Annotated in this window: 36 protein-coding genes (2 of these 36 only partly in view); 28 read left to right on the top strand and 8 right to left on the bottom strand. The window is 34.8% G+C overall.

Annotation, left to right across the window (positions count from 1 at the left end; translation table 11 throughout):
* The 3 genes from FN795_RS19795 to FN795_RS19805 form a co-directional block, all read right to left on the bottom strand.
* Positions 1-522, bottom strand: partial view of a rhamnogalacturonan acetylesterase gene (locus tag FN795_RS19795; protein ID WP_142452219.1) — the beginning only. Its footprint begins 987 nt before the window's first position; the window shows 522 of its 1,509 coding nt (coding positions 1-522); it begins with the start codon at positions 520-522; the stop codon falls past the left edge of the window.
* 229 nt (positions 523-751) lie between these two features.
* Positions 752-3,616: a glycoside hydrolase family 2 TIM barrel-domain containing protein gene (locus tag FN795_RS19800; protein ID WP_142452220.1), complete on the bottom strand. Its 2,865-nt coding sequence runs from the start codon at positions 3,614-3,616 to the stop codon at positions 752-754.
* Positions 3,617-3,637: 21 nt separating this feature from the next.
* A complete protein-coding gene (locus tag FN795_RS19805; protein ID WP_142452221.1) occupies positions 3,638-5,014 on the bottom strand; it encodes a rhamnogalacturonan acetylesterase in 1,377 nt (458 codons plus the stop codon).
* Between the two features lie 253 nt (positions 5,015-5,267).
* On the opposite strand from FN795_RS19805, the gene FN795_RS19810 reads away from it, so the two are divergent.
* The 3 genes from FN795_RS19810 (at position 5,268) to FN795_RS19820 (ending at position 12,905) form a co-directional block, all read left to right on the top strand.
* Positions 5,268-8,672 (top strand): DUF4450 domain-containing protein, encoded by a 3,405-nt coding sequence (locus FN795_RS19810; protein ID WP_142452222.1) that lies wholly within the window; start codon positions 5,268-5,270, stop codon positions 8,670-8,672.
* Positions 8,673-8,778: 106 nt separating this feature from the next.
* Complete coding sequence (locus tag FN795_RS19815) at positions 8,779-10,902, top strand: hypothetical protein (RefSeq protein ID WP_142452223.1); 2,124 nt, start codon at positions 8,779-8,781, stop codon at positions 10,900-10,902.
* 158 nt (positions 10,903-11,060) lie between these two features.
* Complete coding sequence (locus tag FN795_RS19820) at positions 11,061-12,905, top strand: rhamnogalacturonan lyase (RefSeq protein ID WP_142452224.1); 1,845 nt, start codon at positions 11,061-11,063, stop codon at positions 12,903-12,905.
* 229 nt (positions 12,906-13,134) lie between these two features.
* On the opposite strand, the gene FN795_RS19825 is transcribed toward FN795_RS19820, so the two are convergent.
* The gene (locus FN795_RS19825; protein WP_142452225.1) at positions 13,135-14,175 is read right to left on the bottom strand and encodes a GntR family transcriptional regulator; all 1,041 of its coding nucleotides are present in this window, start codon (positions 14,173-14,175) and stop codon (positions 13,135-13,137) included.
* A 387-nt stretch (positions 14,176-14,562) separates the two neighbouring features.
* Between FN795_RS19825 and rhaT the strand changes: the two genes are divergently transcribed.
* From rhaT to FN795_RS19865, 8 genes are all read left to right on the top strand, one after another.
* Positions 14,563-15,633, top strand: a complete 1,071-nt coding sequence (gene rhaT, locus FN795_RS19830; protein ID WP_142452226.1) for an L-rhamnose/proton symporter RhaT — start codon at positions 14,563-14,565, stop codon at positions 15,631-15,633.
* Positions 15,634-15,659: 26 nt separating this feature from the next.
* Positions 15,660-17,801 carry a bifunctional aldolase/short-chain dehydrogenase gene (locus tag FN795_RS19835; RefSeq protein WP_142452227.1) on the top strand — a complete coding sequence of 714 codons (2,142 nt, stop codon included), beginning with the start codon at positions 15,660-15,662 and terminating at the stop codon, positions 17,799-17,801.
* A gap of 181 nt (positions 17,802-17,982) precedes the next feature.
* Positions 17,983-19,257 (top strand): TIM barrel protein, encoded by a 1,275-nt coding sequence (locus FN795_RS19840; protein ID WP_132988847.1) that lies wholly within the window; start codon positions 17,983-17,985, stop codon positions 19,255-19,257.
* A gap of 79 nt (positions 19,258-19,336) precedes the next feature.
* Positions 19,337-20,698, top strand: coding sequence for an FGGY-family carbohydrate kinase (locus FN795_RS19845; protein ID WP_142452228.1), 1,362 nt, complete (start codon positions 19,337-19,339; stop codon positions 20,696-20,698).
* Positions 20,699-20,820: 122 nt separating this feature from the next.
* Positions 20,821-21,558, top strand: a complete 738-nt coding sequence (locus FN795_RS19850) for a (Fe-S)-binding protein (RefSeq protein WP_142452229.1) — start codon at positions 20,821-20,823, stop codon at positions 21,556-21,558.
* A 118-nt stretch (positions 21,559-21,676) separates the two neighbouring features.
* Positions 21,677-23,047 carry a glycoside hydrolase family 28 protein gene (locus FN795_RS19855; protein ID WP_142452230.1) on the top strand — a complete coding sequence of 457 codons (1,371 nt, stop codon included), beginning with the start codon at positions 21,677-21,679 and terminating at the stop codon, positions 23,045-23,047.
* 39 nt (positions 23,048-23,086) lie between these two features.
* A complete protein-coding gene (locus tag FN795_RS19860) occupies positions 23,087-24,490 on the top strand; it encodes a lactate utilization protein B (protein ID WP_142452231.1) in 1,404 nt (467 codons plus the stop codon).
* Entirely contained in the window at positions 24,480-25,067 is a 588-nt protein-coding gene (locus FN795_RS19865) for a LutC/YkgG family protein (RefSeq protein ID WP_142452232.1), read from the top strand. Before FN795_RS19860 ends, FN795_RS19865 begins: the two co-directional genes overlap by 11 nt.
* A gap of 737 nt (positions 25,068-25,804) precedes the next feature.
* On the opposite strand, the gene FN795_RS19870 is transcribed toward FN795_RS19865, so the two are convergent.
* Together FN795_RS19870 and FN795_RS19875 are read right to left on the bottom strand one after the other, a co-directional pair.
* Positions 25,805-27,019, bottom strand: coding sequence for an MFS transporter (locus FN795_RS19870; RefSeq protein WP_142452233.1), 1,215 nt, complete (start codon positions 27,017-27,019; stop codon positions 25,805-25,807).
* Between the two features lie 94 nt (positions 27,020-27,113).
* On the bottom strand, positions 27,114-27,695 hold the full coding sequence (locus FN795_RS19875; RefSeq protein WP_167498102.1) for a TetR/AcrR family transcriptional regulator: 582 nt from the start codon (positions 27,693-27,695) through the stop codon (positions 27,114-27,116).
* A 165-nt stretch (positions 27,696-27,860) separates the two neighbouring features.
* On the opposite strand from FN795_RS19875, the gene FN795_RS19880 reads away from it, so the two are divergent.
* The 12 genes from FN795_RS19880 (at position 27,861) to FN795_RS19935 (ending at position 51,800) form a co-directional block, all read left to right on the top strand.
* Complete coding sequence (locus tag FN795_RS19880; protein WP_142452235.1) at positions 27,861-28,163, top strand: hypothetical protein; 303 nt, start codon at positions 27,861-27,863, stop codon at positions 28,161-28,163.
* 132 nt (positions 28,164-28,295) lie between these two features.
* Positions 28,296-28,730 carry a hypothetical protein gene (locus FN795_RS19885; RefSeq protein WP_142452236.1) on the top strand — a complete coding sequence of 145 codons (435 nt, stop codon included), beginning with the start codon at positions 28,296-28,298 and terminating at the stop codon, positions 28,728-28,730.
* A 409-nt stretch (positions 28,731-29,139) separates the two neighbouring features.
* The gene (locus FN795_RS19890; RefSeq protein ID WP_142452237.1) at positions 29,140-33,180 is read left to right on the top strand and encodes a hybrid sensor histidine kinase/response regulator transcription factor; all 4,041 of its coding nucleotides are present in this window, start codon (positions 29,140-29,142) and stop codon (positions 33,178-33,180) included.
* Between the two features lie 636 nt (positions 33,181-33,816).
* Positions 33,817-35,214, top strand: a complete 1,398-nt coding sequence (locus FN795_RS19895; protein WP_142452238.1) for a hypothetical protein — start codon at positions 33,817-33,819, stop codon at positions 35,212-35,214.
* 42 nt (positions 35,215-35,256) lie between these two features.
* Positions 35,257-38,268, top strand: coding sequence for a SusC/RagA family TonB-linked outer membrane protein (locus tag FN795_RS19900; protein WP_142452239.1), 3,012 nt, complete (start codon positions 35,257-35,259; stop codon positions 38,266-38,268).
* An 11-nt stretch (positions 38,269-38,279) separates the two neighbouring features.
* On the top strand, positions 38,280-39,881 hold the full coding sequence (locus tag FN795_RS19905; RefSeq protein WP_142452240.1) for a RagB/SusD family nutrient uptake outer membrane protein: 1,602 nt from the start codon (positions 38,280-38,282) through the stop codon (positions 39,879-39,881).
* Between the two features lies 1 nt (position 39,882).
* Positions 39,883-41,520, top strand: coding sequence for a glycoside hydrolase (locus tag FN795_RS19910; RefSeq protein WP_142452241.1), 1,638 nt, complete (start codon positions 39,883-39,885; stop codon positions 41,518-41,520).
* A 133-nt stretch (positions 41,521-41,653) separates the two neighbouring features.
* Positions 41,654-43,240: a glycoside hydrolase gene (locus FN795_RS19915; RefSeq protein ID WP_142452242.1), complete on the top strand. Its 1,587-nt coding sequence runs from the start codon at positions 41,654-41,656 to the stop codon at positions 43,238-43,240.
* Positions 43,241-43,319: 79 nt separating this feature from the next.
* Complete coding sequence (locus FN795_RS19920) at positions 43,320-45,740, top strand: sugar-binding domain-containing protein (RefSeq protein WP_142452243.1); 2,421 nt, start codon at positions 43,320-43,322, stop codon at positions 45,738-45,740.
* 159 nt (positions 45,741-45,899) lie between these two features.
* On the top strand, positions 45,900-47,270 hold the full coding sequence (locus FN795_RS19925) for a glycoside hydrolase family 27 protein (RefSeq protein ID WP_142452244.1): 1,371 nt from the start codon (positions 45,900-45,902) through the stop codon (positions 47,268-47,270).
* On the top strand, positions 47,270-49,831 hold the full coding sequence (locus FN795_RS19930; RefSeq protein ID WP_244290011.1) for an alpha-L-arabinofuranosidase C-terminal domain-containing protein: 2,562 nt from the start codon (positions 47,270-47,272) through the stop codon (positions 49,829-49,831). Before FN795_RS19925 ends, FN795_RS19930 begins: the two co-directional genes overlap by 1 nt.
* 31 nt (positions 49,832-49,862) lie before the next feature.
* Positions 49,863-51,800: a family 43 glycosylhydrolase gene (locus tag FN795_RS19935; protein WP_142452245.1), complete on the top strand. Its 1,938-nt coding sequence runs from the start codon at positions 49,863-49,865 to the stop codon at positions 51,798-51,800.
* Between the two features lie 78 nt (positions 51,801-51,878).
* Here the strand turns inward: FN795_RS19935 and FN795_RS19940 are convergent, their stop codons facing one another.
* On the bottom strand, positions 51,879-52,211 hold the full coding sequence (locus tag FN795_RS19940; RefSeq protein WP_035651160.1) for a YegP family protein: 333 nt from the start codon (positions 52,209-52,211) through the stop codon (positions 51,879-51,881).
* A gap of 224 nt (positions 52,212-52,435) precedes the next feature.
* On the opposite strand from FN795_RS19940, the gene FN795_RS19945 reads away from it, so the two are divergent.
* Together FN795_RS19945 and FN795_RS19950 are read left to right on the top strand one after the other, a co-directional pair.
* Positions 52,436-53,560, top strand: coding sequence for an XdhC family protein (locus tag FN795_RS19945; RefSeq protein ID WP_142452246.1), 1,125 nt, complete (start codon positions 52,436-52,438; stop codon positions 53,558-53,560).
* Positions 53,538-54,158, top strand: coding sequence for a nucleotidyltransferase family protein (locus FN795_RS19950; protein ID WP_142452247.1), 621 nt, complete (start codon positions 53,538-53,540; stop codon positions 54,156-54,158). The genes FN795_RS19945 and FN795_RS19950 overlap by 23 nt, the downstream gene beginning before the upstream one ends.
* Positions 54,159-54,234: 76 nt before the next feature.
* Here FN795_RS19950 and FN795_RS19955 read toward each other — a convergent pair whose 3' ends face one another.
* Positions 54,235-55,371, bottom strand: a complete 1,137-nt coding sequence (locus FN795_RS19955) for a cysteine desulfurase family protein (protein WP_142452248.1) — start codon at positions 55,369-55,371, stop codon at positions 54,235-54,237.
* Positions 55,372-55,692: 321 nt separating this feature from the next.
* On the opposite strand from FN795_RS19955, the gene FN795_RS19960 reads away from it, so the two are divergent.
* The 3 genes in view from FN795_RS19960 to FN795_RS19970 are tightly spaced (at most 7 nt apart) and all read left to right on the top strand, a layout consistent with a single transcriptional unit that may run on beyond the window.
* Entirely contained in the window at positions 55,693-56,331 is a 639-nt protein-coding gene (locus FN795_RS19960; protein WP_142452249.1) for a (2Fe-2S)-binding protein, read from the top strand.
* Positions 56,328-57,308 (top strand): FAD binding domain-containing protein, encoded by a 981-nt coding sequence (locus FN795_RS19965; protein WP_142452250.1) that lies wholly within the window; start codon positions 56,328-56,330, stop codon positions 57,306-57,308. Before FN795_RS19960 ends, FN795_RS19965 begins: the two co-directional genes overlap by 4 nt.
* A 7-nt stretch (positions 57,309-57,315) precedes the next feature.
* Positions 57,316-57,671: the 5' end (the start) of a xanthine dehydrogenase family protein molybdopterin-binding subunit gene (locus FN795_RS19970; RefSeq protein WP_142452251.1), read on the top strand. It continues 1,846 nt past the right edge of the window; only the first 356 of its 2,202 coding nucleotides appear in the window; it begins with the start codon at positions 57,316-57,318; its stop codon lies off the right edge, out of view.

Raw genomic sequence — 57,671 nt, forward strand, 5'->3', positions numbered from 1 at the left:
CTTCCAATCATTCCTTGGAATTGGTGAACAAATAATCGGAATTGCTCCTTTTGATTTTGCTTCGCGAACTACTTTCTGAATATACCAGCCGTAGCTATGAACCGTTTCGTGTTTTTTGGTAATTAAATTGTCAATTTCCTGTGATTCATTTCCAATTCCTTTAAAAGTACCACGCGCACGAATAGTGTCGTTAATTGGTCCGTCGTCATTGTGTCCAAACTGAATCAACACATAATCACCTTTTTTAAGTTTGTTCAAAACTTCAATCCATAAACCTTTGTCCTGAAAAGTTCTGCTGCTGGTGCCGCCCAAAGCATGATTTTCGATATTGACTTTTGTAGTATCTAAAAACTGACCAATATAATCTCCCCAGCCCCAAAGCCCACCTGCGCCGTCGCCTTTGCCGTTTTTTACGGTTGAATCACCAACCATGTAAACGGTTGGTTTATTGTTTTTGGTGGATGTAAAATTGAAAAATAAAACTGCTAAAAGTAAAGCAGAGAGTATTTTAATTGATTTCATAATTTGTGAAATGTAAAATGTGAAATGTCAAACGAGGTTTTTCTTAAAGTTTTTTTCGTCTAGTTTGTCATTTCGACGAAGGAGAAATCACACACGCAACTAGACAAAGATTGACGATTTTGATTGTAGAGCTTCTAGTGTGATTTCTCCTTCGTCGAAATGACAACTTTGTGTTTTAGGCAAAGATTAAAACATGAAACTTGAAACAAAGAAAACTTGAAACAAAAATTTAATTTCTAAAATCAAACCACAAATTCATCTTAATTCCGTCGTCACCGCTTTTAATTCTGATGTTTGTTGGCTGGCTTTGTGGTCCTTGTTGTTCTAAAGGTTTGAAATCTCTCATCGCTGGAATTTCATACATAAACGAAATATCGCCTTCTGGAAATGCTGGTTGTGGATTACTTCCAGGGAAACCATTTTTAGGTAAATCAGGTGTAAACAATCTTAAGAATAAATTATCAGATTCACTGAAAACTTTAAACGATGAAGCGCCTGCTTTCAAATTTGCTCCTAATAAATTCGCATGATAACCTTTAAATTCTGGATAAACTAAGTTTTCAAAACTTTCTCCCGTAATTGTATTGTTATAATCTTTCTCCCAAATTCCATAAGTTGTTCCTTTAATTCTGTTTTTCCAAACGTGGTAAGGACCTCTTCCAAACCATTTGATTCCAGTCACTTCTTTTTCAGGAAAACTGAAAGTAATTCCGAAAGAGTTGATTTTATCTTCAAAGAAAGCGCCGTCAAAACCATCAAAACCGCTTGGTGCTTTTTCGTTTTTAAGAACCACCATTTCCATTTTAAATCTTCCGTCTGGTTCCATAGTCCATTTGATAGAAGAAATCCCACCAACGTATGAAACCGTACAAACTGCCTTATCGCCTTCCTGGGAAACCTGAATATCTTTTAATTTCGCTTTCATTCCAATTGGGCGCGGGCCATTTGTTAATGGAATTGTTGAAGTTGCATTTTTAACCGATGTAATTTCTCCATTTTCCGAATTCAAAACAACTGTAACATCGCCACCTTTTAAAGTAACATCACTTGCTGTTTTTATTACAGATGTTTTTGCTTTTGTATTTTGAACCGCTAAAAATTTATTAGCATAAAATAAAGCTTTGTGAATAGGCCAAGTCCAAGTATAAATTTCTTTTCCAAATTGATCATAAGCCGAAATCGATAAAACATCACCTTCAGCAAAATTACTCGGAACAGCAAACTGAATTTTGCGTGTTTCTCCCGGATCAATACTCGGAATCTTGATTTTTCCTCCGCTTATTTCTTTGGCAGTTCCAGTCGTATAAAGCACATTTTTATCGGATTGTAATACTTTGAATTCCATTTTGCAGGTATTCAAATTACTGAAAAGATAGTCGTTTTTGATTAAGAACGAACCATCAAAACCTTCAGTGACTTGTTTTGGCTGAAACTGAATTGGCGCCCAAACTTCTTTTACCGTATAATAACTTCCTTCTCTTTCACGATGTGGACCTAAAATTCCGTCTGCAGCTAAAGAACCTTTTGAATCAAATTTCGCATCACCTTTCCAATCAGAGCGAAAAACGGCTTCATCCAACATCGCCCACATAAATCCTCCTGCAAAAAGCGGACTTTCTTTGTAACGGTTCCAGAAATCTTCCAGCGCTGCGCCATGTCCGTTATCATATGTTCCGTGCATAAATTCGGTTGGGAAAAATACATTTTCGCCAGCATTAAAACGATGCATTCCCGTTAAGTAAGTCGGGTAGTGGTGTGTGTCCCAGCCATTAAAATCGGCCCAAGGATGAATCACAATTCTTTTTTGAGGATCAAGATCTGCAAAGACTTTATCAGTATCATAATTCCATCCGCCTTCGTTTCCGTTATCCCAAATAATTACTGAAGCATGGTTGACATCGCGAGTAATCATTTCTGTCGCTAATTTTTTCCCAGTTTCAGTATCATAAGAATTTTGCCATCCTGCTAATTCGTTCAAAACAAAAAGACCAAGCGAATCACAAACCTCTAAAAAGTGCGTGTCCGGTGGATAATGCCCACGAACGGCATTCATATTCATGTCTTTGATTAATTTTCCGTCCAGTTCGCTGATGCGTTTGCTGGTGCTTCTTCCGCCTTCTGGCCAAAACGAGTGACGGTTAATTCCTTTCATAATGATTTTGGTACCATTAAGATAAATTCCGTCTTGTTTTTTAAACTCTAAAGTTCTGAAACCGATTCGTTTGTCATATTGATGAACTGCAGTTCCGTTTTGTTTTAAAACCAATTGTAATTCATATAAATTTGGATTTTCAGGATTCCAAGGCTTTATGTTTTTCCATTGTGCAGCAATAGTTTCTTTTGTAGATTTCGCTTTAAGCGGAAAAGTAAAAGTCTGGAAACTTTCTCCGTTTAAACCTTTTAAAGTCGCTTCTAAAGTGGCGTTTTTAGAAACATTTTTAAGATTGACATCAACTGTAATTGAACCATCCATTTTCGGATTTACAGCAATATTTTCAATATGTGTTTTTGGTGAAACTTCTAACCAAACCGGACGATAGATTCCGCCAAACAACCACCAATCCGCTCTTCTTTCTGCCGCATTTACGGATTTATTTGCTGATTGTTTCCAAACATGAACTTCTAAAGTATTTTTTGAACCGTATTTTAAAAGAGATGAAATATCATATTTAAACTCATAAAAACCACCTTGATGAATCGCTCCGGCCAGTTTTCCGTTTACTTTTACTTCAGTATCCGTCATTGCACCGCCAAAAGCGATTAAAACATCTTTGCCTTTATAATCTGCTGGAACTTCAAATTCATATTTGTATAAACCTTCTTCTTTGCTTGGCTCTTTTTGGTTCAATTCTTTGTACCAACGTCCGTATGTATATTCGCCAAAACCTTCCAATTCCCATTGTGACGGAACATTTATTTTTGACCATGTTTTGCTGTTGTTTCCATCGGTACAATAAAAATCCCATTGCACAGGATGTTCAAAATCTTTTCCTGAAAGATACACTTTATCGGTTTGTTGAGCATTGCTATTTTGGGTCAGAAAAAGCGAAAATGCAAGAATGGAGAGATTTTGGATAGTGTTTTTTAGTAGCATAGTAAAGTGATTCTTTGATGGTTAATTGCCATCTGGTTTAACAATTTCAAATCGGACGCTCATTGGCAAAGTCCAGCTTGAAATGAAATTTGGTTTCTTCGGATTGTAATTTGGTGTTTCTTTTTTGATGTGTTTGTTTAAAGGAAGATCAAGTTCACGAATTCCCTTTAAAACGCAAAGGGCAATTTCGTTGGCTCCAAATCCATTAAAATGAGTATTGTCATCCAATGCTTTTTCCTGCCCAGGAAAAGTATTGGCAGGATATTGTACAAAAGCTTTTCTTGAAGGTTCGTCGCCCCAAGCTTCGTACAATTCGGTTGTCATTTTTGTAACATCAATTAAGGCGATATTGTTTTTTTGTGCAACTGCTCGCATAGCAGCAGGAAATTCACCATGTGTTTCTTTTAAAGTTCCATTTTCATTGAAAAAACGGCGTTGTGTTGGCGTCACCAAAACTGGAATCGCGCCTTTTTCTTTAGCCGAATTTACAAACTCAGCCAATAAAGTCGAATAAGATCCAAAAGCGCCATTGCCTTCGCCTTTTATTTTTTCATCATTATGTCCAAATTCTACAAATAAATAATCTCCTTTTTTGATTTCAGAAAGTATTTTTTTCAAACGATTTGCTCCTTTGAATGAACTTAAAGATGAACCCGAATAAGCATAATTGGCTACTACAATATTTTGATCAAAATAATTGGTAATGAATTGCCCCCAAGACGCCCAAGGTTCAACATCTTGATCTGTAACAGTTGAATCTCCTGCAAGATAAACAACAGTTAAATTGTCTTTTCTAGTTATTTTAATACTTTGAATCGACGCTTCGCCAAGAAATTCAAGCGTAAGTTTATGATCCCAGTTTAAAATTTCTTTTTCACGATCTTTTAAGCTGATATTGGTTTGATCGTCAATTTTGATATTTCGGACATTTACATTAAAAGTATGTGTTACTTTTTGTCCTTTTTTCGCAACAAATTCATTCAGCATTAATCGTCTTGATTCTGCTTTTATGGTCACTTTTGAATCTTTTTCGTTACTTCCTATAGTAACTTCGACTTGATAATTTCCTTCAGGAACAGCAACTGAAAAGTAAGCTGGTTTTGTAACCGAGAAAGAATTAGCATTGATTTTTACATTCGAAGCCGAATTAAAATCAAATCCATAACCTTTTGTATCTGTATAAAATAATGCATTGTTTATTAAAGTATTCTTTTTGTTTTTTACCGAATTTCCAAAAACAAAAAGCTGTGATTTTGTTTTATCATTTACGCTGTCATTTTTATTTTCTGAAGAAGAATAAACAGCATTTTTGACAAGCAAATTAGAATGCATAGCAAAGAACTGATTCGGCATTGCCAAACAAATAACCATCGATAAGAAAGTACTGATTTTTACCAATTTTTTGAGATTTTAATTTTTTTATTTTCAAACTTAATGGTTCATTTTTGATATAGTATCCTGTACTATGATGTTAAAAAGAATTTAAAAACGCCAAAAATTAATATACTTTTTATATTTCGTAAATCAGGAAGGTACAGGATAGTATACCACAAAAAAACAAAGAAATTGCATCATAATTATTGAATTAATAAAAAAAAGCGATTTTAATTTTATTTAATTCTTAATTAGATTTTGCCATTTTTACTGCTTTATGAAAACAAAAAAAAAATCTTTTACAACGCTTTTAAGTTTGCTTTTTTTATTTCCAATATTAACTTTTGGACAAAATAAAGAAGTACGCAAACTGCATTATGCGCCAGAAGAAAATAGTTTTGTTTTAAAAAATGGAATTCGAAAATTCAATCGGGCTTTATATGGTTCGAATACCGGATTTAGAGTGGAAACAGGTGATTTGCCTGAATTCGCAATGTACATGCCGGGAATGGGAGGAAACTTCAAACTCGGAATTTTAAACGGAAAAGAAAGTAAATGGATTACCGAAGCTTCTAAAATTGATGCACGCTACCTTTTAGGCACAATGCATTATACAATTGAAGATGCTCTTTTAGGAAATGGAAAATTATTTATCGATGTTGTCGCTTTAAAAGAAAAAGAAGGTTTTATTGTAAAAGTTTACGGAAATTCAGTTTCTAAAAATGTAAATATTATTTGGGCTTTTGGTGGTGCAACTGGAAAGAAATTTAGTCGTGACGGTGATATTGGTACTGATCCAGAATCCGTGTTTTATTTGCAACCAGATTATTGTTTAGGCAATAAATACACTTTGCAAAAACAATCTTTTTTGCTGGAATACGGTTCCGAAAGCAACAAACAGAAAACCGGAAATAATAAAAGTCTAATTGGATTTTTTCCAGAATCGGAAGTGCTTTTAGCGAATGCAAAAAATCAAAAGTCTCCTTTAGAATTGTATAATTCAAGTGCAGAAAATTTGCCAGTTATTTTAGGTAAAACAAGCAGTATTTCTGAAAGAGCTATTTATTGGTATTTTTCTACAGAAGAAATAAAAAAAGCTGTTTCGCAAAAAGAAATCGAACAGCTTTATGGAAAATCAGTTCAGGAAACACAGGTTTTAGCGAATCGTGTTAAAGTAAAAACACCAGATCCTTATATCAATAATTTAGGTTTTGCACTTTCAATTGCTTCAGATGGAATTTGGGAAAATCCAGCGTATCTACATGGCGCAATTGCATGGCGAATGTACCTGAATGCGTGGCGTGGTGCCTATACGGCAGATCCTTTAGGTTGGCACGACAGAGCAAAAACACATTTTAGTAGCTACAGCAATTCGCAAGTAACGTCACCTGAAAACGGTCCAATTGTTTTAGATGAAGAAAGAAATCTGGCACGTCAAAAAGAAGAAATGGGAACTTCAATGTTTAGTAGTGGTTACATTTCTCGAAATCCGAATAAAAATACTGTTGCGCATCATTATGACATGAATTTGGTTTTTATTGATCAAATGCTTCGTCATTTTAAATGGACGGGTGATATTACTTTTTTAAAAGAAATGTGGCCAACAATTGAACGACATTTAAATTGGGAAAAACGAAATTTTGATCCAGATAATGACGGACTTTATGATGCTTACGCCACAATTTGGGCGAGTGATGCTTTGCAATACAGCGGTGGAGGCGTAATCCATTCTTCGGCATATAATTATTATGCGAATAAAACCGTTGCTGAATTGGCAAGAAAAATTCAGAAAGATCCAACTCCTTACCAAAAGGAAGCTGCTAAAATTTTGAAAGCTTCAAATGAACAGCTTTGGCTTTCTAAAAAAGGAATTTTTGCCGAATATAAAGATGCTTTAGGAAACCGGTTATTGCACGATTCTCCTGGAGTTTGGAGTATTTATCACACGATTGATTCGGAATTGTCAAACTCATTTGAAAGTTACCAAATGCTGAATTACATAAATAATCAGATTCCACATATTCCAATTTCTGCAGATGGATTGGATAAAAAAGACCTTTACGTAATCAGTACAACAAATTGGCAACCGTATACTTGGTCAATTAATAATGTCGCTTTGGCCGAGCAATTACATACTTCATTGGCTTTTTGGCAAGGCGGACAATCTGAAAAAGCATTTAAAATGTGGGAAAGTGTTTTGATCGAAAGTATGTATTTAGGCGCTTCTCCCGGTGGTTTTGAACAGCTTTTGTATCAGGATAAAATGCGTGGAGAATTGTATCGTGATTTTGCGGATCCAATAGGGATGGCATCTCGAACTTTGGTTGAAGGACTTTTCGGAATTAAGCCTGATGCGATTGCAGAAGTTTTGACTATTCAGCCCGGTTTTCCTAAGGAATGGGAAGAAGCTTCTTTAGAAGTTCCAGATGTTTCAGTTTCTTTCAACAGAAAAAATAGACAAGATAAATATCACATCGAAAATTATTTTGCACCAAAAATGAATTTGAAGTTGATTCTGAATGCGTATTACGACGGAATTGAAAGTATTAAAATAAATGGGAAAAATGTTTCATGGAAAGAAATTCCTGAAAGTATTGGAAATCCAAAAATTAGTATTGAAGCTCCTTACAATAAAGTGTATGACATCGTTATCAATTGGAAAAGCGGCACTTTGGTAAAAATGAGTACGCAAACGTCATACAATTCCGGTGATGCATTAAATATTCTTATTGGTAAAGGAGAAATTGTTTCGGTTTATGATCCGCAAGCTATTTTGGGCGAAATTGTAAAATCAGAAAGAACATTTCAATCTACGATAAACGGCGAAGGAAATAAAACATTTTTCATACAATTAAAACAGGGTGATTTTTCTTGGTGGCAACCAATTGAATTGAATTTAAAAGGCAAAAAAGAATTAGTGAAAGTGACAGATTGGGATATTCCTTTGGAGAAATCAGAACGTCCAGAAACCATTTCGCTTTTTTCTTATTTCAATGCAAAAGTTACAGATATTTTTACAAACGAATATTTGTCTCCAAGACCGCAGACAGTGACTTTACAGCTTCCAAAACAAGGAATTGGAAATTGGTGTTATCCAAATATTTCGGTAAAAATTGACGCTAAAGGTTTGCGCGAAAAAGCAAAACAAACGGGAGAAATTAAGACACCAAACGGAATTCCGTTTAAAACGCCTTCAGATGAAAATCAGAAAAACATCATCTTTACTTCGATGTGGGATAATTATCCGAAAAACATTGATATTCCGCTTGACGGAAAAGCTTCACACGCTTATTTTATGATGGCCGGAACCACAAACCCAATGCAAAGCCGAATTATAAACGGAGAAATTAAAGTAAATTATACTGATGGAACTTCTGAAATTTTGTCTTTGAAAAACCCAGAAAATTGGTGGCCAATCGAACAGGATTATTTTGTTGACGGATTAGCTTTTACTACCGATGCGCCAAAACCGCCAAGAGTGTATTTGAAAACCGGAGAAATTTCGAGAGATTTTAAAGATTTTACAGTTATAAAAGGATTCACCAATTATGGTGTCGACGGCGGTGCAGGAACAATTCTGGATTTGCCATTGGATAAAAATAAAATATTAAAAAGCTTGACTCTAAAAACAATTGCCAATGATGTTGTGATTGGTTTGATGAGTGTGACTTTAATTAGATAATGATTTTAATTAGAAAATGCGTCAATTTGATAATTAGATAATTGTGAAATGTAAAACGAGCCTTTTTGAACCTGAAACTTGAAAACTGAAACCAAAAAATAACCGAATGAAAAAACAACTTTTAATTATTGCAATTTTATTTTCAGCATCGTTGTTCGCTCAGAAAATCGATCGAAAAGCATTGGTGAATCGCCACAACGTTCAAATTACGGCTATCGATACTTTAGCTTCTTTGACTGTTGGAAATGGTGCTTTTGCCTTTACTGTTGATGCAACGGGATTACAGACTTTTCCGAAAACCTATCAAAATGGAATTCCGTTAGGAACCGAGTCGGAGTGGGGATGGGACAGTTATAAAAATACAGAGAATTTTAAGTTTTCTGAGACTTTAAAAGACTATCAGCAATACGGAAGAAATGTTTCTTATACGGTTCAGATTAAAGAACCAAAAAGAAAAGTAGATGCGATAAATTGGTTCAGACAGAATCCGCATTTAGTTCAATTGGGAAATTTAGGTTTTGAAATTTTGAAGAAAGATGGAAGTCAGGCAAAATCATCAGACATTAAATCGATTTCGCAAAAACTGAATTTATGGACAGGAGAAATTGAAAGTTATTTTGAAGTAGAAGGAACTCCGGTAACAGTTTTGACCGCTTCTCATCAGGAAAAAGATGCAATTGGCGTAAAAGTTAAATCAGATTTATTACAACAGAAACGTCTAAAAATTAGTTTGAGAATTCCGTTCCCAACTGGAGATTGGGCAGATTTCGGAACCAAATATGAAGGAGCTCAAAATTATACAAGCACATTAAAACAAAAATCAAAAACAGAAGCTGTTGTAACACATGTAATGGATAGCATTTCGTACAACGTTGATTTAATGTGGAAAGGAAATGCCCAAATTAAAAAAGCTTCAGATCATTATTTTGTGATTGAAGTTTCAAACACCAATACATTAGAACTGAGCTGTCTTTTTGCTTTGGCGGATAAAAAAACTGAGAATTCTTCTTTTGAAACTATTCAAAATAGCAGTATAAAAGGCTGGGAAGAATTTTGGTTAAGCGGTGCAGCAGTCGATTTTTCAGGAAGTACAGATCCACGTGCGAAGGAATTAGAGCGAAGGGTAATTCTTTCGCAGTATTTGACAAAAGTGCAATGTACAGGAAAAGTACCGCCTCAAGAAACCGGTTTGACTTACAACAGTTGGTACGGAAAACCGCATTTAGAAATGCATTGGTGGCACGGTGTTCATTTTGCACTTTGGAACCGACCAGAATTGTTGGAAAAAAGTCTTCCGTGGTATCAAAAAGTTTTTGATAAAGCTAAAAATATTGCAAAAAGACAAGGTTTTGAAGGTGCAAGATGGCAAAAAATGACCGATCCTGATGGGAATGAAAGTCCGTCGTCTGTAGGTTCATTTTTGATTTGGCAGCAACCGCATTTTATAACTTATGCCGATTTAATTTATCGTGCAAAACCAACAGCCGCAACCTTGAAACTATACAGTGAACGCGTTTTTGCAACTGCCGATTTTATGGCTTCTTTTGCTAATTATGATGCTAAAAATGATCGTTATGTTTTAGGTCCGGGCGTTATCCCAGCACAAGAACGCTTTAAGGCGATGGAAACTTTTAATCCAACTTATGAATTGGCATATTGGAACTGGGCATTGAAAACAGCAATTTCATGGAAGCATGGGTTGAACCAGAAAGTGCCTGAAAAATGGGAAACCGTTTTGGCTAAATTATCAAAACTTCCTGTTTCTGGTGACGTTTATTTAGCAACAGAAAGCGCAACAGATTCTTATACAAATCCAGAATTTAAAACCGATCATCCATCAGTTTTAGGAACTTTTGGAATGCTTCCTGAAACTTCTCTTTTGGATAAAAAAATCATGAAAAACACTTTTGATTTGGTTTGGAAAACTTGGTCTTGGGATAAAACCTGGGGTTGGGATTTCCCGATGACAGCGATGACGGCGGCGCGATTAAATATGCCAGAAAAAGCAATTGATGCTTTGTTTATGAATGTGACCACAAATACATATTTGAAAAACGGACATAATTATCAGGCAGAAAGATTGACATTATATCTTCCAGGAAATGGAGGATTATTGACAGCCGTTGCTATGATGTGCGCCGGCTGGGACGATTCAACCGAAGAAAATCCGGGTTTTCCAAAAGATGGAACTTGGAAAGTGCAGAGCGAAGGATTTGCAAAGATGTTTTGATTTTTAAGATTCTAAGATGCTAAGGTTCTAAGTTGCTAAGGTTTTTAGCCTTTTTTGTCATTCCGAGGAACGAGGAATGACAAAAAAAACAATATAAATCTTTTAAAACCAGCGTTATCCGTGTGCTGATGATAATCCAAAATAAAAAATAACCAATCATGAAAAAAATAACTCTATTAATACTATCACTTTTATCTGTTTCCATTTTTGCACAAAGGCAAATGGAAAATCTAGATCGAGGCGTTATTGCCATAAAAGACAAAGACCAGTTTTTTATTGGCTGGCGTGTTTTAGGAACTGATCCTGATAATCTTGCTTTTAATTTATATCGAAAAAGCGGTAATAAAAAAGCAGTCAAATTAAATGACAAACCCATTTCTGGACCAACAAATTTTTTAGATACGAAAGCAAATGTGCTGGAAGAAAATACTTGGTTTGTCAAAACAGTTTTAAAGGGAAAAGAATCAGATGCAAAAGGAAGTTTTACGATTCCGGCTTCAAGTCCAGATAAAGATTATTTGTCAATTGTATTAAAACCAATTGAAGGATATACTGCAAATGATCTTTCGGTTGGTGATTTAGATGGCGATGGAAAATACGATTTGATTGTGCACATGACTGGGAAAGGACACGATAATTCGCATACCGGAATTACAGATCCACCGATTTTTCAGGCTTATACTTTAGAAGGGAAATTTTTGTGGCAGATTAATTTAGGCAAGAACATTCGTGAAGGCGCACATTATACACAATTCATGGTGTATGATTTGGATGGAGACGGAATTGCCGAATTGGTTTGCAAAACTGCGGATGGAACTACAGACAGTCAGAATAATGTTGTTGGAGATGCTTCAAAAGATTGGGTAGATCGTGACCCGAATTCAGGAACTTATGGGAAAATTTTGAAAGGACCTGAGTATCTTTCTGTTTTTGATGGAAGGACTGGAAAACTCGTTACAACTGTTGATTATATTGCAGAAAGAGGTGATCTTGCCGGTTGGGGCGGTCATGGTGGAAGCGGAGGAAATGATACAAAAGGAAATAGAATTGATCGTTTTACGGCTTGTGTGGCGTATTTAGATGGTGTACATCCGAGTGTTGTAATGTGCCGTGGTTATTACGGAAGAACGGTTTTAGCTGCTTGGGATTTTAAAAACGGTAAACTTACCTCAAGATGGGTTTTTGACAGTAAAGATTCTGAAAATCCATATTCTGGAATGGGAAACCATAATCTTACGGTTGCAGATGTTGACAATGACGGAAAAGACGAAATAATTTATGGTTCAATGTGTGTTGATGATAATGGACAAGGTTTATATACAACTGGTTTCAGACACGGAGATGCGATTCACGTTTCCGATTTAGATCCAGATCTTCCTGGTTTGGAAGTTTTTGGAATTCATGAAATTGAAAATGGCACAACGGGTCCAGGAGCAACCATTTTTGCTGCAAAAGACGGAAAAGTGTTATTTACGGGTTCAATAAATGAAGATGTTGGAAGAGGTGTTGCAGATAATATTGATCCGGAGTTAGGAGGAGCGCAATTTTGGTATTCAGGCTCTCCTGATTTATATGATATGAAAGGAAAAGTGGTTGGAAAAGCGCCAAACTCAATTAACTTTTTAATTTATTGGGATGGTGATACTTCGAGAGAATTATTAGATTCTAATCATATTGACAAATACAATAAAGGAAGATTGTTTATGGCAACTGGAGCAGTTTCTAATAATGGCACAAAATCGACTCCGGCACTTTCTGCAGATATTTTTGGCGATTGGAGAGAAGAACTAATTTTAAGATCAGAAGACAATAAAGAATTGAGGGTTTATTCAACCATAATTCCAACAAATGTTAGACAATATACTTTAATGCATGATCCACAATATAGATTGAGTATTGCTTGGCAGAATGTAGGTTATAATCAGCCTCCTCATACAAGTTTTTATATGGGAAAAGATATGAAACCGGTACCTAAGCCAAATATTTCTTTGGTTAAAAAGTAATTTGTCGCAAAGGCACAAAGGCACAAAATTTTTATTGTAGAGACGCACAGCAGTGCGTCTTTCGCATTTTATAAACACAACATTGTCATTTCGAGGAACGAGAAATCACACTAGAAACTCTACAAAGAATGTCACAAATCTGTGTCGATAAACGAGTGTGATTTCTCGTTCCTCGAAATGACAAACTTTGAAAAATCTTAGAATCTTAGCATCTTAGAACCTTAGCCCCTTAGATAGAATTTCTATCAATAAAATTAAAAGGCACTTTATATTCTCCTTTTTCTTTATTTAAAATCATTCGTGCTGCTGTTTCTCCCATGACGTTGAAGTCGGTTGACATAACTGTGATGCCTAATAATTCTTTTAATGGTGTATCGTTATAAGAGATTACGCCGATTTCTTTTCCTAAAATATATTCTTCATCGCGAATCTGTTTCATTAAATTCACAAGATCAGATTCTTCAATAGTAATAAATAAATCGCCTTTTTTCAGAATCATATCATCATAAACTTCGCTCAAAATCTCAAAATTGATTTCGTGTTCCACACAAAATTTTCTGAATCCGTGCAAGATTCTTCTTGGATAAGGATAAACCGCTTTTTCAGGATAAACCAAAATCAACCTTTTGTATTTGGTAATTTTCGATAAACCTTCTTTTAGCGCATTGTAAATATCATTCTCAAAATCCTGATAAATTTTGATGATTTCGCCTTCCATTCCGAGTTTGATATTGTCCATAATGACCAATTTCTCTTTTGGAATGCGCTCGATTGCTTTTACAACTTCATCAGTAAAACTCAAATGTTTTAATTCATCTGTTTTGAAATGTGTAGTAATGACATAATAATCGTAAGCGCCTTCAAATTTATCAAGAAGATTCAAAAACAAAGTTTCATCACAATGATATATATGTAAATCAGTATGCGCATTTGCACCAACAGTATTAATAAAAGAGCTGTAAGTTTTCATTTTATATGCGCTCAATTTATTGAATAAAAAAAGCACATTTACCTTCGATTCCAGTTTTGTTCGGGTAATATAATAGCCTTTTCCTCGAATAGAAGAAATGATTTTTCGTTCTTTTAATATGTTATAGGCCTTTTCGACAGTATCGCGAGACATATAAAACTCCTCGCTGAAACTATTAATTGAAGGTATTTTTTGATTTATTTTTAGATTTCCGTTGGCAATATTCTGTAAAATTGAATCTACAATCTGCTTGTATTTTGGAACCCTTGAATCTTCATCAATTTTAATAAGTTTAATCATTTTGCAGGTATTGAAAATTATGCTGAAAAATTTACAAGTATAATTTTGAATTAAAATTTGGATATAAAGTTTTACTTAAAACCTGATAAAGTGTTGTAATTGCTACTTTTCTCACAAAATATCTCAAATTAAATAAGGCTAGTTTTATGTTTTTGGAGATTTGCTTAAATATTACAAATTGAAGATATAATAATTACGAAATCGATTGCTAAAATAGAAATTTTAAATTTATTTTTCTACTTAAAAACCATTCTTCTTCGCAATATTCTTTGGTTTTAACATAATTCCTAAAATCATAAAGGATAGTACAGGACAGTTTTCTTTTTTACATTCTCTTATTTTACAAAACCAGATTAACTATCAATAACCACAAACTAAATTTAATAAATGGAATCATTACTAGGTATTATTTTTCACTCCATTGGAGGTTTCTCTTCGGGCAGTTTTTATATGCCTTTTAAGAAAGTTAAAAATTGGGCTTGGGAAAGCTACTGGCTTATAGGAGGATTTTTCTCTTGGCTAATTGTGCCGCCAATTGCTGCTTATTTAACTATTCCAAATTTTACCGAAATTATCGCAACAGCTGCTCCATCAGTTAAAGCATTAGCATTTACAATGGGATTGATTTGGGGAATAGGAGGACTTACTTATGGCCTTGGTGTTCGCTATTTGGGAATGTCATTGGGGAATTCGATTACTTTAGGATTCTGTTCTGCTTTTGGCGCTTTGATTCCACCAATTTACTATAATTTCAATGCAGTAGAAGGCAAAGAATCAATCAGTGATATGTTTGCGAATTCAGGCGGACAAATGGTTTTGGCCGGAGTATTAATATGTATTATCGGTATTGCTATTTTAGGAAAGGCAGGAATGCTGAAAGAAAAGGATTTTGCAACTGGTCATGAAGATAAAGACAAAGATTTTAGTCTGGTAAAAGGACTTATTATTGCTATAGTATCAGGTATTTTAAGTTCGTTCTTTAACTTCGGAATTGAAGCCGCAAAACCAATGGCTAATGTTGCTAATGAGGCCTGGAAATTAGCAAATCCAAATCAGGGAGAATTTTTATTCCAAAATAATGTAAGTTATATCGTTATCCTTTGGGGTGGCTTAACAACTAACTTTATATGGTGTATTTATTTGAATTTCAAAAACAAAACTTTTTCAGATTATACAAATACAAAAACGCCAATTGCTAAAAACGTCTTGTTTTCTGCAATTGCCGGAACAATGTGGTTTTTGCAGTTTTTCTTTTATGGTATGGGGGAAAGCAAATTAGGAAATGGTGCAAGTTCTTGGATTTTGCACATGTCGACCATCATTTTGACAGCCAATTTCTGGGGATTCTATCTAAAAGAATGGAAAGGAGTTTCTAATAAAACAATGAGAACTTTTGCGTGGGGAATTGGTGTAATCATGCTTTCGATTGTTTTAGTCGGAATCGGAAATTCATTATAAAAATCAACTAAAATCAAAACAACCAAATGTCGAATATAAATACAAATAATATGAATTTTAAGCACGTAAGCTATCTTTGGGATGACGCTAAAGCAAAAGAACTAGCTGGTGATGAAGTAGCGCTTTTTATTTATCGCTCTAATTTACTTGGAGCCGATTTAAGATTGACAAACTACGGAGGTGGAAACACGTCGGTAAAAATTACAGATAAAGATCCATTAACAGGTGAAAACTCTGAAGTAATGTGGATTAAAGGCTCTGGTGGAGATATCGGAACATTGACAAAATCAGGCTGTGCAGCCCTTTATTTAGATAGATTGCGCAATCTTGAGAATGTATACAGAGGAATTGAGTTTGAAGATGAAATGGTAGAATTATTCAATCACTGTATTTTTGATTTAGCTTCAAAAGCACCTTCAATCGATACGCCTTTGCATGGTTTCTTGCCTTTCAAACATATCGATCACTTGCATCCAGATGCAGCAATTGCAATTGCCGCTGCAAAAGACGGAAAACAAATTACAGAAGAATTATTTGATGGCGAAATTGGCTGGGTTGGCTGGCAACGCCCTGGTTTTGACCTTGGACTTCAATTAAGAAGCTGTCTGGAAGAAGCTGAGAAAAAAGGAAAAAAACTTCGCGGTATCATGTTAGGTTCTCATGGTTTATTCACTTGGGGAGATACTGCATACGAAAGTTATATTAATACGCTGGAAGTAATCGAAAAATGCGCCGAATACTTAGAAAGCAATTACGGAAAAAAACGTCCCGTTTTTGGAGGTAAAAAAATCGATAGCCTTCCAGAAGCGGATCGTAAATTAAAAGCAGCAAAAGTAGCTCCAATTTTAAGAGGTTTCTGTTCATCAGAGCGTCAAATGATTGGGCATTATACAGATGATGCAAGAGTTTTGGAATTCATTAATTCTAATGATCTTTCCAAATTAGCTCCGCTTGGAACTTCTTGTCCGGATCACTTTTTAAGAACTAAAATCAGTCCTCTGGTTTTAGAATTAGATCCAAACGAAGATTTGTCTGATGTTGATGCAATTAAAGCAAAATTGACGCCAGCATTTGAAGCCTATCGTGCAATGTACAAAGACTATTACAATGCATGTAAAAAATCAAATTCACCAGCAATGCGTGATCCAAATCCGGTTGTGATTTTATATCCTGGAGTTGGAATGTTCACTTTTGCAAAAGATAAAACAATGGCACGCTTGGCATCTGAATATTATATCAATGCCGTAAACGTAATGAAAGGCGCTGAAGCAGTTTCAGAATATACGTCATTGCCACACCAAGAAGCATTTGATATCGAATATTGGTTATTGGAAGAAGCTAAATTACAACGTATGCCAAAACCAAAAGCATTGTCAGGAAGAGTTGCTGTAATTACAGGTTCTGCTGGCGGAATTGGTAAAGCTATCGCGAAGAAATTTGCTCAGGAAGGTGCTTGCGTGGTAATCAATGATATTAATGAAGAGCGCTTAGAATCGGCTACAGCTGAGTTTGTGAAATTGTTTGGTAAAGATGCTGTTTCAAGTACTTTATTGAATGTTACTGATCCAGATAGTACAGAAAAAGCATTTGATGAAGCTTCTCTAGCTTTTGGAGGTGCGGATATTGTGGTAAATAATGCCGGAATCAGTATTTCTAAATCTATTGCAGAACACACTTTAGAAGAGTGGGATAGATTATACGATATTTTAGTAAAAGGACAATTTATCGTTTCTAAAGCCGGAATCGAAGTAATGCGCAAACAAGGTTTTGGAGGAGATATTGTAAACATTGTTTCTAAAAATGCAGTGGTAGCGGGACCAAATAATCCTGGATACGGTTCTGCCAAAGCAGCTCAGGCGCATTTAACACGTTTGATGGCTGCAGAATTAGGAGCTGATAAAATTCGTGTAAATACAGTAAATCCAGATGCAGTAATTTCAGATTCAAATATCTGGTCTGGCGGATGGGCTGAAGGGCGTGCAAAAGCATACGGAATTACAGTTGAAGAATTGCCGGCTTATTATGCAAAACGTACATTATTAAATGAAATTATATTGCCAGATGATATTGCAAATGCGTGTTTTGCTTTCGTTGGCGGTTTATTAGATAAATCTACAGGAAACGCTCTAAACGTTGATGGCGGTGTCGGAATGGGCTTTTACAGATAGATTGTTTAGTTTTTTTAAGTTTAAAACAAAGGTGGTTTTTTGTAATCTAACGTTCGGAAATTTTCGAGCGTTAGATTTTTTTAAAATTTAAGAACTAAAAAAACGCAAAAAAATAATTAAGATTAACCAAGAGCGCAATCGATATAATGTGTTAAATTGTGCGCTATTAAAATAAAATGCTATGTTAATTGAATCAAACAATATTGCATCTCATAACGAGGGATTGCTGAAAAAACATCAAAATAAATTTGCTTTTACAGCATCAGAAATAGAAAATGCAGAATCGATTATTCAAAAATTAATTGATTTTCAAATCGCAATTCCATCTTGGGCTTTAGGAACTGGAGGAACTAGATTTGGACGTTTTGCAGGTGGAGGAGAACCTCGTTCATTAGAAGAAAAAATTGAAGATGTAGGTTTGCTTCATAAATTAAACAATGCTTCTGGCGCGATTTCGCTTCATATTCCGTGGGATATCCCAACAGATTATAAAGCAATCAAAACACTTGCAGCGCAGCACGGATTAAAGTTTGATGCCATGAACTCGAACACATTTCAGGATCAAGCTAATGCTGAGCATACATACAGATATGGTTCGCTTCAAAACGTAAATAAAGCAGTTCGTAAACAAGCAATTGCTCACAATATCGAAGTTATTAAGCACGGAATTGAATTAGGATCTGATTCATTAACAGTTTGGTTAGCTGACGGATCTAATTTTCCTGGACAATTAAACTTCCGCAAAGCATACCAAAATACATTAGAAAGTTTAGAGGAAATCTATGATGCATTGCCTTCAAACTGGAAATTATTTTTAGAATACAAATGTGCTGAACCAAATTTTTACTCAACAACTGTTGCAGATTGGGGACAGTCGTATTCATACGTTCAAAAATTAGGTGACAAAGCAAAAACACTTGTTGATTTAGGACACCATTTACCAAATGCAAATATTGAGCAAATTGTTTCTATTTTGCTTATGGATAATAAATTAGGAGGTTTCCACTTCAACGATTCAAAATACGGAGATGACGATTTAACTGCTGGAGCTTTAAAGCCATATCAGTTGTTTTTGATTTTCAATGAACTAGTAGAAGGAATGGATGCAAGAGGAATGAACCACGCCAAAGATTTAGGCTGGATGATTGACGCTTCTCACAATATCAAAGATCCTTTAGAAGATTTATTACAATCGGTTGAAGCGATTATGATTGCGTATGCACAAGCACTTTCAGTTGACCGAAAAGCTTTAGAGCAAGCTCAGGAAGAAAATGATGTAGTTAAAGCACAAGAAATCCTTCAAAATGCTTTCCGCACAGATGTTCGCGCATTAGTTGCTGAGGCTCGTTTGCGTTCTGGAGCAGCTTTAAATCCAGTTGAATTATATCGTTCTCTTGCTGTTAGAAGCAATTTAATTGGTGAAAGAGGATTAAAAACAATGGCAACAGGACTATAATTATAAATTATTAATTGTTAATTATAAATTATGAATCCAAAATTAACAATTGATAATTAACAATTTACAATTAAAAAAAATGAATGTAGTTGCAATTTTTGATATTGGTAAAACAAACAAAAAGGTTTTTTTATTTGATGAAAATTATAAAATTGTTTGGGAAAAATCAGTAAATCTTGATGAAACCACAGATGAAGATGGTTTTGCTTGTGAAGATATTGATGTTCTGAAAAACTGGATACTTGACCGATTATCAGAAATAAAAGAGCTCACCAACTATGTTTTAAAAGCAATCAATTTTAGTACATACGGCGCTAGTTTTGTGTATATTGATGAAAACGGAAAAGTTTTAACTCCTCTGTATAATTATCTGAAAGATTATCCAGAGGAATTAAAAAAAGGATTTTACAGCAAGTATAAAGGTGAAGAGAAATTTGCAGTCAAAACGGCTTCTCCGGTTTTAGGAAGCCTGAATTCTGGAATGCAGATTTACAGATTTAAAGAAGAAAAACCAGAGTTGTTTGAAAAAGTAAAATATTGCCTTCATTTACCGCAATATTTAAGTTTTCTTTTGACAAATGAGGCTTTCGCCGATATTACAAGTATTGGCTGTCATACGAATCTTTGGAATTTTAAAAAGATGAAATACCACAAATGGCTTCAAAACGAAGGCATTTCAGATAAAATTCCGCCGTTGCATTACGGAAAAGATGTTTTGAAAAAAGAAGGTGATCTGGCAATTGGAGTTGGACTTCATGACAGTTCATCGGCAATTATTCCTTATACAATTAATTTTACGGAGCCTTTTGTTTTATTATCGACAGGAACCTGGAGTATTTCGCTGAATCCTTTCAATAATAAACCGTTGACTTTTGAGGAATTGCAACAAGATTGTTTGTGTTACATGCAATACACTGAAAAACCGGTAAAAGCAGCGCGATTATTTTCGGGCAACGAACATGAAGTGCAGGCTAAAAGATTAGCTGCTCATTTTGATGTTCCGTTTGACAGTTTTAAAGATGTTTATTTTAATAAAAAGATTGTGGCGACTTTACGATCGCTTAATTTCCAGATTATTTATCCAAAGAAATACGATTTTGATATTCTGAAAGAATGTCCTTTTCAAACAAGAGATCTTTCCTTATTTAAGGATTATGAAACAGCTTATCATCAATTGATGCTGGATCTTGTTGAACAACAAGTTTTTTCGACTAACTTAGTGATACACAATAGTCCTGTAAAGAAAATTTTTGTAGACGGAGGTTTCAGCAAGAATTCCATTTTTATGAATCTGCTGGCAGAAGCTTATCCCGATATTGAAGTTTATGCAGCATCGATGGCACAGGCAAGTGCATTAGGCGCAGCGCTGGCAATCCATGAAAACTGGAATCCAAAACCAATTCAAAACGATTTAATTGATTTAAAGTTTTATAAGCATTAGAATTTATAGCCACAGATTAAAGACTTAATAAAGATTTTTGTTTCTCGCAGATTTGGCAGATTGTGCAGAAAAAAATCTGTTTAATCTGCCAAATCTGCGGGCTAAAAACAAAATAATAACAAATGAAAATCGGACTTTTTATACCGTGTTATGTTGATCAGTTTTACCCAAAAGTTGGAATAGCGACCTATGAACTTTTGCAGAAATTAGGCTGTGATGTTCATTTTCCGATGGGACAAACTTGCTGCGGACAGCCAATGGCAAACAGCGGTTACGAACATTTAACAAAAGGCTGTAATGCAAATTTTATCGCGAATTTTGCCGGATTTGATTACATTGTTTGTCCTTCTGGAAGTTGTGTTTTGCACGTAAAAGATCATTTACATGATGAAAAATTAGAAGTTGTAGCTTCAGAAATGCGTAAAAAAGTTTTTGAATTGACAGAGTTTATTACTGACATTCTGAAAATAGATCACATAGATGGAAATTTTCCATATAAAGTTGGAATGCATCAAAGTTGTCACGGTCAGCGTGGTTTAAAGCTTTCGCAAATGACCGAATTAAACGCACCATTTTTCTCAAAACCAGAACAATTGCTTCATAATATAAAAGGTTTGGATTTGGTTTCTTTATCTAGAAAAGATGAATGTTGTGGTTTTGGCGGAACTTTTTGTGTAAGCGAAGAAGCGGTTTCTGTAAAAATGGGGCAAGACCGAATCAAAGATCATGAAAATCATAATGTAGATTATATTACGGGAGGTGATATGTCGTGCTTAATGCATTTAGAAGGAATTCTGAAAAGACAAAACAGCCGAGTAAAAACCATTCATATTGCCGAAATATTAAATACAATGGCGTAGAAAAATGGTCACGGATTTTACGGATTAAACTGGTTTTCGCTGGTTTAGAATTTATTAAAATCGGTGTCAATCTGTTTAATCCGTAAAATCTGCGAGCCATTTTTTAAAAAATATTACCATGAAAAAAATTGCACTTTGTTCCATTCTATTTCTTTCCATCCTCTTTTTATCATTTAAAAAAGATCCATCTACTGTGAAGCAAACAGAAGTTGTGGTAAAAGCACCTTTTGAAATGCCAGCGATCAAAATTCCCGATTTCAGCAAATGCAAGGAATTTTCGATTATTGATTTTGGCGCAGTAAAAGGAGATAAAGAAAAAACATCAGAGGCAATTTCAAAAGCGATTTCAAAAGCTAATAAAGCTGGTGGAGGAATTGTCGTAATTCCGGAAGGCGAATGGCTGACAAAGAAAATTCATTTTAAAAGCAATGTAAATCTGCATTTGAATAAAGGTGCAGTTTTACTTTTTTCTGAAGATCCAAAAGATTATTTGCCTGCAGTTCGTTCTACTTGGGAAGGTTATGAATGCTATAATTATTCACCATTGATTTATGCGTATCAATGTAAAAATATTGCCATTACAGGCGAAGGTGAATTAAAAGCTAAAATGGACGTCTGGACAAAATGGTTCGCACGCCCAAAAGCGCATATGGAAAGCTTGAAAAGATTATACTATTTGGCTTCTTATAAAAAACCTGTGGAAGAAAGACAAATGGTAAATGATACGGCAAATTTGCGTCCGCATTTTATTCAGTTCAATCGTTGCCAAAATGTTTTAATGGATGGCGTTAAGATAACGAATAGTCCATTTTGGACAATTCATCCGTTTTTATCAAAAGATGTCGTAATCAGAAACCTTCAGGTGTATGCGCATGGACATAATAATGATGGTGTTGATCCGGAAATGTCTCAAAATGTATTGATCGAAAATTGTGTTTTTGACCAAGGAGATGATGCGATTGCAATTAAATCGGGATGTGGTATCGATGCTTGGAATCTAAATACGCCTTCAAAAAATATCGTAATGCGCAATTGTACAGTCAAAAATGGTCATCAATTAGTGGCTATTGGAAGTGAACTTTCGGGCGGAATAGAAAATGTTTTTATTGATAACTGTACCGTTGTTGACGGCGCAAAACTAAATCATCTTTTGTACATTAAAACAAATGAAAGAAGAGGTGGTTTTGTAAACAATATTTATATGACCAACATTACATCGGGTAAAATTGATGCAGGAATTCTCGGTATAGAAACTGATGTTTTGTACCAATGGCGTGATTTGGTTCCAACAATTGAACGACGCCTTACGCCAATAAAAAATGTACATTTAGAAAATATAAAAGCGACAAATGTGAAGTTTATTTCGAGAATTCAAGCTCAGAAAGAACTTCCGGTTGAAAATATTTTCCTGACGAATGTGAGTGCTGATAATGTTCAGGGAGAGAAAGCAATTCACGAAAATGTAGTGAATTTTGTCAGTAAAAATTAAATAGTTAAACCAATCTCGTTATAATAAACTTTTTAAAAGATGTCTTCAAAAAAAACAATAGAACATAGTGAAGCCGCCGCACGTTTTAATAAAGATGTTAAACGAGTGGACTGGCATGACGAAACGCTTTGGTTTGTGCGTGAAAAACGTGATAAATCGGCGCATCAGATTCCGGATTGGGAATTACTGCGTGAAACAGCTTCTAAAATTAAGAATAATGTCCTTTCTAATATTCACGATTATTTAATTGAATTTGAAGCAAATGCACAGAAAAACGGAATAAAAGTACATTGGGCAGCCGATGCAAAGGAACATAACGAAATTGTGCATTCTATTTTGGTAAAACACGATGTAAAGCAAATGGTGAAATCAAAATCAATGCTTACAGAAGAATGCCATTTAAATGAATATTTAGCCGAAAATGGCGTCGAAGTTATCGATTCTGATTTAGGAGAATACATTGTGCAGCTTCGTAAAGAACCGCCAAGTCATATTGTTTTGCCTGCAATTCACCTTAAAAAAGAAGATGTAAGCGAAACTTTTCATGAACATTTAGGTACAGAAAAAGGAAATTTTGATCCTCAATATTTAACCGAATCGGCGCGACAACAGCTTCGTGATACGTTTTTAACCCGAAAAGCAGCTTTAACCGGAGTTAATTTCGCGATAGCAGAAACGGGAGAAATTGTGGTTTGTACAAATGAAGGAAATGCTGATATGGGCGCGCATTTAGCCGATGTTCACATTGCCTGCATGGGATTTGAAAAATTGATTCCGAAAAGAGAACATTTAGGCGTTTTCTTGAGATTATTAGCAAGAAGTGCCACAGGACAACCGATTACCACTTTTTCAAGTCATTTTAAAAAGCCAAGAGACGGGAAAGAAATTCATATTGTAATTGTTGATAACGGTCGAAGCACGCAATTGGGAAGAGAAGATTTTAGAAATTCGTTGAAATGTATTCGTTGCGGTGCTTGTATGAATACATGTCCGGTTTACAGACGAAGTGGTGGACATAGTTATCACAATGCAGTTGCAGGGCCAATTGGTTCTATTTTGGCACCTAATCTTGACATGAGTAAAAATGCTGATTTGCCTTTTGCTAGTACACTTTGCGGTTCTTGTACCAATGTTTGTCCGGTAAAAATTGATATTCATGATCAGCTTTATAAATGGCGTCAGGTTTTGGTGAAAGAAGGGCATACGCCAACTTCAAAAACGATTGCAATGAAAACAATGGCAACGGTATTGGCGAATCCTACGGTTTTTAATATCGCAGGAAAATCAGGCCGATTTGTAATGAAAAATGCTCCAGGTTTAGTCAACAATAAAATGAACAAATGGTACGATCAGCGCGAAATGCCTGCAGTTCCGGAAGAATCATTTAGAGATTGGTACAAGAAAAATTCAAGAGAAGCAAAAGAGAAAAACAATGAGCAGTAAAGCCGATATATTAAATAAAATAAAACAGAATCAACCCGATTCTGTAACCGCTTTGCCAGACTTAAAAGTTTTAGGTTCTGAACAATTTGATGTTTTAGAAACCTATAAAACGGTGCTAAAAAACATTGGCGGAAATGCTGTTGAAGTTTCTAATTATGATGAAGTGATTTCGTATATCAAAGAGCATTATAATATCGAAAAACGCATTGTGACAACACTTCCTGAGCTTTCAGAAATTGCATCTTTAGACTGGACAAATGACGATCCGCATTCGCTTAAAAACGTTGAATTAACAGTTATGAAAGCACATTTTGGTGTTGCTGAAAACAGTGCACTTTGGGTAACGGATGATATTTTAGGACAACGTGTTTCGCCTTTTATAGCGCAATATTTGGCCATTATAGTAAACAAAGAAAATATATATCCAACAATGCATCAGGCGTATGAAAAAATAGGAAATCAGGAATATGGTTTCGGAACTTTCATCGCCGGACCTTCAAAAACGGCTGATATTGAACAGTCTTTGGTTTTAGGGGCACATGGTGCGAGAGGTTTGATTGTTTTTTTATTGGGGTAGGATTTTATTACTTTGAAAGTGGTTTAAAATATAAACTGCGCAGGTGTCTTTTTGACTTTGCGCAGTTTTTTGTTTTGTGAAATTTATTTAAAACTAATATAATTTATATTTGAATAGATTTATGTGCGTTTGTTTAAAAAATGATATGACAAAACTAATTATTCGTTTTTTTCTAATATTGACAGCAAGTGTCGTTTTATTTAAGTTTAATTATTTTGATAATTATGACTTAATAATTGAGTTTTTGTTAATCATTGGTTTAATTTTAAACTACAGAAAAAATGAAAATACTGCTGAAGCTATTTCTAATTATTTTTATTGGCCGATAATGATGTTTGTAATTTTTTTGCATGCTAAGATTAGTCTTTTCAGTTTTATTGATGCTTTTATAATTCTTTTGTGCCTTAAAACGCTTGTTTTATTTTTGAATTATTTTAAATATAAAAAAATCAGTGTGACGAGTTCATATTTGAGTAAGTTTTGGATTTTTATATTTTATATGTATCTGACTGAAATTATATTAAACAGTACTCATGGTTTTAAAAGTTTATTCTATTTTATTGGTTTGATTTCATGTTTTGAAACTTTTTTGATTATTATAAAAAATAAAGAATGGAAATTAAATTGCATTAGTATCTGGTAATTTGATTATAAAATTAATTTACTTACTCAAGTTCCAGCTTTGGCAAATGCTTCAGACTTTGTGCTATCAATCTAAAAAACAAAAAGCCATTTCCTTAAGAAATGACTTTTGCTTCGACTAAGCTTTTTGCTCTGTATTTATTGAAAGTTATAAAAATAATAGTTACAATTACAAGGAGTGCAAAATCGGCAACGCCTAATAATAATTGCGTTTTTACTTTAAATAAATTAGCAAACCCGTAGCTGAATATTGAACTGATCATATACATAACACCACCTGTAAGTCCGCTTGCGATTCCGGCATTTTTGGAGAAACGGCTTAAACAATATCCATAAATTATATTGAAAATAAAGCCGCCAGCAATATGAATTCCGATGATAAAACCAATTAAAGTATAAAGGCTGCTTCCGAAAGAAGAGGTAAAAATCATCAGTAAAACTAAAGTAATCTGAACGGCAAATGCAATACTTACTTTTTGTGCCAAAGGTTTTTTAATCATCGATTTTGCAATAATACCGCCCGTCATTAATGAAAAACCAGAAAGCAAAGAACTGTATCCTGTCGTAATTGCAGAATAACCCAAAACACGTTCAATAATAAACGGACTAGATAAACTGTAAACGACAACCATTCCAAACGAAATTCCGATAATAACCAAACCTAAAGTAAAATCAGCCGTTTGAAGCATTCCTTTGTAAGTCTGAGCAATCAATTTTAATTTAAATGGATGATAATGTTTTAATGATTCTCCACTGTAAATAAGTTCCAAAATCAGAAAAACCAAGGATAATCCGCCAAGAAAATAAAAGTTAGATCTCCATCCAAAACTGTTTTGCAGATAACCGCCTAAAAACGGTGCCATAATAGGAGCACAGGCCCAAATGATGGAAAACATACTGATGTAGCTTTTCAGTTTTTCGCCTGTAAATAAGTCAACAAAGTAAGCGCGTTTTCCTACTACGATAAGTGCGATTGTAATGCCCTGAATAATTCGCATAGCATATATAACGTAGATATTCGGAACTAATGCGATTACAAAACTCGTAATTGAAAATAAAGCAAGTGAGGCCAAACTGATTTTATATCGCCCGAAACTATCCAAAATACTTCCTATAAAAAATTGACTTATACCAACACTAAACATAAATAAAACCAGCGAAAGCTGTACTGCCGAAGCCGAAACATGTAAATCATTTGCCATTGCCGGCAAAGAAGGTAAATAAATATCTGTAGCAAAGCCAGATAGCGGAATCAATGCCAAGGCTAGTATAGTACTAAATCCCTTGTGATTTTCTTGTAAAATTCTCATTTTGTTATTTTTTAATTGTTTTTGTTGTGTTTCAATTGAAACTTATTTAATTTAAATTAGACCGAACGGTCTAAAAAATAGTAAAAAAAATATGTTATCGAACATATCTTTTAAATTCATCCTTTATGCTTTCTAAAACGATTAGCATTTGCGTATGATCACCACTTATTTTTTCGCATAAAATGGCACCTTCAATCATGGCAAAAGTTTTAATGCTAAACTGTTGCGGATTAATTTCTGCCTGTAATTCATTATTATTTATTCCATCTTCAATTATGGTGTAAAATCTTTTTTGAGCTGACTGAATTGCTTTTTTTACATATTCTTTCACCGTTGGATTCGTATCATCTGCATCAACTCCGAAGTTTAAAATTGGACAACCGTCAACCATTGTTTCGTCATTTCCGTATACATCCAATAAATTGAAAAGTTTTTCCTGCGCCGTTTTTCCTTTTGAAACTGCGGTATCTAATTTGTTTGCCAATTGCGCTCTCAAATAAATAAATGATTCAATGCAAATTTCTTCCTTGCTTTCAAAGTTGCCATAAATACCGCCTTTTGCAAGTTTTGTAGCTTCCATAATATCAGTGATTGAAGTTCCCGCCATCCCTTTTTTATTGATAATTGGCGCCGATGCTTCTATGATAAATTGTCTGGTTCTTTCTGCTTTGCTCATGATATTCATTTTTGACATTGCAAATTTAGACCGAACGGTCTAAATTTGCAATAATTTTAACTTTTTATTTTAAAATGGAAGTATTTTTTTGATTTTTGAAGTCTTGATTTTTAATTTATATTTGTTTGAAACGAATAATATAATAGAAAAAGCAACATTTAAAAAATGAAAAATATAGTATTATTTCTAGCTATTATCTTTTATTCTTGTAAATCAAAAAATTGTGCAAGCACTAATAATAAATTAGTGGCTGAGTTTGAAAAAAATATAAAAATAGTTCAAACTGCACATAATAAAAAAGAATTGAGAGTTGTAGAATATAGAAAAGCTATTATTTATTTGTCAAATACAACAGGTATTATGACTCTAGCAGATTATACGGAACCCGTTGGATACTTAAATGATGAAGATTATATAAGAGATATGAAATTATGGAAAAAATGGTTAAATGAAAATCGTTGTATGTAAAGACATTTCTATTACTGTGCGAAGTCTCTCGATTTCGTAAGCACTCCAATAATCCGCAAGAAGAATCAAAAAAAAGTAATTACGGACAGAATATAGCAATGGATACGAAGTTGGGTAATTAAATTAATCATTATGAAACGAATATTATATGCTATGTTGATTGTCCTTTTTTCGATGTGCAACACTCCCATAATAGAATTTGATAATTCAAAAGATATAAATTTAGCTCCACAGGAAATACTTTTAAAAGATTTAAAGGCAACAGAAACTAAATATTCGGTGTTAATTTTTACTACGGGATTTGAAAGTGAGAATTTAATTGTAAATAATTACGATAGCTTAATTTATAAAGGATTAATGAAGACAAATAAAATACAACCTCTCGCTAAGTTGTTTAGAATTGAAAATACATGTAGTACTAAAATAGAGGATTTAGACAATCACATTTCTTTTGAAATTAAAAAGTCCCTTATAAATAAATATAAATTTGTGTATGTTCGTAAAGATTATAATAAAAACAAAAGATATGTTATAACTTATAGTAATAAATTAAAACGCATCTTATAGACTTATTTGCCTAGTGAGACTGATCGTTAGCGCAGATTTGCAATTTGTGCCCAGCTATTGCTGTAGGAAGTCTCCCGACTTCGTACCCACTCCAATAATCTGCAAGAAGAATCAAAAAAAGTAATTTAGGATCAGAATATAGCAACTAGTACGAGGTCAGGAGACTTCGCACAGCTCTTTAAAACTAAAAATCTGCGCTAACGATTGAGGTCAGATTACTTTATAAAATGGGATTAACAAATGATGTAAAAACATTTTATAAGCAAACCTTTATTAAAACTAAAAACGTAAGATTTACTCTTACACATCAGACATAAAATCAAAATTTTATGAATTGATTTTTGCAAAATACCTATAAATAAGCTTATAATTGTGCTTTCTACACAAATTCACAAAAAAGCATACTATTTTGAAGTATTTTGTTCTGCATTTTATACTGCTGTTTGGTTTCACTTCGCTGAGTTTTGCACAGGATAATCCGGTGAAATTTCTTGATATTTCTGACGGTTTGTCGAACAATTCCGTGATGACTATTTTTCAGGACAGCGACGGTTATCTTTGGTTTGGAACTTACGACGGACTAAATCGTTACGATGGTTACAACTTTAAAGTTTTTAGAAACCGAATCAACGATAAAAAATCACTTTCCTTTAATGCCATTTACAATATCGAAGGCGATTCTCGAAAAAACATTTGGGTTGGAGGCGCAAACGGAATCAGCATTTACAATAAAGTAACGACCACATTTCAGCCGGCTGAATATCTTTCATCGAATAAAAAGAAAATCTTAAATGGTATTATCCATCAGATGCGCTCCGTTTCTGAGAATCTGTTTTTGATTGCTTCGCAGAGTTTAGGTTTGGTTAGTTTTGAAAATGGATCATTTGTCGGGAAACAAATTCCGCTTACTGTTTTGGGCAATAAAATCAGCATCAATAATTATGATGCGATTGCGATTCAGGAAGATAAAAAGAATAAACATTCGTGGGTTTACGTGCGCAATGTTGGAATTTGCAGTTACAGTTATTCGTCTAAAACCTTAAAAGCCGTTTTCTCGCTTTCAAAAGAAGTTAAGGCAATGAAATTAGCTTCTGACGGAAATCTTTGGTTGGGAACAGATGAAGGACTTTTTCTCTTCAACACAAAAACAGGAATTATTTCAGACAATTATTTTCCAAATAAATGCAGTGTAACTGATCTTTTGATCGACAAGAAAAAAGAGCTTTGGATTACGACAGACGGTTGTGGCATTTACAAAGTCATCGGAACAAATAAAAAAGCGATTCTGTTTAATAATGTAAACGATAATCAGTTGGCAAAAAGCAATTCGGTTTGGAGTTTGTATGAAGATAAAGACGGAAACATTTGGTTTGGTTCTTTGCGCGGTGGTATCAGTATGCTGAGCAATTCGCCAAAGTATTTTAAAAACATTCGATACAATGCCAAAGATCCTGCTGAAAACTTCATTTTGTCTTTCTGTGAAGATGAAAAAAAGAATCTTTGGGTAGGAACTGATGGCGCTGGATTAAAATATTGGAACAGAAAAAATAACTCGTATATCAATTACGGAAATAAACTTTCAAGTCCGTTTATTACTGGAATTGTTAGGGATAATAATAACGAAATTTGGCTTTCGACCTGGGCGGGCGGTGTCAATAAAATTAATCCGAAGAACAATTCGGTTACGCAATATTATTGTTTTAATCCTTTTACGAAACAAATCGAAAAGAATATTTGGTTTGTTTACAAAGATTCAAAATCGAATATTTGGGCGAGTGCGACAAATGAAGGTTCGCTGTATTTTTTCGACAGAACAAAAAACAGTTTTGTGCTTTTTGACAAATCGGTTACGAACTTGCAATGCTTGACGGAAACCAGCGATGGAAAACTTTGGGGCGGAAATTATACCAATTTATTTTCGATCGAAAAAAATACAAGAAAAATCAATAAAGTTTCGATTGGAAACCCAATTCGCTGTATTCACGAAGACAATGACAAAAATCTCTGGCTGGGAACTCAGGAAGGCGGACTTTTATTATTTGACCGAAAGAAAAATACGTTTAAAAGACTGACAACAGATGATGGTTTGCCGTCAAATACGATTTTAAGACTGCTCGAAGATAAGGAAGGAAATCTTTGGATGAGTACTTATAATGGAGTTTGTAGATTTGATAAAAAGAGACAAACGTTTCGCAATTTCTCTGTAAATGATGGTTTGCAGAGTAATCAGTTTAGTTTTAATGCCGGAATTGAATTATCGACTGGAGAGTTTCTTTTTGGCGGAATAAACGGCTTCAATATCTTTTTTCCTGAGGCAATCAAAGGATTCAATCAGAAGAATAATTTATTGCTGAGTGATTTTTATGTGAATAATCAATCTATAGAAGAAAGTAAAGTCGAAGTTACAAATGACGATTCGACCAAAATGAAAGAAGTAAGTTTAGATTATGATCAAACGGCTTTGTCATTAGAATTTGTAGCAATTGATTACAACAATGCAGATAAAATAAATTATGCCTATTTCCTTGAAGGCTGGGACGAACAATGGAATTATGTGGGTCAGGCCCGAAAAGCAAATTATTCGAGGCTGCCGGAGGGAAAATATACGTTTAAAGTAAAAACGACAAACGCAAAAGGTGGCTGGAACAAAGAAGTCAGCCTTATTTCAATTGAAGTTTTACCGCCTTGGTACAGAACCTGGTGGGCGTATACTTTGTATTTGCTCGGAATTGCGGGGGCACTTTTTGTTTATTTGGATTACGAAAAAAATAAAGAAGCACTAAAATATAAAGTCAAAATCGCCGAATTAGAAAGCAAGAAAGAAAAAGAAATTGCCGAGAAACAATCGTCAATGTTTACCTATATCTCGCATGAATTCAGAACGCCGCTTTCGCTGATTATAAATCCGCTGAAAAAAGCAGTTCAGAAAGAACGTGTCGAAAACGGATCTTCGGGCAGTGATTTGGCAATTGCGCATAGAAATGCGAGACGTCTTTTGAGTTTGGTCGACCAACTTTTGCTTTTCAGAAAAGCCGAAAATGATGCGGATTCACTTAGATTATCGCCTATAAATGTCAATAAACTTTGCAATGAAGTGTATCAATGTTTTGTAAATCAGGCCAAAGACAAAAACATTAATTACAATTTTGACATTCCTGAAAATGAAATTGAGATTATTGGCGATTATGAAAAAATCGAAATTTCGCTTTTTAACTTAATGTCGAATGCTTTTAAATATACTCCAATTGGCGGCGAAATTAATCTAAAATTAACCGAAACTAATTCGGATGTTGAAATGGAAATTTCAGACAGCGGAGAAGGAATCGATAAAGCTGATATTGACGTTATATTCGAGAAATTCAGACAAATTAATTCGAAAGTTTCTATAAGTACCGGTTTTGGAATCGGGCTTTTTATCGTGAAATATTTTGTAGACAAACACAAAGGAAAAGTAAGTTGCAGTAGTGAAATTGGAAAAGGAAGTATTTTTAAGTTGACATTCTTAAAAGGAAGCAGTCATTTTGAAAATGCGGTTATTACAAATGATGTGCAGCAAAGAAGTCAGCTTTTTGACGAACTGAATATTGATGATACTGAAGAAAATAATTTGGTTAATAATCAGATTTCAGAAACTGATTTTCAAACCGTAATGCTGACTGAAAAACGCACCATTTTAATTATTGACGATAATGATGATATCCGAAATTATCTAATCAAATTGTTTTCTGAAAATTATATGGTTTACAGTGCCGAAAATGGAGAAGAAGGCTTGAAACTGACCAAAAAACATATGCCTGATTTGGTTATCAGCGATATTACAATGGAGCAAATGGACGGTCTTGAGCTTTGCCGAAAGATTAAGGAAAGTAATGATTTGTCTCATATTCCGGTTATTTTATTGACAGCTTCAAAAAATCCAGAAACGCATTTACAAGGAATTAATGACGGTGCCGATGATTATATCATGAAACCTTTTGATGATGATATTCTCGTTGCGCGTGTAGAATCGTTATTAAAAAACAGAAGCAATCTTCGTACTTATTTTCTGGACAGTATTACATTAAAAGAAAATACACAGAAAGTTCCAGCTGAATATCAATTTATCCTAAAAAAATGTATTGATATTGTTGAAGCCAATATTCATAAAAAAGATTTTACCATAAAGACTTTTGCCCAAGAAATGGGAATGAGCCACAGAACGCTTTATACTAAAATCAAGATTATTTCGGGTCAGACTTTAAATGCTTTTATACGATCACTCCGGATTCGCAGAGCAGCAATGTTAATGCTGACCGAAGATATGAATATTGCGCAGGCAAGTGCCGAAGTTGGTTTTGAAGATCCTAAATATTTTAGACAACAGTTTGTAAAACTTTTTGGAATGACGCCTTCAGATTATATTAAAAAATATAAGAGCTCTTTCAACTCTGATTTGAATATTATCAGTTAAAAATCATTTTCAGACTTTACATTTTCTTAAAGACTTAATTGCATTTTGCAAATGAGAGTGTATTTTTTTGAAAAATTTCAAACGTTTTAGTCTTAAAGCAAGGAATATTTTAATAATTACAGATTCTTTAAAAATATAGGATTATTTTTTAATAGTCTGTAAATTTTAATCATTTATAATAGTTAATTACAAATTTGACCTCCTTTTTTTTCCATTTTACCCCTCCTTAGAAGTGTGATTTAAACATTTCTTTGCATCTGTAGTAATCGATTAAGTTGTATTACTGTAGAATTATTAAGTGTTATTTTTTTGATAAGTTTTTAATCAGTTTAAAGAATTGAGCCTTCTTTAAAATAAGATTGTAAGAGTTGGTTTTACGTATTACTTATCTGGCCCGCGACAAAATCGCGGGTCAAAAAAAATAAAGCTTTACTGTTTTAGAAAAAGAAAAAAAAAGGAATATTAATCAAACTTTACTAACATGACAAAAACCAAACCACCGATTTTTCATTGTCTGTTTCCGTCTCCAAAAAGGAAAAGACAATCTAGATCTTCAAAAATGAGTCCGACTCATTTATTTAAACAATCACTTTACGCTTAAAAAGAACAAACTAACCTAACCTTAAAATTAAAGAAATGAAAAAGAATAAATTTTTATTTTTTCTTGCCCTTTTTGCCGTTTTGTTTACAGGATGTCAAAGTAACGATTCAGATTTTGCTCCATCTGATGATCCTACGGTAGTGATAGCTACAAAAGAGATTTATGGCGCACCAAATAGAAAATTCGAAATCAAAGCAGCGCTTGCTGATGATTTAGGATTAAAAAGTGTAGAAATCCAAATTCCGGAATTATCACTTGATAAAGTGATTTCGTTTGCAACAGATCCTTTGTTGAAAACATACGATCTAAGCTACTTTTTTGAAGTTCCGGCAAACAGAGGAACTTCTGAAGCTTTCAAAATAAAATTGACTATTACAGATGTTTCTGGAAATATTGTAAATGAGGAAATCAACCTTCGTTTAGACGGAGAATTTGCTGCACCATCTATTACTATGGTTTCTCCAAAAGAAGGAGCTGTAATTTTATTATCAACTAGCAATCAAATGCCAGTAAATTTTGTGGTAAACGACGATTCAGGTATTGATTATGTTCAAATTAAATGTGCCGCTTTAGGAATTGATGAAACTGTTCAATTAACGGGTTCACCTCAATCTTATACATTCAATAAAACCTATACATTACCAGTAACAGCTGCAGATTATGTTTTGACAATTACTGCAAAAGACAAATTTGCTATTCCAAACACTGGATCTTTGAATGTAAATATTGTGGCTACAAATGAGTATCCGGCAATCTATTTATGTGATCAGCCAAAAGGCACCAACCTGACTACTGATGCAGTTGGAGTTCCGATGTATTTCCACGAGAAAAGCGGACAGGATTTTGAATTCAAATATTACGCAGATAAAGACAACAAAGAAGTTTATTTCTTAGGTCAGGAATCAGATTTTGCCCCACATTGTTTTGGTTTAAATACTGCAGGAGAATTAGCAGATGATGTTGCTTCGGCACCAATTATTTTGCCAACAAAAGGATATTACAAAATTAAAGTGAATCCGAATACTTTAAAATATACAGTTGAGAAATACACGCCAACAAGCAAAGTATGGGCTGATATTGCGAATGGATTATGGCATGATGATGCGGCACTAAGAAAACCTTTCGTAAGTGTTTGCGGTGGCGGAATCAAAGATGCAAACTGGGATACTTGGAATGCATGGGTTATGACTGGATTGCACTTAAGCAATAATTCGGCAAATCCTTATCAATTAGTTGGTGAATACACTTTAACCGGAACTATGGAAGCCACTTTTACAGGCCAATGGTGGGATCCTTCTTGGAGATTAATCAAAAACGGAATCTGTACAATGTCGCCAGGTGAGAACGGAAATGCTAAATATCCAGCTGCTGCGGGAGTTTACAAAGTAGTTCTTGATACTGAGTTAGAAAGAGTATTTATCACAAAAAAATAGTTATGACTTTGTTATAACATTTAATAAATAAAACAGCTTAATATGAAATTTAAATATATAGGATTTTTTATTGCCCTAATGTGTACTGCTGTATCATTTGGACAAATAAAAATAACAGGTACTGTTAAGGATAAAGGTGCAGTACCAATTCCGGGTGTTAATATCGTTGTAAAAGGAGCTTCAACTAACACGTCAACAGATTTTGATGGAAAGTTCGCAATCGAGGTCCCGAATAAAAATGCGCAAATTGAATTGTCTTTTGTTGGTTTTGCCAATAAAATAGTTCCAGTTGGTGATAAAACTAATTTTGATATTGTTTTAGAAGAATCAAGTCAGGCATTAGATGAAATTGTAGTTGTAGGTTATGCTGCGGTAAAAAAGAGCGATGTAACGAGTTCTATTTCTTCTGTAAAAGGAAAAGAATTGCAAACTATGACAGTAGGAAACGTAACAGAATCGCTTCAGGGAAAAGTTTCTGGAGTACAAGTTGTAGGCGCTGGAGGTCCAGGTGCACAACCAAGAGTATTGATTCGTGGTATTTCTACAGTAAACTTGAGCACAGATCCGCTTTATGTTGTTGACGGAATCCCGATGGGAACAAGCATCAACTTCTTGAGCAACAACGAAATTGAATCGATGGAAGTTTTGAAAGATGCTTCTGCAAGTGCAATTTACGGTTCACGTGCATCAAACGGAGTTATCTTGATTACAACTAAAAAAGGAAAAGTTGGAAAAACAAGATTCAATTTTGATACAAGTTCAGGAATGCAGTTTATGAATAATCCGTATCATATGGCTGATGCACAAAGCTATGCAACAATTATGAACACGGCTTATAATAATTCTGGTTATTCAGATTATTTACCAAATCCTTCTCAATACCAAGGAAAAACTACAGATTGGTGGAATGCAGGAATTAGAAAGGCAAGTCCAGTTGTGAATGCTTCTCTTGGAGTTACAGGAGGTTCTGAAAAACATACTTTCGCAATCAGCTTAAACTACTACAACTCTGAATCGATGTACGAAGTAGGAGGTTGGGAAAGAATCACAATGAGAATTGCAAATGATTTTAAATTCTCTGATAAATTCTCTGCTGGAATTACATTAAACCCGCGTTACGAAACGTATGGTTCTCCAGGAAACTGGGCAGATTTTGACAAAATTGATCCAATCACACCAATTTACAAACCAGCAGATCAATTAAACGGAACTGAAAACGAATACAGTATTTATGCACGTTCTCCTTCTTATATCTGGAATCCGGTTGCAGCTGTAAAACGTTATGATGATTTTACAGATCAATACAACTTGAACACAAATGGTTATTTGCAATACACGCCAATCAAAGGTTTAGTGATTCGTTCACAAGCATCGATTGAAGTGGGAGATATCGTAAGAAATAAATTCAGTCCAGACTTCGTAATTGACGCTGCACACGAAAAAGCAGAAATCAACAGCGTTGAAAAATGGAACACTACAGATGTTAACTGGTCTTGGCAAAATACTGCTACCTATACTAGAACATTTGCAGAAAAACACAATGCCTCTTTAATGATTGGTAATACAATGGAAGAATACAACCAAAGCAAACTTTGGGGATATGGAGAAGGAGTTCCAAACAACTCTGATTCTATGAGAGAATTAGATGCAGCTACTAAAAATCGTAATAGCAGCGGTAATAGAACATCAAATTCTTTGATGTCTTATATTTCTCGTTTTTCTTATAATTATGACGGAAAATATTATTTGACAGGTACTTTCAGACGTGACGGTTCTTCAAAATTCATGGAAAACAACAAATGGGCAAATTTCCCATCTGCATCGGTTTCTTGGAGAATTTTGAATGAAGATTTTATGGAATCGACAAAAGATGTTTTAAGTGATTTAAGATTTAGAGCAGGTTGGGGTAAAGTAGGAAATCAAAACTTACCAAGTGCAGTTTATCAATCTAATATCGGAACAGGTTTTTACCCAATCGGAAGTGATATCGCGGATACTTCTTATCCTTCTACAATGGCAAATAAAGACATTAAATGGGAAACTGTTGAAGATGTTTCTTTCGGACTTGATTTCGGATTATGGAAAAATAAGCTTTCTGGATCTTTAGAATATTACCAAAAGAAAACAAACGATATGTTGTTCTTAAAACAATTTCCAACATATAGCGGTTTCCCTGGATATTCTACAATGTGGACAAATGTTGGTTCAATGAAATCAAATGGTGTCGATTTATTAGTTTCTTATAAAGACAAAAAAGGAGATTTCTCATACGGTGTTGATGTAACTTTTACAACTGTAAATGTGAAGATGATAAATTTATCTGCTGACGGAGAAAAATTATACGGTTCAAGCAACAGAACTTTGACTGTTGAAGGTAATGAGCCTGGTTATTTTTACGGATATGTTGCTGATGGTTTGTTCCAAAATCAAACAGAATTAAACTCTCATACTGATGAGCACGGAACAAAATTACAGCCTTACGCACAAGTTGGAGACGTTCGTTTTAAAGATATTAACGGTGACGGAAAATTAGACGATAAAGACAGAACAAAAATTGGTTCTCCTTGGGCTGATTATAACGTGGGTCTTAATTTGACTTTTGCTTACAAAAATTTTGATTTAGTGGCTAATTTCTATTCAAGTATTGGAAATGATTTGATCAACCAAAATATTTCAGATTTATATAATGGTGCAAGTTTGACAAATAAAGTTAACGGATTAGATCAAATGGCTTGGCATGGAGAAGGAACTTCAAATTATGTTCCTCGTTTGTCAAAAGATGATAACAACGAAAACTTTACAAAATTCTCTTCTTTATATGTTGAAGACGGATCTTATGTACGTATGAAAAATCTTCAGGTTGGTTATTCTTTCTACAATAAATTCGGATTGGATAAACTAAGACTTTCGTTATCAGGTCAAAATTTATGGACTTGGACAAATTATACAGGAGTTGATCCTGAAGTAGGAGGCGGAGTTTTAGGATCAGGTTTTGGTGGATGGAATTATCCGGTTCAGCCAACAATCCTGATGGGTCTTAATGTAGCATTTTAATAAAAACGATCATGAAAAAAATAATAGTATCATTAATCACTTTTTCTCTATTAGCAGTTTCTTGCAGCGATTTTATTGAAAAAGAAGAAAGAGGAACACAAACCTTAGAAAATTATTTTCAAACTGCACAAGAGTGTGAAAATTATGCAAATGAATTAACACGCAGATTATTAATTCCGAATGATTGGTGGACTTTAGTTGCGCCAAGAGTAACCAATGAAATGTCAACAGATGATGCCTGGATGGGTAACACAGGACAGGATAGTGGTGCGCACAGACCATCTTCGCAATATATCATTACACCTGACAATATGGGTGATATGAATAGTATTTATACGGCGCATTTTTACACGATCCAATCGGCTAATCTTGGTTTGGAGAAAATGGCTGCATCGCCACTTACCGAAGCTCAAAAAAATCAGTATATGGGAGAATCTCTTTTCGTAAGAGCCTATTGCTACTATGAGCTTGTAAATCTTTTTGGAGGAGTTCCGGTGTATACAAAATCTCTTGGAACTGGCGATTTGACTTTAAAGCGCAATTCAGCAGCAGAGGTTTATGCACAAATTGAAGCCGATCTTAAAGAATCTGCTGCAAAATTAGAAACGATTCCAGTTAACAGACAAGGAAGGGTTAACAAATGGGCTGCTTATGCTTTATTGGCTCGTGTGTCTTTGTTCCAGGAAAAATGGGCTGAGGCAAAACAATATTCAAATAAGGTTATTACTGAAGGACCTTATGCTCTTGAAGCTGATTTCTTGAATATCTGGAATGTAAATAATCATAACGGAGTGGAGTCAATTCTTGAAGCGCAGTCTTCATCAGTTCAGGATAAAAGTTTAGGTTCTATGCTTCCTACTTTAGCAGGAGCAAGGGGAGAAGACAAAAAGAATTTCCCAAGCAACGATGCTGCTGATGTTCTTGACGGTTGGGGATGGTGTATGCCAACAAGCGATTTAGAAAATGCTTATTTATCAGAAAATGATGTTATTCGTAGAAGAAGTACGATTACGAAATGGGGTGAAGCTGCTTACGGCGATGAGGTTTTAAATCCAACGCACAAATTCAGTTTGAATGATAATAAATCAGGTCGTATTTGCCGTAAATATTATATTCCAATTGCAACGCGTCGTTCTTTAGATAAAAAAGATGGTCACTTGCCATTAAACATTCCGCTGATTCGTTTGGCAGAAATGTATTTGACAAGAGCAGAAGCAAGTTATCATACTAGCGGAGATGCTTTGGCAGATATCAACATCATCAGAGCGCGTGTAAAATTAGATCCAAAAACAGGACTTTCTGGACCAACTTTATTGAGACAAATCTATAAAGAGCGTCGTTTAGAATTGGCTTTTGAAGGTTTACGTCTTTACGATATTCGCCGTGAAAAAGATCCAACAACAGGAAGACCTGTAATCGAATCTTTGATGGGACCAAACGGAACTTTCGTGAAATACAACTTAAGTTCAACTGATCCTTACGAAACTACAAACTTGAGAGAACCTCAGGATAAAGGAATTAATTTTAATCCTGCGAAAAACTTATTATGGCCAATTCCTCAATTGGAAATTGATTTGAGTGGCGGTTTAATCACACAAAATCCTGGTTATTAAAATGAGGTTTAATAGTCAAAATAAAGTAAGTCTGCTGTGTGCAGGCTTGCTTTTCGCTAGCTCACTTTTTGTGGCTTGCGACTCTGAAAAATCGGATAATTCAGGTTCTGAAAATTCGGTTGCCGAATTGAATGTGAATTTGGATATGAATCTTCAGACTATGGAAAGTTTTGGAGCTTCTGATGCTTGGCAGACTAATTTTATCGGAAAAAATTGGCCTTCGGATAAAAGAAATAAAATAGCCGATTTATTATTCAGCAGAGATGTTGATGCTGATGGAAATCCAAAAGGAATCGGACTATCATTATGGCGTTTTAACCTTGGAGCTGGAAGTACAGAACAAGGCGACGCAAGTGATATTACTGATGAATGGAGACGTACAGAATGTTTCACGACAGATGGTGTAAGCTACAATATGAATAAACAAGCTGGTCAGGTTTGGTTTATGAAAGCCGCTAAAGAACGTGGTGTTGAAAAATTATTGGCTTTCGCCAATAGCGCACCAGTTTACTTGACACAAAACGGAAAAGCGCACGCGAGCATTAAAGAATTTTATAATTTGAAAGATGGAAAAATGCCAGAATTGGCTGATTTCTGGGCTACTTCATTAGAAAAATTAAAAACAGAACACGGCTTAACTATCGATTATGTGAGTCCGTTTAACGAACCGCAATATGAATGGGACGGTTCTGGACAAGAAGGTTCGCCGGCGACAAACGCAAATATTTACAGTTTTGTAAATGTTTTGTCTCCAAAATTACAGGCTAAAGGACTTGCTGCTCAAATTGTTGTTGGAGAAGCAGGATCTTATGAATCGCTTTACAAAACAGTTTCTGGAAAAGAAAGTAGATCAAATCAAATTGATTATTTCTTTGGAGCAAATTCAACTAAAAAGATTTCTGGATTGAGCAATGTAAAGAAAACCATTTCTGGACATAGTTATTGGCAAGCTTGGCCTTTGAGCGAAATGATTTCATCAAGACAACAAGCTGCTTCAAGAATTCAGTCGGTTGGTGGTGTCAGTCTTTGGTCATCAGAATATTGTGTTTTAGAAAGTCCGGGAACAGCAGAATTGCCAGGCGGAGCAGGAGCAGGAAGAGATTTAGGAATGCCGCTTGCACTTTGGACAGCACGTATCATTAGTACAGATATTGCTCTTGGTGGTGTTACTTCTTGGCAATGGTGGACAGCAATCAGCCGTGGCGATTACAAAGACGGTTTGATTCATGTTGATGACAACGCAAGCAACGGAGCTGGAAATGCTGATTATTGCAAAAATGACGGTTACATCAGAGATTCAAAAACATTATGGGCTTTAGGAAATTTTTCATTTTTCGTAAAACCGGGAATGGTAAGAGTTCAAATTCCGACTGTTGATAACGCTACTGCTTTAAACGATGTCATGGTAACAGCTTATAAAGATGCAGCTACTAAAAAACTTGTAATTGTTGCAGTTAACATCAGCAAATCGGCGAAAGCCTATAAATTGAATTTGGCAGGAGGAGCTTTGACTGATAACAAATTGACGCCTTATACAACTTCTGAAACGTTAAGTTTAAAGAAAGGAGCTGCTGTTGATGCTGGTAGTTTAGAAATTCCGGCTAGGTCAGTGGTGACTTTTGTGGGAACGTATAAATAAGGTTCAAAGGGACAATCCCGATAGCTATCGGGACAAAAGACAAAGGTTTTACCACAATCTTGTCATTCCGAGGAACGAGGAATGACAAACAAGACGATAAAAAAATACGTCAACAAGAAAATAAAAAAATTAAATGAAAAAAGTATATATCTCACTTTTTCTGGTAATGAGTTCGTTGTCATTTGCACAACGAACTGCCATTATCAGTACAGATAAAGTCGTTCAGACGATGGATGGTTTTGGAGGTTCTGATGCGTGGAGAACTCAGTTTGTGGGAAAAAATTGGCCAGAACAAAAAAAGAATGCCATTGCCGATTTGCTTTTCAGCAAAGAGATTGATGCGCAGGGAAATCCAAAAGGAATTGGGCTTTCGATCTGGAGATTCAATCTTGGTGCCGGAAGTACGGAGCAAGGTGAAAATAGTAAAGTTTCTGACGAATGGCGAAGAAGCGAATGTTTCTTAAACGCTGACGGAACTTACGATTTTTCAAAACAAGAAGGACAAAGATGGTTTTTACAAGCTGCTAAAAAACGCGGTGTCGAAAAATTCTTGATCTTTACCAATAGTCCGCCGGTACACATGACAAACAACGGATTGTCTTTTGCCTCTCAGAAGAATAAACTGAATCTAAAAGATGGTGCAATTCCAAAATTTGCCGATTTCTTAGTTCAAAGTATTCAGGGATTGGAGAAAAAAGAAGGAATTAAATTCGATTATGTAAGTCCAATAAACGAACCGCAATGGGAATGGATGCCAAAACATGGCGATACAAATAGTCAGGAAGGAACTCCGGCAACGAATGATGAAATTTATGATTTGACCAAATCACTTTCGGAAAAACTGAAAGCTAATAAAATGAACACTGAAATTGTTATTGCCGAAGCCGCTCAAATCGATTATTTGTATGAAAATGTAAATAAAGAAAATCGTGACAATCAGATTGATTTTTTCTTTGGAAAAACCAAAACAAACGTTTCGAAATTCTCCAATATAAAGAATGTTATTCTTGGTCACAGTTACTTTACAACTTGGCCGGTTGAAAGACAAGTTTTAAGCAGAAAATTAATTGCAGCGGAAATAAAAAGAAATCCAGGTTTGAAATATTGGCAATCTGAATACTGCATTTTAGAAAATCCGGGAGAAAATGAAATTCCCGGCGGTTCAGGCGGCGGAAGAGATTTAGGAATGCAAACCGCTTTATTTGTGGCGCGTTTGATTCATAATGATATAGCTGTTGCAAACGCCGCTTCTTGGCAATGGTGGACATCAATAACGAGAGTCGATTATAAAGACGGTTTGATTTATTTGGATGACGGAAAAAGCAAAGGCGGAACGGAGCCAAATTATGTTCGAAACGATGGAGAATTTCACGATTCAAAACTGCTTTGGGCTTTAGGAAATTATTCACTTTTTGTTCGTCCGGGAATGCAAAGAGTTGATGTTCCAAATCAAAACGAATTAGATTCAGCAAATGATGTAATGCTAACGGCGTACAAAGATGTTCAAAATAAAAAACTAATTGTAGTTGCCGTAAATTGCGGAAAATCGGCTCAAAAATACAAGTTCGATTTGTCGAAAGGAACTTTAAAAAATAATGAGTTTACGCCGTACATCACTTCTGAAAGTTCAAATTTAAAAAAAGCAGAAATTCAGAAAATTGACAATCTAGAAATTCCAGCAAAATCGGTAGTGACGTTTGTGGGAGAATTACAATATTAAAAAATTGTTTCAAGTTTCAGGTTTCACGTTCAAACCTAACTTGAAACTTGAAACCTGAAACAAAAAATAACTAAAAAAAATGTTAACTAAAAAGATCTTAATCCCCGTATTACTCTTTTCGTGTTTGTCTGCAAGCAGTCAAGTATCGTTTGGAGATTCAAAGAAAATTAATGACAACTGGAAATTCAATCTTCAGGAAACTCCAGATGCAAAAAATACTGTTTTTGATGACAGTAAATGGCAAAATGTAAATGTGCCTCACGACTGGAGCGTAAAAGGACAATTAAGTCCAACTTTAGCGAGCTGTCAAGGTTATTTGCCGGGCGGAATTGCATGGTACAGAAAATCAATCAATATTCCGCAAAGCAAATCAGGTGAAAAAGTGTATTTGTATTTTGAAGGAGTTTATAACAGAAGTGAAGTTTTTATCAACGGACATTCATTAGGGAAACGTCCAAATGGATACATTTCTTTTGCTTATGATGCAACAGAATTTATTAAATACGGTGGAGAAAATACGATTTCTGTTCGTGTAGATCACAGTCAAAGCGCTGATTCAAGATGGTACACCGGTTCAGGAATTTACAGAAATGTTTGGGTAGTGTATGCAAACCCAGTTCATATTGCACAATGGGGCGTTTATGCATATCCAGAAGTGAAAAAAGGAGCAGGAATTTTGAATGTTGAGGTTGATGTAGAGAACGGTTCTTCTGCAAAATCATCTTTGACAGTTATAAACGAATTGTTTTCAAAAGATGGAAAATCAGTAGCAAAGGCTTCTTCAAAAATTGAAGTTGCTGCTAAACAAAGTGGAAAAATTTCGACTAAAATAAATGTCAAAAATCCGCAATTATGGGATTTAGAAAACCCGAATTTATACGAACTTAAAACAACAGTTTTAAAAGACGGAAAAGAAATCGACAAAACTGTAACTAAAACTGGTTTTAGAGATTTCACTTTCGATCCAAATAATGGTTTTGCTCTTAACGGGAAATGGATGAAAATGAAAGGTGTTTGTTTGCACCACGATGCAGGAGTTTTAGGTTCGGCAGTTCCAAGAGAAGTTTGGAAAACAAGATTAAAAACGTTGAAAGAAATTGGCGTAAATGCCATCCGTACAAGTCATAATCCACAAGCGCCAGATTTCTATGAACTTTGCGATGAATTAGGTATATTGGTTTTAAACGAAGCTTATGATGAATGGGAATTCCCAAAACGTAAATGGCTTGAAGGTTGGAATTATGGAACTCCAGGTTTCCAAGGCTCTTTCGATATTTTTGCAGAGTATGCAGAAAAAGATCTGGAAGATTTTGTTCGTCGTGACAGAAATCATCTTTCAGTATTCGGATGGAGTATTGGTAATGAAGTAGATTATCCAAATGATCCATATTCGCACCCAGTTTTGGATAAAGGAAAAGACGGTTTTGGGCAAGCGGCTTATGGAGGTTATAAACCAGATGCACCAGATGCAATGCGTCTTGGAGCAATCGCAAAACGTTTGGTTGCAGCAGTTAAAAAATACGATAAATCGCGTCCTACAACAGCTGGTTTAGCAGGTGTTGCCATGTCTAACGAAACAGAATATCCAGGAGCTTTAGACATTACAGGGTACAATTATACGGAAAGCAAATATCAGTCAGATCATGCAAAATATCCAAAAAGAGTTATTTACGGAAGTGAGAACGTTCACGATATGGAACCTTGGTTAGCAGTTAAAAACAACAAACATATTTTTGGGCAATTCTTGTGGACAGGAATTGATTATTTAGGAGAATCTGGAAGATGGCCTTCAAGAGGATTTTACTCTGGTTTAGTTGATTTTGCTGGCGTAATCAAACCTCGCGGTTATTTCCGTCAGTCATTATGGTCAGATAAACCGATGGCTTATGTTGGAACTTATCCGTTGATAAATGAGAAAGATGTCTCTAAAGATGCTTGGGCAATTTGGAATTACGAAGCGGGACAAAAAATCCGTGTAGTTTGTTATACTAATGCTGCAAAAGCACGCTTGGAATTAAACGGAAAAGTGGTTGGTGAAACTAAAGCATACGACGAAAAAACCGGAATTATTTATTGGGATATTCCATTTGCTTCAGGAAAATTAGAGGCAATTGGTTTAGATGCAAATGATAAAGAAGTGAGCCGTTATGCAATCAATTCGACACAACAGCCGGTTGAATTGACAATTGCTGAAAAAGACATCACAATCAGCAAAGATAAAGGTGTCGCAAAAATCATGGTTCAGGTAAAAGATCAAAATGGTCTTCCGGTTATGCTTTCAGATAATGAAGTGACTTGTAAAATTAGTGGGCCAGGAATTTTATTAGGACTTGAAGCTGGAAACAACGGTGACATGACCGATTATACAGACAATGTACAAAGAGTTTTTCACGGACATATTGCAGCTTATATTCAGGCAACTGGCGATGCACAGCCTATCAAAGTTACGTTTACAAGTCAATGGTTAAAACCTGTAGAAGTGACAATTAACGTGAAATAAGGCATTTTCTAAGTTAGAGAATTATTAGTTAGTTATTTTAATTTTTCAATTAACCTGTCTGTATTTTTGGTTTACAGGCAGGTTAATTGCATTTTACGAATAAAGTTTATTATATTTGAAGTGTAAATTTTACATTTATTAACATCTAACCACATTATAATGAAAATTAAGAATAGAATTACTCTGGTTTTAGGAGTTGTTTTTGTATCAATTTGTGCCAATGCTCAAAACAAAACATTTGCTAAAGAAGAGTTTAAGCAATGGGCTCAAACTCCTCCAATGGGCTGGAACAGCTGGGATTGTTACGGACCAACTGTAGAAGAACACGAAGTAAAAGCCAATGCCGATTATATGGCAAAAGAGCTTAAAAAATATGGATGGGAATACATTGTAGTTGATATCAGATGGTTTGTTGAAAACGACAAAGCTGGCGGTTACAATCAGACAGATCCGCGTTATGTGATGGATAAATTCGGGAGATATTTACCGGCAGTAAACCGATTTCCTTCTGCAAAAGACGGACAAGGTTTTAAGCCTTTAGCAGATTATATTCATAAAAAAGGATTGAAATTCGGAATTCATATCATGCGTGGCGTTCCTAAAAAAGCAGTTGAAGAAAAGCTTCCTATTAAAGGAACAAACGGAATTACAGCTGATCAAATTTATTCAACAGCTTTGCAATGCGAATGGTTGAGAGATAATTACACTGTTGTGGCTGACAAACCTGGAGCACAAGAATATTACAATTCTATTTTTGAATTATACGCACAATGGGGTGTTGATTTTATTAAAATCGATGATTTGTCAAGACCGTATCACGAAGGTGAAATCAACTTGATCAGAAACGCTATCGACAAATGCGGACGTAAAATTGTTTTGAGTACTTCTCCAGGAGAAACACCAATTTCGGCCGCACCACACGTAAGTTCTCACGCAAACATGTGGAGAATGGTTGACGACGTTTGGGACACTTGGCCACATATCACACATTTAATGGATGTTGCTCAAAAATGGTATCCATATATCGCGCCGGGAACTTGGCCAGATTGCGATATGATTCCGCTAGGACGTATTTCAGTACGTGGAGAACGTGGTGAAGATAGAATGACACGTTTGACAAAAGACGAACAATATACTTTAATTACCTTCTTTAATATTTTTAAATCGCCTTTGTTTTTTGGTGGAGATTTGCCAAGCAATGACGCTTTTACTTTATCATTATTAACGAATAAAGAGGTTGTAAAAATGCACAATGAAAGCACGGCAGTAAAGCAACTTTTCCAGAAAGATGGAAAAATTGCTGTAACTTCAAAAAATGCTAAAGACGGAAGTGTTTATTTGGCATTGTTCAATATTTCTGATGTTGCAGCCCAAAATGTTTCAGTAAATCTTGCGGATCTTGGTTTCACAGGTTCAGTTGAAGTTTTGAATATGTGGACAGGTGAAAAATTAAAAATCTCTTCTAAAGAAATTGGTACAGTTTTAAAAGCGCATGCTTCTGTTTTATATCAATTAAAAGGTAAAAAATAATGATGCGATTTTTTAAAAATAGTCTTTTAGCATTAGTATTGCTTTTTTCAGTCCTTTTTATATTGTCGGGATTTGGTTTAAAGCCGAAAACAGAAAAACCGGACAAAGTATATTTATTTGCTTATTCGACTTTAAAAAATAATGGAAAAAACGGGCTTCATTTTGCATGGAGCACCGATCAGAAAAATTGGTTTTCAATTGGTCCCGAATATAGTTTTCTAAAATCTGATTTTGGAAGTTGGGGACCAACAGGGAAAAGCATGTCAGAGCCTTTTATGGTTAGAGACAATGCAGGAGTTTTTCATTGTTTTTGGAGTGTAAAAGACAATGTTTTTGCACATTCAGAAAGCAAGGATTTAGTGAATTGGGGAAGACAAAATTATATTCAGGGAATGAAGAATTTTGTTGGAAAAGGTGAAGATAAATCGGTGATTACAAATGTTCAGATCAGTCAAAAAGATAGTCAATATTCGGTGCACTTCAGCGAAAGCGGAAAAAATTATTACAGCACGACTAAAGATTTTAAAAATTATAGTCCGTCAGTAATTGATGCTAATTCTGCTTTAAAATTAAGAAACGAAATTACAATTCAGGGCGACGTTGTTCAGGGTAGCTTATTTCATGTAGATTGGAATTTGGTTGACAATATGATTCGAAATATGGAATCGGCTAAATTCAGAGAGAGACAAGATAATTCTTCTCCAAAAAGCGATAGTTTGCTTTTTGCTGGTTTAAAACCTATAAAAGCTCAGATTTCAATAAATGGTCAGCAGTCAAAAAAAATCAGCAATATGCTAACGGGTGTTTTTTTTGAAGATATCAATTACGCTGCTGATGGTGGTTTGTATGGTGAATTGATCCAAAATCGTGATTTCGAATATGCCTTGCACGACAAAAAAGAAAGAGACGAAAAATGGAATGCAACAATGGCGTGGAGCGGTGATTTTAAAATTGCAAAAGAAAATCCAATTCATCCAAATAATCCTAATTATGCTGTAATTTTAAAAGGAAATATCAGCAATTCTGGTTTCGACGGAATTGCTTTGAAAGCCAATGAAAAATACGATTTTAGTGTTTTTGCAAAAGGTTCAAAAGCTATTGTTCGTTTGAAATCGGCAAGTGGAGAAACTTTGGCGGAAGCCGTATTGACTCCGTCAGCAACTTGGAAAAAAATAAATGCAGTTTTAAAATCGTCTAAAACAGTTAAAGATGCGCATTTAGAAATCAGTACTAGTGGCGAAATTGCCGTTGATATGGTTTCGCTTTTTCCTCAGAAAACATTTAAAAATCGTAAAAACGGACTTCGTTTGGATCTTGCTGAAGCAATTGCAGATATGCATCCAAAATTCGTTAGATTTCCAGGCGGATGTGTGGCGCACGGTGACGGACTGCACAATATATACAAATGGAAAAATACAATTGGGCCATTGGAAAGCAGAATTCCGATGCGAAATATTTGGGGTTATCATCAATCGATGGGATTGGGTTATTTTGAATATTTTCAGTTTTGCGAAGATTTGGGAGCTGAAGCTGTTCCGGTTTTAGCAGCGGGAGTTCCGTGTCAAAATTCATCTGATGGAGGTTCTGGACAGCAATTCGGAATTCCGATGGAAGATATGGACGAATATGTACAAGATGTTTTGGATTTAATCGAATATGCCAATGGAAGTATAAATACCGTTTGGGGTAAAAAACGTGCCGAAGCGGGACATCCAAAACCCTTCAATTTAAAATATATCGGAATCGGAAATGAAGATTTAATCAGCGATGTTTTTGAAGAACGTTACAGAATGATTGTAAAAGCAGTTCAGCAAAAATATCCTGAAATAATTGTTATTGGAACTGTTGGACCATTTTTTGAGGGAACAGATTACAATGAAGGTTGGAAAATTGCCGATGATTTAAAATTGCCAATTGTAGACGAACATTATTATCAAACGCCAGGTTGGTTCATTAACAATCAGAATTTTTATGATGGTTACGATCGCTCGAAATCTAAAGTTTATTTGGGCGAATATGCTTCGCGAGGTAATAAGTTTTATAATGCTTTGGCGGAAGCCTTATATTTAACTGGCGTTGAACGAAATGGTGACGTTGTTGAAATGGCTTCTTATGCACCTTTATTGGCGAGAGAAAAGCATACACAATGGAATCCAGATTTGATTTATTTTAACGGCGACGAAGTAAAACCAACAGTGAATTATTTTGTACAAAAATTATACGGACAAAATCCGGGGAATCAATATATTGAAAGTACTACGAAATTGTCAGATGCAAATCCGGAAGTTAACAAACGTATTGGAGTTTCTGTTGTAAAAGATAATGCTTCAGGAGATTTAATTATCAAGTTAGTAAATGTGCTTCCGGTTGCGGTTACGCCTTCAATAGAAACAAGAAATTTACCATTGACTGAAACTGGTGATTATACTATATTGACGGGTACGCCAGAAAATACAACAGCAAGACCTGCAACACAAAAGTTGACAGTTAAAGAAGCTTTTTCAAAAGAATTGCCTCCATATTCGTTTGCAGTAATTCGTATTAAAACAAATAAGCTTTAACATTAAAGCAGAAAATAAAAGGAATAAAAGAATGAAAAAAATAAAATTTAACCTTGTTGCACTAGCGTCATTTTTTAGTGTTTTGCAAGCTCAGAATAATCAAAAAGGAACACCGCCTGTAATTGCTGAAAAGGATTTAAACGTCTATTTATTTGTTTATTTCACAGGAAATAAAGTCGAAGAAGAAGCAGTTCGTTACGCCGTAAGTGCTGATGGATATCACTATTATCACTTAAATGACAATAAACCAGTTTTAGACAGTAAAGTAATCAGTTCAACCGGAGGAGTTCGTGATCCGCATATTTTGCGTGGTGATGACGGCAAAACTTTTTATATGGTTTTGACCGATATGACCTCGTCAAAAGGTTGGGATAGTAATCGTGCGATGATTTTATTAAAAAGCACGGATTTGGTAAACTGGAAAAGCAGTGTTGTAAATATCCAAACGACTTTTCCAGGAAATGAAAACCTAAAACGTGTTTGGGCACCTCAAACTATTTATGATGCAAAAGCCGGAAAATATCTAATTTACTTTAGTTTGCAATATGCTGGAGGCCCAGATAAAATTTATTACGCTTACGCGAATAAAGATTTCACTGCTTTAGAAAGTGCACCAAAATTATTGTTTGTTCCAAAATCCGAAAGAGCTTGCATTGATGGTGACATTATTGAAAAAGATGGTGTGTATCATCTTTTTTATAAAACCGAAGGTGGAAAAGCAGGAATTAAAGTTGCCACAACAACCGATTTAACTTCTGGAAATTGGACAGAAAATGATAATTATCTGCAACAAACAAATGACGGCGTTGAAGGATCAAGTGTTTTCAAACTAAACAATTCTGACGATTATATTTTGATGTATGACGTTTATACAAAAGGAAGATATCAGTTTACAAAAAGCAAAGATTTAGAGAATTTCACCGTTATTGATAATGACATTTCGATGGATTTTAATCCGCGTCACGGAACGATTTTGCCAATTACACGTTCAGAATTGAAACGTTTGACAGCAAAATGGGGAACGCCAGAGAAACTTCCAAAAGTAAATAATAATCCAGTTTTGGAAGGTTATTATGCTGATCCAGAAATTCTGTATTCAAACAAAACAAAAAAATATTATATCTACCCAACAAGTGACGGATTTGATGGTTGGTCAGGATATTATTTCAAAACCTTTTCATCAGATAATTTGACAGATTGGAAAGACGAAGGGATTATCATCGATCTTAAAAAAGATGTTACTTGGGCAAACAGAAATGCGTGGGCGCCATGTATTGTGGAGAAAAAGATAAAAGGAAAATACAAGTATTTCTATTATTTCACAGCAGCTCAGAAAATTGGCGTGGCTTCATCAGATAACCCAGAGGGGCCATTTAAAGATAGCGGAAAAGCTTTAGTAAGCTCAAAACCAGAAGGAATAAAAGGCGGACAGGAAATTGATCCAGACGTTTTCACCGATCCAAAAACTGGAAAAAGTTATTTGTACTGGGGCAATGGATATATGGCTGTAGCCGAATTAAATGATGACATGATTTCACTTAAAGAAGGAAGTACAAAAGTGATAAAAGTTGATAAAACTTTCCGTGAAGGAACCTATATCATTTACAGAAAAGGAACGTATTATTTCCTATGGAGTGAAGACGATACGAGAAGCCCGAATTATAAAGTAAGATACGGAACTTCAAAATCGCCACTTGGACCAATTGAAATTCCACAAAATAATATTGTAATTCAGGGAATTCCAGATCAGGGAATTTATGCAACAGGACATAATTCAGTTTTACAAATTCCGAATAAAGATGAATGGTATATTACGTATCACCGTTTTTCATATCCAACTGGAATTAAAATGGGTGAGGCCGGAGGTTTTCATCGCGAAGTTTGTATGGATAAATTAGAGTTCAATGCTGATGGAAGTATTAAGCAGGTTGTTCCAACGCATAGTGGAGTTTCTGCTTTGAAAAAATAAATTTCAAGAGTGAATTTCCCAAAAAAAAGCTGTTTCTAAATTTATAGAAACAGCTTTTTTTATAATATAAAATTAGCCTTAAGCCGTCTGATCATCAGTTTCAGCGTCAGGAGCATTTTTCTTTACAGATTCGATTCCGTTTTCTCTTGCGGCAACACTTTCGTACATTTCGCTCGATCCAATAATTTGTCCGTTACTGGCTTTTAAATTAAAATAAGGTTTGCCATTGCTTGACTCTTTTCTGTCGTAGCGGCCATCATCTTGCGAATTTGTTTTCACAGATTCAATTCCGTTAGTAGCGGCAGCTTTAGTAGTATAACCCTCGCTTGCTAAAATTGTCTGGCCATTTCCAGCTTTTAAATTGAATTGAAATTCTCCGTTGGTTCTTTTAGTAATTACAAATTTTCCCATGTAGCTTTTTATTAAGGTTAGGTAATATTTTTTTTGCTAATTATAAAAATACAAAACTTCGGGATATAAATAATATTGTAAGAAAAAATAATTGTTTTGATATTGTTAAGTACAAATTCATTTTAAACTTAAATGATTTTCCTGCTTTTAAGTTTATAATATTTTTTACTTTTAGGCTGTTAAAGAATCATCAGAAGTTTGTTTTGCTGATGAATAATTATTTTATGAAAGAAATCAGCGAAATTTTAAACGCTTATTCAGAAGCAAATGCAGCAGGAAAAAAAACAGCTTTGGCAACAGTTGTCAAAGTTGAAGGTTCATCATATCGCCAACCGGGTGCCCGCATGTTGGTCACTGAAGATGGTTTGCTGACTGGCGCTATAAGCGGAGGCTGTCTGGAAGGCGATGCATTGCGAAAAGCACTTCTTTCCATCAATCAAAGACAAAATAAATTAGTTACTTATAATACGAGCAATGAAGACGATGCCGAAATTGGCCTCCAGTTGGGATGTAACGGAATTGTACATATTTTGTTTGAATACATTAATGACGAATTGGAAAACAACCCAATCCAACTTTTGAGCCAATTAAAAGCGGAAAGAAAAGAAGCGGTTGTGGTTACGATTTTTTCACTAAATAAAAGAGCAACTCAAATAGGAACAAGCTTATTTTTTAGAAAAGACAGTCCGATGTTGCATCATCATAATAATGTATTGAATTTGATTTCGGATGCCAAGGAAGTACTCGAAACTAAAATAACATCTATAAAAAAACTGCAGGAAGGCTCAGAAGACGAGGCTTTAATCGAATATATAAATCCGCCGGTTTCTCTAGTAATTGCCGGTGCAGGAAATGATGTGCAGCCATTAGTAAAAATGGCAACTTTATTGGGTTGGGAAATAACCGTTGGAGACGGACGTAGCGCGCACGCTACAAAAAAACGTTTTCCGAAGGCAAATCAGGTTTTGGTTGTAAAACCAGATGATTTTTTAAATACTATAACAATTGATGATCAAACGTATTTTGTTTTAATGACGCATAACTACAAATATGATTTGGCAGTTTTAAGATTATTATTGAATACAGATTGTCGTTATATTGGAATTCTCGGGCCAAAATCAAAACTGAACCGAATGCTTGATGATCTTCAAATGGAAGGAATTAATGTAAATGAAGAACAGCTAAAAAGAATTCATAGTCCAGTTGGGCTTGATATTGGTGCTGAAACTTCTGAAGAAATAGCTTTGTCGATTGTTTCAGAAATCAAAGCTTTTGCTTCGGAAAAAACGGGGACTTTCTTAAAATATAAGTCAGGGAAAATACACGATGGAATTCATTATGGAGCATAAAAATCAAAATAAAACAGGAATTGTAATTTTGGCTGCTGGAAATTCTTCAAGATTAGGACAGCCAAAACAGCTTTTGGGATATAAAGATTCTACGCTTTTGAAAAATACAATTGCAGAAGCATCTTTAGTTCCAAATGCAAAAATTATTGTGGTTACTGGCGCAAATAATCAATTGATTGAAGAAGAGCTTGATCCGTCAAAAATAAAAATAAGTTTCAATCCAGATTGGGAATTTGGAATGGCGTCATCAATTGTGAATGGACTTCAAAAATTATTGACGTTATATCCTGATTATGAAAATTGCATTTTTGCAGTGTGTGATCAGCCTTATGTTTCGAGTTTGATTTTTGAAAATTTGATTCAGGAATATAATAAAACCGGAAAAGGAATTGTAGCTTCGGCTTATTCGGAAACATTAGGAACTCCAGTTCTTTTTCATAAAAAATACTTTGCTGAGTTATTGGAATTAAAAGGACAAGAAGGAGCAAAAAAAATAATCAGCAAATTTTCAGATGATGTCGTTTCTATTTTATTTGAAAAAGGAAATATTGATATCGATACTGAAGATGATTACAATAAATTGATGTCTGAGTTTTAGTTTCTAAGATTCTGAGTTTCTAAGTTTTCCATTTGTGTAAAAAAACTTTGTCACTAGCAGCTTTATAGTTTTAAAACTACTGACTTAATCGTCGAGTTAAAATTAGAACTCGTTCAATAGTTTCATCAATTTCTTCTGAGGTTGTAAACTTTCCTAAACTGAAACGAATCGAGCTCAAAGCATTTTCATCAGATAATCCTATAGCTTTCAAAACATGCGATGGCTCTGATGTAACTGCTGAGCAAGAAGAACCATTAGAAACCGAAATGTTTCCCAAAGCAAAAATCAGCTGTTCTGAATTTACACCGGGAAAACAGATATTTGAAGTGTTGTAAATTCGATCAATAAAACTTCCATTTAAAAAAGAACCTTCAAATTGCAATAAACCAGCTTCTAGTTTATTCCTTAATTTTTCAATTTGTTTTTGATCTTCTTTCATTTCTTCTAAAGCAATTTCGCTAGCCTTTCCTAAACCGATAATTCCTGGAACATTCAGCGTTCCACTTCGTAGTTTTCGCTGTTGATCGCCTCCGTGCAATTGCGATGCCAATTTAATTTTGGCTTTCGCCGAAATATAAAGCGCGCCAATGCCTTTTGGACCATAAAATTTATGTGCCGAAAAAGGCAAAAGATCAATCCCAAGCGCCTGAGCATCTATTTGAATTTTCCCAACTGCCTGAGTTGCATCACACATAAAAAGAGCACCTTTTGAATGCACGATTTTGGATATTTCTACAATATTTTGAAAGACACCAGTTTCATTATTAGCCATCATAATGCAGACTAATACTGTTTTATCTGTAATACTTTGATTTAAAACTTCAAGATCTAAAATACCATTGGCCGCAACTGGCAAATAAGTGACTTCAAAACCGATAGATTCCATAAATTCACAAGTCTTTAAAACTGCTTTATGTTCGGTTGTAACAGTAACAATATGTTTTCGGTCTTGATTTGTCAAACCTTTAATTGCAAGATTGATCGATTCTGTTGCTCCAGAAGTAAAAATGATTTCATCTTCGTGAGCACCAATAAGATTTGCAGTTTGCCATGTAGCATTTTCAACAGTTTCGTTTATAGTCAGCCCCGCAAGATGATTGCTTGTGGCATTTGCATAAGAATGTGTAAAATAGGGAAGCATTGCATTCAAAACTCGTTCATCTACACGTGTTGTAGCATTATTATCAAGATAGATGATTGGCTGTTGAGACATAATTTTAGGTTGATCTTGTAAAAATAAAAAAATAAATCTGCTGTTCTTGTTTTTTAACCGCAAAGAACGCAAGGTTTTTTACTGAGTGATTTGCAAAATAGCAAAGTTCGCAAAGCTTTATCCGCACAGCTTTGCGAACTTTGCGTTTATTTAACATGAGGAAGATTAAAATAACTTTGCGTGCTTTGCGGTTAAACCACACCACGAAATTGTAATTATTCTAAATAAAGCTAATGTTTGAATTTTATAATTTTTTGTGGCGTAAGATTGTTAAATTTGTTAGAATAACTAAGATGTTTTGCTAATTTAAAAATAGACTGAATGGCTTCTAAAAAAACAAATCAGAGTAAAGAAACAGAGGAAAATTCAAGTTCCCGCCGTGACTTTATAAAAAAATCAGGACTTCTTACCGCTCTCGCTTTTACGCCACCTTCACTGGTTATGGCATCTGAGAATAAATGGGATGAAAAAATAGCTGAATATTTAGAAACTGTTCCGCTTTCTATTGAAGTAAATGGTAAAAAACATAATCTTAATATCGAGCCTAGAACTACTTTGCTTGATTTACTAAGAGAACAATTGCATCTGACAGGAACTAAAAAAGGCTGCGATCATGGTCAATGTGGTGCCTGTACCGTACACGTAAACGGAACCCGAATTTTATCCTGTTTGACATTGGCTACGATGCAACAAAACGCTCAGGTTACTACAATCGAAGGACTTTCGAAAGGAAAAAAACTGCATCCAATGCAAGAAGCTTTCATAAAACATGATGGTTTTCAGTGTGGGTATTGTACGCCTGGTCAAATCATGTCGGGAATTGCCTGTATAAAAGAAGGCCATGCCAACAGCAGAGAAGAAATTAGAGAATATATGAGCGGAAATATCTGTAGATGTGGTGCTTATCATAATATTGTTGATGCAATAACAGAAGTTAAGGAAGGAGGGATGCTGTCATGAAAAATTTCCAAATAATTAAGGCTTTATCACCCAATTCGGCGGTTTCGAGCATCAACAAAGAAAATTCGGCTATGTTTATTGCAGGAGGAACAAATCTTGTTGATTTGATGAAAAAAAATATCGCTGCACCTGATAAATTGGTCGATATTACATCTTTAGACTTAAAAAAAATAGAATTCTTAAGTGGAAAAGTTTCGATTGGTGCATTAGCAAAAAATAGTCAGGTTGCAGAGGATAAAGCAATTAAAGAAAAACATCCTTTATTGGCTTTAGCTTTAGCTGCAGGAGCATCGCAACAAATTAGACATATGGCGACTGTAGGCGGAAATATGTTGCAACGCACGCGCTGTTCATATTTTTATAATACTGATATGCCTTGCAATAAAAGAGTTCCAAAAAGCGGATGCGGTGCTATAGGTGGTTCAAACAGAATGTCGGCAATTTTTGGCGCTTCTGAAAGTTGTATTGCAGTTCACCCAAGCGATATGTGTGTGGCTTTGGCAGCACTGGATGCAACAGTTTTAGTAGAAGGACCAAAAGGTAAAAGACAAATCAAATTTACCGATTTTCATCGTTTGCCAGGAAACACGCCTGAAAAAGACAATACACTTTTAGATAAAGAATTGATAACTTCAATTGAAATTCCAGATAATAATTTTAATAAAAATGTACATTATTTGAAAGTCCGAGACAGAACGAGTTATGCTTTTGCATTAGTTTCTGTTACTGCTGCTTTGGATATTCAAAACAATACGATTAGTAGTGCGCGTTTGGCAATGGGCGGTGTAGCACATAAACCTTGGAGACTGACTGAAGCAGAAGAATTTCTGAAAGGGAAAACTGTTTCTGAAACTACTTTTAGACAAGCTGCAAATTTGGCAATGAAGGGCGCAAAAAGTTATGGAGATAATGATTTCAAATTGACTCTTGGACCAAATGCCATTGTAGAAGCATTAACTATAGCATCATCTAAATAATTGAATTATGAGCAAGACAAGTAATATTAATAGAGTAGATGGATTTGCTAAAGTAACAGGTTCAGCTACTTATTCGGCTGAATATAAAACAGACGGGGTTGTTTATGCCTGTTTGGTCGGAAGCACAATTGCGAAAGGAAAAATAAAAAGCATTGATACTAAAAAAGCAGAATGGGCTCCGGGAGTTTTGGCTGTAATTACACATTTGAATGTAGATAAGCCGTCTGGATATCAAAAAGCTAAAGACAAACATAATTTTGGGCAACCGTTACAGATTTTTAAAGACGATTCGATATTGTATTACGATCAGCCAATTGCACTCGTAATTGCAGATACTTTTGAGCGTATGCAATATGCCGCAAG

The sequence above is a fragment of the Flavobacterium resistens genome (genome assembly GCF_900182645.1).
Classification (GTDB): Bacteria; Bacteroidota; Bacteroidia; order Flavobacteriales; family Flavobacteriaceae; genus Flavobacterium; species Flavobacterium resistens.

Bases quoted from the DNA above. Each gene is read 5' to 3' on its own strand.
- FN795_RS19800 (WP_142452220.1), bottom strand. From the start codon at position 3,616: ATGCTACTAAAAAACACTATCCAAAATCTCTCCATTCTTGCATTTTCG.
- FN795_RS19810 (WP_142452222.1), top strand. From the start codon at position 5,268: ATGAAAACAAAAAAAAAATCTTTTACAACGCTTTTAAGTTTGCTTTTT.
- FN795_RS19815 (WP_142452223.1), top strand. From the start codon at position 8,779: ATGAAAAAACAACTTTTAATTATTGCAATTTTATTTTCAGCATCGTTG.
- FN795_RS19820 (WP_142452224.1), top strand. From the start codon at position 11,061: ATGAAAAAAATAACTCTATTAATACTATCACTTTTATCTGTTTCCATT.
- FN795_RS19825 (WP_142452225.1), bottom strand. From the start codon at position 14,175: ATGATTAAACTTATTAAAATTGATGAAGATTCAAGGGTTCCAAAATAC.
- rhaT (WP_142452226.1), top strand. From the start codon at position 14,563: ATGGAATCATTACTAGGTATTATTTTTCACTCCATTGGAGGTTTCTCT.
- FN795_RS19835 (WP_142452227.1), top strand. From the start codon at position 15,660: ATGTCGAATATAAATACAAATAATATGAATTTTAAGCACGTAAGCTAT.
- FN795_RS19840 (WP_132988847.1), top strand. From the start codon at position 17,983: ATGTTAATTGAATCAAACAATATTGCATCTCATAACGAGGGATTGCTG.
- FN795_RS19845 (WP_142452228.1), top strand. From the start codon at position 19,337: ATGAATGTAGTTGCAATTTTTGATATTGGTAAAACAAACAAAAAGGTT.
- FN795_RS19850 (WP_142452229.1), top strand. From the start codon at position 20,821: ATGAAAATCGGACTTTTTATACCGTGTTATGTTGATCAGTTTTACCCA.
- FN795_RS19855 (WP_142452230.1), top strand. From the start codon at position 21,677: ATGAAAAAAATTGCACTTTGTTCCATTCTATTTCTTTCCATCCTCTTT.
- FN795_RS19860 (WP_142452231.1), top strand. From the start codon at position 23,087: ATGTCTTCAAAAAAAACAATAGAACATAGTGAAGCCGCCGCACGTTTT.
- FN795_RS19865 (WP_142452232.1), top strand. From the start codon at position 24,480: ATGAGCAGTAAAGCCGATATATTAAATAAAATAAAACAGAATCAACCC.
- FN795_RS19870 (WP_142452233.1), bottom strand. From the start codon at position 27,019: ATGAGAATTTTACAAGAAAATCACAAGGGATTTAGTACTATACTAGCC.
- FN795_RS19875 (WP_167498102.1), bottom strand. From the start codon at position 27,695: ATGAGCAAAGCAGAAAGAACCAGACAATTTATCATAGAAGCATCGGCG.
- FN795_RS19880 (WP_142452235.1), top strand. From the start codon at position 27,861: ATGAAAAATATAGTATTATTTCTAGCTATTATCTTTTATTCTTGTAAA.
- FN795_RS19885 (WP_142452236.1), top strand. From the start codon at position 28,296: ATGAAACGAATATTATATGCTATGTTGATTGTCCTTTTTTCGATGTGC.
- FN795_RS19895 (WP_142452238.1), top strand. From the start codon at position 33,817: ATGAAAAAGAATAAATTTTTATTTTTTCTTGCCCTTTTTGCCGTTTTG.
- FN795_RS19900 (WP_142452239.1), top strand. From the start codon at position 35,257: ATGAAATTTAAATATATAGGATTTTTTATTGCCCTAATGTGTACTGCT.
- FN795_RS19905 (WP_142452240.1), top strand. From the start codon at position 38,280: ATGAAAAAAATAATAGTATCATTAATCACTTTTTCTCTATTAGCAGTT.
- FN795_RS19910 (WP_142452241.1), top strand. From the start codon at position 39,883: ATGAGGTTTAATAGTCAAAATAAAGTAAGTCTGCTGTGTGCAGGCTTG.
- FN795_RS19915 (WP_142452242.1), top strand. From the start codon at position 41,654: ATGAAAAAAGTATATATCTCACTTTTTCTGGTAATGAGTTCGTTGTCA.
- FN795_RS19920 (WP_142452243.1), top strand. From the start codon at position 43,320: ATGTTAACTAAAAAGATCTTAATCCCCGTATTACTCTTTTCGTGTTTG.
- FN795_RS19925 (WP_142452244.1), top strand. From the start codon at position 45,900: ATGAAAATTAAGAATAGAATTACTCTGGTTTTAGGAGTTGTTTTTGTA.
- FN795_RS19930 (WP_244290011.1), top strand. From the start codon at position 47,270: ATGATGCGATTTTTTAAAAATAGTCTTTTAGCATTAGTATTGCTTTTT.
- FN795_RS19935 (WP_142452245.1), top strand. From the start codon at position 49,863: ATGAAAAAAATAAAATTTAACCTTGTTGCACTAGCGTCATTTTTTAGT.
- FN795_RS19940 (WP_035651160.1), bottom strand. From the start codon at position 52,211: ATGGGAAAATTTGTAATTACTAAAAGAACCAACGGAGAATTTCAATTC.
- FN795_RS19945 (WP_142452246.1), top strand. From the start codon at position 52,436: ATGAAAGAAATCAGCGAAATTTTAAACGCTTATTCAGAAGCAAATGCA.
- FN795_RS19950 (WP_142452247.1), top strand. From the start codon at position 53,538: ATGGAATTCATTATGGAGCATAAAAATCAAAATAAAACAGGAATTGTA.
- FN795_RS19955 (WP_142452248.1), bottom strand. From the start codon at position 55,371: ATGTCTCAACAGCCAATCATCTATCTTGATAATAATGCTACAACACGT.
- FN795_RS19960 (WP_142452249.1), top strand. From the start codon at position 55,693: ATGGCTTCTAAAAAAACAAATCAGAGTAAAGAAACAGAGGAAAATTCA.
- FN795_RS19965 (WP_142452250.1), top strand. From the start codon at position 56,328: ATGAAAAATTTCCAAATAATTAAGGCTTTATCACCCAATTCGGCGGTT.